Here is a 54310-nt window from a genome sequence, read left to right as displayed (position 1 = left end):
CTAGTCTGATCCCATGACCGCTCTCACGGAGATCAAGGGAACAGGCGCACCGCTGCACCGGGCGCTGGCTGAACAGGGTATTACCGAGATCGAGCAACTGGCCGGAGCCGACTTCCAGGAACTCCTCGCACTGCACGGCGTGGGGTTGAAGGGGCTGAACCGACTCAACGACGCCCTGGGTGAGAAGGGGCTGGAACCGATGAGCGGCGTCGTCGCCCCCAAGCCCACCAACCGAACCGTGAAAGCGGACGTGAAGACCAAGCCCACCGGGCAGTCTGCGGAGGAATGGATCGACTCCTTGCCCTGGCCGCGGCGCGTGGAACAGGGCAAGGAACTACTTGAGATCTTCAGAGAGGTCACCGGTGCCGAGCCCGTGATGTGGGGCGAGTCCATCGTGGGGTACGGCCACTACCATTACCGCTACGAAACCGGCCGCGAAGGCGATACCGCCCAGGTAGCGTTCTCGCCCCGCAAGGCCGCCATCTCGCTCTACGGACTGCAGAGCGGCGACGGCGCCGAGGAACTACTCGACCGCCTCGGACCGCACCGGCGCAGTGTGAGCTGCGTGTACGTCACCAAATTGGACCAGGTGGATCACGACGTGCTGCGCGAGTTGATCGCACGCGCATGGGTCTCGGACTCGGCCTGCTGAAAGTCGCGATTTTCACGGGCTCAGTGCAAGGGTAGGACGCGGAAAATCCCCAGCCGTTACGGAGGTTGGCCGCCTAAATTGTAGGCGTATCGATCACCGTGCACGCCCCCAGTCCTCGGCCGGATGGGCTGCACCTCACGTGCGGACGGCGGGTGAACCCATGAGCTTGAAACGAGTTACCACGGCAGTGGCGGCCTCGGGTCTGCTGATCGCTCTGACCGGCTGTTCTTCCAGCGCGGAGGAACCGTTCACGTTCGAGGCGCCGAGCGAAATCCCCCAGGCGAACGGCGGCTCCGAAGCGCCGGTGGGCACGGGACGCACGGCCAGCACCGGAACCTGCCTGGACGTGGTCGAGGTCTACACCGGACTGGTGGTGCTTCCCATGACCACTGACCGTTCCACGGACGCCACCCCCGAGGCCGGTCAGGACCCTTCATCTATCACTGAGGCCACCGACTCCCTCGAATCACATCGCGACCGGTTGCCCGAGCCCGTGCTTCCTGCCTTCGACGACGCCGTGAACCTCCTTCACAACGCCGGCAACACGTTGCAGCCGCAAGAAGCCGCTCAGATCCAACGCGCGCTTCAGCCTGTGCAGGACTGGATTTCGACCCAGTGTTCGGCGGCGCTGCCGGAGAACTGACCTCAGCCGATTGAGCTCGGGCACGCTGCATCTCGACCTTTGGCCGCGGGGTACAACGCGGCGTGAATTCGCAACGTTGGTGCCGGGGCCGCACTTGTTCTGCGCGGCCCCGGACATCTGCGTTCTAGAGCTTGATCCACACCGCGTGATCCATGGCGAGCTTCCCGGCCATCACGGCGCTCTGGCCGCTGGCGAGCAACAGTTCGCCGCTGCTCAGCTCGGGGATCTCCACGGGCTCATCTCCCGCGTTGGCAGCTACCAGGACCTTGTCGCCTGACTCCGTGGTGAGGCGATAGGCCAGGATCTGCGAATCCTGCTCACTCATGGAATCCCACTCGAATTCGGCACGGCCCAGCGCCAGCTCGTTCCTGATCCGCAGCGCGTTCTTGTACAGGCTCAACACCGACTGCGGATTACCCAGCTGGTGGTCGACCGTGATGTCCTCGAAGGTTTCCGGCTGCGGCAACCACGGGTTCGGGCCGAAGCCCAGGCCGTTGCCCACGGGGGACCAAGGGAGGGGCACGCGAGCGCCGTCGCGCCCCAATTCTTGACCCTCGGTGCGGAAGAAGGTGGGGTCCTCGCGACTCTCGGCATCCAGGGTGGTGTGCTCCGGCAGGCCCAGCTCATCGCCCTGGTAGACGTAGGCCGAACCCGGGAGGGACAGTTCCACGAGCGCGGCGGCGCGGGCGCGGCGGAGGCCCAGAGCGGCGTCGGGCTGCTCGTCGTCAGCTCCAATGCCGTTCGGGTAAGCCGTGCGGGAACTCAAGCCGTAGCGGGAGGCATGCCGGACGGTGTCGTGGTTGGACAGCACCCAGGTCGACGGCGCACCCACCTCGCGGTTCACGCGCAGGGACTCGGTGATCGCGTTGCGCATCCGGTCGCGGTGCCAGCCGGCGATCAGGAAGTCGAAGTTGAACGCCTGCTGCGCCTCGTCCGAACGCACGTACAACGCCAGACGCTCGGCCGGGCCGATCCAGGCCTCCACCACGAGCATGCGCTCGCCGGGGTACTCGGCCAGCACCTTGTGCCAGTCGCGGTAGATCTCGTGCACGCCGTCCTGGTCGAAGTAGGGGCCGGTGTCCATGGTCTTCTCGGCATGGCCCTTTTCGTCCACGTCCGTGCCCTCGACCATGTGGACCTGTTCGTTCCAGTCGGGGAGGCCTTCCGCCTTGACCATGCCGTGAGCCACGTCCACGCGGAACCCGTCCACGCCGCGATCCAGCCAGAACCGGAGGACGCTGCGGAACTCTTCCCAGACCTCCGGGTTCTCCCAGTTCAGATCCGGCTGCGAGGAATCGAAGAGGTGCAGGTACCACTGACCGTCATCGATCCGCGACCACGCGGGGCCACCGAACAGAGACTTCCAGTTGTTCGGAGGAAGCTCACCGTTCTCACCCTTGCCCTCACGGAACATGTAGCGATCACGCTCGGCCGATCCCTTCGGGGAGGCCAGTGCCGCCTGGAACCATTCGTGGTCCTCGGAGGTGTGGTTGGGCACCAGGTCCACGATGATTTTCAGGCCCAGCTCGTGGGCTTCGTCCTTCATCCGGTCGAAGTCCTCGAGGGTGCCGAATCGTGGGTCAATGGTGCGGTAATCAGCCACGTCGTACCCGGCATCGTGCTGCGGGGACAAGTAGAACGGCGACAACCACACGGCATCCACGCCGAGCTGTTGGAGGTAGGGCAGTTTCTCGGTCACACCGCCCAGGTCACCCATTCCGTCTCCGTTGGAGTCCTTGAAGGAGCGCGGATACACCTGGTAGATCACGGCGTCCCGCCACCACTCGGTACCGGACTGTTGACGTGGGGTCACTGTTTCTTCAGACACCCTCCAACGTTAGTCAGCCTGCGGGGTGGAGGGGAAATCGTGAGTGCAGGAATGACATGGCTGCGATGGAGCTCGGCTGAGGGGACTGTGTAGTGGGATGGGCCTGCCACTGCCGGTGCCGGGGAAGCGGCAAGCTCAAGTGTGAGGTGAGGAAAATGCAGTCAAGAAGCCTTAGGGGAGGAAGATGCAGAAAACTTGCCTGATCTGAGCATTTCCCTCACACGAGACTGGAGGCCTGCACTTTCCTCACCTGGGACTCGCCTCCATCCCCCCTGTCTGATTCACCAGCAGCCACTTTTCGAGAGCCATGCAGCCAGCTGACTCGAGTTCTCCAGCTGACATGAGTCCTGTGGAGAACTCTTGGCCGCGGGATTGTGGATAACTTCCGGCTTGTCCGGGTCGTGTTCTTTAGAGTCCGAGCATGCTGTATCAACAGAAGCCGCTGAAGTTCGGGGAGCGCCCGGTGGTGCTCCGCACGGGCCAAACTGGCAAGCGCGCCTCGCAGCTGATGACCAAGCCCGGAGTTCAAAGAGTGACCAAAGGTGTCTGGGCAATGCATCCTGAGCCGCTCACCGCGGTGGAGCGATCACTGTTGTTACAACAGCATCTGGGTGCGCCGGGATCAACACTTGCCGTGACCGGTTTCAATGCCTTGGACCTTTTGAAGATACCCGTGGGCTATACCGACCACTGGGTGCATCAATCGCTGAAGATGCCACTTCCACGGATCATGCAAAACTTCTCGGTGGAACGACAAATGGTCCATTTGCGGTGGTCAGGTGCGCGCACTCAGACGGTTGCTGAGGGGATCAAGTTCTCAAAGTCGATGGGACTAAGCAGCTTTGAAGGCCCCTGGGGTAGCCGAGTTACACACCCCGTGGAAGCGCTGGTGGTCGTTGCCCCAAGGTTGTCGCACTGGCGCATCATCGCCTGTTTGGACGCGATGATGTCCTGGCAATTCATGATTCCAGGTACCGGTGTCACGGCTGAACTTCCGAGAACTGTGATCGAAGAGTGCCTGAGCCATCTGCCTCCGCATGCGTTGGCCGTCAATGCCGTGCGTAGAGGATTGCGAGAGGCCCAGGAGTCCTGCTTCTCGGCCATGGAAACTCTGACTCGCATGATCGCGCTCCACGAAGGCCTGCCCCCGCCTCAGCTCAACTATCCGGTAGAAGTCAACGGGCGAACGTTTTACCTGGATCTGGCGTGGCCGGAGTTCAAGATCGCAGTTGAATACAACGGCCGTGTCCACGCAGAAGAAGTGGATGATTACCGGGACGAGATGTATCGATTCGCGCTCATTAGGGATAGCGGATGGGATCTCACGCTGTTGGTCAAAGGGGATCTCAAGGAGCCCGACCGGAGACGAAAGTGGGTCGAGCGGGTGCGTCGGGCGACGTCGTCGGGGACCATCAGCCTCTGACGGACTGACGGACTGACGGACTGACGCCGAGGTCCACCGCCAGGATTGGTGTTCTGAGTCAGCGGCCAGCCTCGGGTGAGCACATGATCTGCTCACCCGAAAGCCAAACCTCTCCGGATACTGTCTCAAGTTAGGAAAATGCTCTAACGGGGGCCCAGGGGAGGGAACTGCAGAAAGTGGCTCACATCTGAGCACTTCCCTCACACCAGACTTGGCCGCTGCAGTTGACTCACATGAGACCACGTCGAACCCCGCTGAAGCGCCCCGTGGCCCACCTGCCCCTAGTTCGCCGCCTGCAAGTGCGCCAGCGGCGACCACCGTTGGAAGATCCGGCGTAAGGCGGCCGTGGCGGCACCCTGATCGTTTGAGCGGAGGAGTTCCAGTGCGTCGGCCATGTCGCGGGGGCTCTCGTCGGGCTGGATCCGGTCGGCCAGGGAACCGTAGTCCAGGCTCACGAGTGAGGCGGGGCTGAAGGTTCCGAGCCAGCGGCCCAACCGAGTCAGATCATCCGCGAATGCCTTGGCCTGCTGGGCTTCTTCGGACATCACGTCAGGGTCGGTACCGGCGGAAGCGAGTGCGGCGTCCTCCACGATCTGTGCCCCCTGAATGACTCGGCGGGCAGCGGTGTCGGCCGGAGCGACGAGCCGGTGCACTTCGTGGCCGGCGTGCACGGTGACCACCCGATCCTCCATAGTGAATCCCGCGAACCAGGCCAACGGAACAACGTACGCGGACTCCCGGGTATACAGCGGCTCGAACAGTTCCCCCGAAATCTCCCGAGCCGCGTCGCGCACCTGCTTCTCCGGGACCAGAAGCGGGAGGAGCTGAGCGCCGTCGTTGAGGGTGGCGTCAGAGAACAAACGAAGGGAACGGCGTAAGCGCTGCGGGGCGTGGAAGACGGGGAAGTCACCCACACCACCCACGAAACGGGATTCCGAACTGGGCGCCGTGGAGAAGGGGATGGTCCACAGGGGTTCGCGCGCCGGCGGCAGCGGGCTGTGGGACGTGTCCGCCAGGCGGGACAGCTGCTCGGTGAGCTCGTGGACCCCGCCCTCGAAAGGGTTGAGGGCGCGCGCGATGGCGGGGGCGTGCTCGGCGTCGAGCTCCTCCTGCGGCACATAAACGCGCAACGCAAACCGGATGGGAGGACCGATGATCCCCCGGAATGCCGTGCCCACATTCACCAAGGCCATGAGTCAGCCGATCTCGATAACCACGGGCGCATGGTCAGAGGCGCCCTTGCCCTTGCGCTCCTCGCGGTCGATCCACGCGTCCGTAACGCGATCGGCGAGGGCGGGGGAGCACAGCTGGAAGTCGATGCGCATGCCTTCCTTCTTGGGGAAGCGCAACTGCGTGTAATCCCAGTAGGTGTACACCCCGGGGCCCGGATGGCGGGGGCGGACCACGTCAACAAAACCGGCGTCGTCGATGAACGCATTGAACGCCGCGCGCTCGCCCTCTGACACGTGGGTCATGTTGTTGTCCCGGAAGAACTGGATGTCCCACACGTCATCGTCCTGCGGGGCAACATTCCAGTCACCCACCAGAGCGATCTGCGCCTCGGGATCATCCTTGACCCATTGCTTGGCGTGGTCCTTGAGCACGCGCAGCCACTCGAGTTTGTAGGGCATGTGCGGATCGTCCAGGCCGCGGCCGTTGGGAACGTACAGGGACCACACGCGCACGCCGCCGCAGGTCGCAGCCATGGCGCGGGCTTCCTGAATCGGCTCCTGCTTCCCCTTGCCGAACACGGGCTGGTCGGGGAACGTGCGTTCCACATCCTTGAGCCCCACCCGCGAGGCAATGGCCACACCGTTCCACTGGTTCAGGCCGAAATGGGCCACCTCGTAGCCGGCGAATTCGAACAGTTCCCACGGGAAGTTCTCGTCCTTGGCCTTGGTCTCCTGGATGGCCAAGACATCCACGTCCGAACGGTCCAGCCACGCTTCAATGCGATCGGCGCGGGCTCGGATGGAGTTGACGTTCCACGTGGCGATTCTCATGACACCACCGTAGCGAGCCGCGGGCCGTCGCGGGAAACCGGGGGCGCGATTACTGCTCGCCCAGCGCAGCGAGCGTTTGTAGGTGCTCGGGTTTCACGGTGACGACGTCGCTCGCATAGTCATCGTGTTTACGCACCCACAACTTCACGTACGGGCATACCGGCACGATGGCCAGCCCCTCGGCCACGGTTTCGCCCAGTGCCTGCTTGGTCAGCACAGCGGCAAGACCCTGTCCGCCGTACGTCTCATCCACCACGGTGTGGTAGAAAATCCGTTCCGCACGGTCGGCACCCTGATGAGTCGTGTAGTGGGATTCACCGATCACGGTGTCCCCGTCCAAGAGCTCGAAACGGCGGTGGTCCGGGTTGTCACGAACCGTGATGTTGTTCTGTTCCGTCATGGCTGGCTCCTCTATCCGTGGGCCGACTACTACTCGCTGCGCGTGGCACGTACCGGGTGGCCGGACAGGATGGAAATCCGGTTGAAGGTGTTGATCGCAATGGCTGACCACTGCAACGCGGAGAACTGATTGTCCCTCAGGGTTTCCCGAGCCGACGACAGATCCCGGTGCAGCGTGGAGTGGTCCAGCTCGGTGGTTGTTTCCGCAATGGCCAGGGCGGAACGTTCCAGCGGGCTGAACACCTGGGTCTCGCGCCACGCCGGCAACACTGCCAGCTGCTGATCGGTCACGCCGGCCTCGCGGGCCTGGCGCACGTGCATGTTCAAGCAGTACGCGCAGCCGTTGATCTGGGAGACCCTCACGTTGAGAAGCTCCGTGACTGAACGCGGGATCTCGGCATCCTCGTTGGCTGCGGCGACCTTGCGGGAGAACGCATTGATGGCTCGCCAGCTGCCGGGATCGGACTTGTCCAAGAAGAAGTGCTCGTGTGTGCTCACACCTGTCCCAACGTGTTGGGCAGTCGCAAAATTTCGGGCTGGGAAGTGCCTCACTTTTCGCGCTCTCTCCGCTTGTTCTCGGGCGCTCGCGCGTCTGGGCCAAGTAGGGTGATCGTATGAAGACCAGAGCTGCCGTAGCCCACCGCAAGGGACGATCTCTCCTGTTCAAGACGGGGGTGGTTGCCGCTGGCTCGTTGGCCGCGGCTCAGGCCACGGTGATCGGCTCTCTGGCCGGTCTGGACTGGTGGAAGCACCGCAACCGTAAGGTCCGCGATGCACCACGGCCGGGTACGTTCACGGCGCACGTCGAAGAGTCCGAGATCAATATCTACACCTCGGGCGACAGCGTTTACGACGACATGCTCGAAGCCATCAACGGAGCCCAAGAATCCATTCACATGGAGACGTTCATCTGGAAGAACGATGAAGTGGGTCAGCGGTTCCTGGACGCCCTCAACGCGGCAGCGGATCGTGGCGTGGATGTCTACGTAATTTATGACGGCTTCGCCAACCTGGTGATCCCCAACTCCTTCTATAAGTTCTCCGACAACGTCAACGTTTTCCGCATGCCCGTGGTGTGGCGTAAATGGTGGCGGGGGTTCTTGCGGTACAGCGGTTTCAACCACTCGAAGATTCTGGTGGTGGACGACCACATCGGCTTTGTCGGTGGTTACAACATTGGGTCCATGTATGCCAACCAGTGGCGTGACACCCACGTGCGTGAAATCGGTCCTGCCGTGTGGGGCCTGCGCAATTCCATCGCTCGAGTGTGGAACGAAGAGCGCGATCCGGATGACCAGATCGAGTGGATTCCCCCGCAGAACTGGGATCCGGAAGTGCGGGTGGCCGCGAACCTTCCGGTGCAACTCGTCTACCCGATCCGTCATCTGTATCTGAGCGCCATTGAGCGCGCCAAGGACCACATCTGGATCACCACGCCGTATTTCATCCCTGATCAGCAAATTTTGGAAGCGCTCACGGCTGCGTCCAAGCGGGGCGTGGACGTGAAGGTCATGGTTCCCAAGGATTCGAACCACATCCTGGCTGACTGGGTGTCCCGCGGTTTCTACGGCCAACTACTGGACGCGGGGGTGACCATCCTGTTGTATGCCGCGTCCATGATCCACGCCAAGACCGCAACCATCGACGGTGAATGGTCCACCGTGGGCACCGCCAACATCGACCGGCTGTCGCTGACGTTCAACTACGAGACCAACGTGGAAATCATCGACCCGGATTTCGCGGCGGAAATGGAGAAGGTCTTTGAAGCTGACTCCGAGCACTGCGAGGTCCTCAGCTCACCGCGCTGGCGTGACCGTCACCCCATGGCGCGGTTCGCTGAGACCATACTGATTCCGCTGCGCCCGATCCTCTAACCGGGATAGGAACGGGTCAGGTCTGCGCTAGGTGGCCTCGCAACGTGGTCGCTTGATACTCGGTGCGGTAGATACCGCGCCGTTGCAGTTCCGGGACCACGAGTTCCACAAAATCACGCAGTGAATGTGGTTGTTGCGGCGGCATCAGGTTGAAGCCGTCCGCGCCTCCGGTATTCAGCCACAGCTCCATCTGATCGGCAATGCTCGACGGCGTGCCCACCATGGTGTAATGCCCTCCTCCGGCAGCCAGCCGCCCCAGCAGTTGCCGGACCGTGGGCTGTTCCGCCTCGATGATGCGCAGAATGGTCCCGTAACGCCCTTGCGGGCCAGTGAACTCCTCGAGGGGAGGCAGCGGGGGCACGGGTTCGTCCAGCTCCCATTCCGAACAGTCCTGTTCCACGAACGTGCTCAATTGCGCCAGGGACTGCTCGACCGGGAGCAGCATGTCCACCGCCCGTTGTTTTTCGAGGGCCTGCTCGTGCGTCTCACCCACGTAGGTCACCAGGCCGGGCATGATGAGCACGCTCTGAGGATCCCGGCCCGCTTGTGCAATTCGCTGTTTCACATCCGAGTAGTACTCCTGTGCGGACGGTAGATCATAGGCGACCGCGTAAATCCCCTCGGCGTAGTCCGCGGCCAGTTCCCGCCCCGGCCCGGACGCCCCCGCCTGGAACAGCACCGGCTCACCCTGCGGGGAGCGGGGAACCGTGAGGGGCCCGTCCACCAGAAAGTGGTGACCGTCGTGATTCACCGGAGTGATTCGAGACGAGTCTGCGTACACCCCGTTCCGGTCCGGCCGCAGCGCATCCGAGTCCCAACTGGACCACAGCGAGCGGGCCACTGACACGAACTCCCGCGCACGCTCGTACCGCTCCGTCTTGGGCGGCATAGCGGTGTACCCGTGATTACGAGCCTCCGCATCGAACATGGATGTCACCACGTTCCAACCCACTCGACCGCCGGAGATGTGATCCAGCGAAGCCAGCATGCGTGCAGCGTGAAAGGGAGTGAAGAAGGTGGTGGAAACCGTGCACACCAGCCCAATGTGGGTTGTCGCCCGGGCCATGGCGGACAGAGCCGTCAACGGTTCCAGGAACCACCGAGGGCCGTCCTCCACGGAGCTGATGCTGTGGCCGTCCGCAAAGAACACGGCGTCGAACAAACCTCGTTCGGCTAATTGCGCGAGCTCCTCGTAATACGCGATGTCGCCCAGCCGTTCGACGGGTGAATCCGGTGCGCGCCATGCCGCCTGGTGATGACCCGCGCCGAACAGGAACGCGTTGAGGTGCAACTTCTTGCGCTGAGCAGCCATTCAGTCCATCACCAGTCCGCCGTCGACCACCAGGTTCTGGCCGGTCACCGAACGTGACCAGTCAGAGGCAAAGAACAGCGCGGAGTCGGCGAATTCTTCCGGCGCGGTGGCGCGGCCAAGGGGCGTTGAGGCGGCGATCAGATCGAACACGGCATCGGGGGTGGCCGAACTCGCATCGGTGGTTCGCAGCAGACCACCGGAGATCATGTTCACGGTAATCCCCTGCGGACCGAGTTCCTTGGCGGCCGTGCGGGTCAGCGACAACAGCGCAGCCTTGGCCGCGGTGTAGTCGTGGTACGGAACCACGGGGTTTTGGAACAGATTGGTGCCGATATTGATGATCCGGCCCATGCCGGCTTCGGCCATTCCGGGGGTCACCGCCCTGATCACGTTGAGGGCGCCACCCACCGCACCGTTGAGCTGCTGGTTGAAGTGCTCCCAGGTAATGGTGTCCAGGGCGGGGCGGTCATCCCCGTTGAAGCTGAAATCCACCAGGGCGTTGTTGACGGCCACCGTGACAGGCGCACCAAAATGCTCACTCGCCTTGGCCACCATGTCGGTGACCTGTTCGGCATCGGTAACATCCGCCTGCAGACCAATCACATGGTCTTCACCCAGCTCGGAGACAAGTTGATGGGCTCGTTCCTCGCTTTGGCGGTAGTTGATCACCACCCGAGCACCTTCGCGGACGAAGGCGCGAGTCAGGCACTCGCCCAAACCTCGTGCTCCGCCGGTGATGAGAACGATGTGCTCGTTGATCCGCATGCTCACTCCTGTGGCTCTACGGCGAGTGGATGCGTTAAAGCTCAGGGTTTACTCCCGGCTACGACATGACATCCCTTCGCCAGTGCTAACTGGACAGGTTCAACGGGTGTGAATCTCAGCCGGTCCTGCGCATCGTGTGATGCGTGTGGGAGCTCGGCACCCCGTGTCACTACTGTGTGAGTGTAGCCACACTCGGTGGGTAAAGCTAAAGCGCGCGCCACCAGTCATCCGCCGGGGTCACCGGTACGGTGCGCTTGTGTCGTGAACGCAGGAAGATCGTCTCCAGCCGCTCTGCGACGTCGTCGGTGATTTCTTTGCCCTCTAGATAATCGTCGATGTCGTTGTAGGTCAGACCCAGTTCGTCCTCGTCCGTGCGACCGGGGTTGTCGTCCAGCAGGTCTGCGGTGGGTGCCTTGGAGATCAGCGGTTCAGGCGATCCCAGGTATTCGAGCAGCTGCCGGTTCTGGCGTTTGTTCAGCCCACCCAGTGGCAGCAGATCCGCGCCGCCGTCGCCGAACTTGGTGAAGAAACCGGTCACCGATTCCGCGGCATGATCCGTTCCGATCACCAACAGATTGTTGTCCCCGCCGACGGCGTATTGGGCCGTCATGCGCACGCGCGCCTTGGTATTGCCTCGCGTGAAATCGGTCAGCTCCGATCCGGTGGCCGACTCGTAGGCCTCTTCGAAACCGCGCACGGCCGGAGCGACGTCGTAGGTAATGGTCTGGTCCGGGGCGATGAACGCGAGCGCGGCCTGCGCATCGGCCTCGTCGTGCTGCACCCCGTGCGGGAGACGCATCGCTACGAACTGGACGTCACTACCTTGAGCACGAAGCTTCTCCACGGCCAGTTGGGCGAGCTTGCCCGCGAGAGTGGAATCCACCCCGCCGCTGATACCCAGGACGAAGCCCTTGGTGTGAGTGGCCTCGAGGTAGTCGCACAGAAAATCGACCCTGCGTTCGACTTCCGCGGCGGGGTCGATCTGCGGTTTCACACCGAGTTCGGAAATGATCTGAGCCTGCAATTCGCGCATGCGGTCATGGTAGTACTCGCGTGTTTCCGCGGTGTGACATGTCTTCACACTCGGCTTTTCAAGGTTGACCCAAGGCCCACATGAGATGCTGGTCACATGAGCGAAAACACCGAATACGAGACCATTGTGGTGAGCCGTGACGGCCGCGTAGGCGTGATCACCCTGAACCGCCCCAAGGCTCTCAATGCCCTGAATGAGCAGACCATGAACGATGTGGTTGCTGCCGCTACCGAGCTCGATCGCGACCCGGACGTCGGCGCAATCGTCCTGACCGGTTCGGAAAAGGCGTTCGCCGCGGGCGCTGACATCAAGGAGATGGCCACTAAGTCCGCGGCCGAGATGTACCGCGTGGACTTCTTCTCGCCGTGGGATGCTTTCGCCCGCCTGCGCACCCCCAAGATTGCCGCCGTTGCCGGTTACGCCCTGGGCGGTGGCTGCGAGCTGGCCATGATGTGCGACCTGATCATCGCTGCGGACACCGCAAAATTCGGTCAGCCCGAGATCAATCTGGGCGTCATCCCCGGTATGGGCGGCACCCAGCGGCTCATCCGCGCCATCGGCAAGTCCAAGGCCATGGACATGATCCTCACCGCACGCCAGATGGACGCAGAGGAAGCCGAACGCTCCGGCCTGGTAGCTCGCGTGGTTCCTGCCGATCAGCTCCTGGACACCGCCAACGACGTCGCTCGCACCATTGCCGGGCTCTCCAAGCCCGTTGCTCAACACGCCGTCGAGTCCGTCAACGCGGCGTACGAGACCACCCTGCAGCAGGGTGTGCAGTACGAGCGCCGCGTATTCCACGGCTTGTTCTCCACCGCTGACCAGAAGGAAGGTATGGCCGCCTTCAGCGAGAAGCGCAAGGCCAACTTCACGCACGAGTAAAGCGTGAGCGAGGCGACCGAATGGCCTTGCCGGGCCGGTGAGCATTTGGTGAGAATCAACGACACGGTTGGAGCATGACCGACCGGCTCGCCGCAACTCATTCACCGGACTGCGGTCGCCAGATCCGCTTACCAGGACCCGTTCACTGAGGCACGTTCTTCGGGGAGGACATACTCCCGAAAAACCGTTGACCAGTGGACGGGTTTTGCGTTGCCGCGGCCCGCTTTCCGACGAAGCCGTGCGCTGGTACACGGTTTTTGGACGGTATGTGCCCTGCGGAGACCATGCGCCGATGAACGTTCCTTCCTCGTGCGGTTCGGACTCCACAGGCTATTGCGAACGTGCCAAAGATCCGCCGAAGTGCACAATGCTTTGCGTGGGACGCACATGAGGTCTGGCCGGTTGGTTGTCTGGGCTCATGCGAGTGGTGGATGTGTATCGGTTATCGAGACGGCTCAAGGAGTTGGCGGATGCTGCCGTGCCCGCCGAGGGGGATGGCCGACTCAAACCCGGGGAAATGGAGGTGATGAATTACCTCGCGGAGAACCCGGGTGAATCGGTCAGTGGGATTGCGCGGGGAACCCGGTTGTCCAAGAGTCTGGTGTCCAGGTACGTGAGGGAGCTCCATGGTGTGGGGCTCGTGAAGTATCAAACCGACTGCTTCGACGCGCGGTTCAGGATGATCGAGCTCTCGGAATCGGCGCGGAGGGAAATCCGGTTGCGGGCGGAAGTATCCGTCCAGTTTGCACTGTACGAACACGAACCGTGGCTGTCCTACAAACAACAACGGGACGCTCTTGACCTCATGAAGTCCTTGGCGGACATTCTTCGGTGAGTAGCTTGTCGACCAGGTTGATCCGAATTTACGGAATCTTTCGCTGACTAAGCCCGCAAATGCGGATAGGCTCGGCGCATGACTTTGTTGCGGGTGGCTGATGCGGCGCTGTTCTTGGGTGTCAGTGATGACACGGTGCGTCGGTGGATTGACCAAGGCACGCTCACGCGTCAACAGAATGCCTCCGGTCATGTGGTAGTGGATGGAGTCGAGCTGGCCAAGCTGGCCAAGCGCAATGCGATAAACCCCAGAGACCCCAATAGCGGTAAGGGGTCGGCGAGGAACCGGTTGGTCGGACTGGTGACCTCGGTAACGTCGGACACGGTGATGTCCCAAGTGGAGATGCAGTGCGGCCCTCACCGGATCGTCTCGCTGATGAGCACCGAAGCCGTCCGGGAGCTCAAGCTCGAACCGGGGTCGGTGGCTACCGCGGTGGTTAAAGCCACCACCGTCATCGTCGAATCCGGAGATTTCTCGTGAGGGCCCGGGCCAGGTTTGCCGTGCTGAGTGCCGCGGCCGCATTGATTCTCATGGCGTGTGGAACCGGCGAAGGCAGCGACGGGAGCTCGAGCGCGAGTGGGGGAGCGGCGTCGTCGGAGCAAGGAACGTTGACGGTGTATGCGGCGGCGTCGTTGACCGACAGCTTCGATCGGCTGGTTGAGGAGTTCGAGTCCCGGCACCCGGGCACAGACGTCATGGTGGATTACGGGGGATCGACCGGACTGGCGCAACGGTTGCAGGAGGGCGCGCGGGCGGATGTGTTTGCCTCGGCTGATGAGCGGATCATGGACCGGCTGACGGGTTCGGATCTGCCGACGGGTGAACCGGAGACTTTCGCGAGCAACACGCTCACTCTCGTTGTGCCGGACGGTAACCCGGCCGGCATTTCCGGGCTGAACGACCTTGGCAAAGAGGGTGTGAATTTCGTGCGGTGCTCGCCAGAAGTGCCGTGTGGTGCGGCCGCGGACGAGCTCGAAGAGTTGAACGGCGTGGAGCTGAACCCTGTGAGTTCGGAACACTCCGTGACCGATGTTTTGGGGAAGGTCACGTCGGGGCAGGCGGATGCTGGGCTCGTGTACGCCACCGATGCTCAGGCAGCCGGTGAGCGGGTCGAGAAGATCGAGGTGCCGCATGCGGAGGACGTGGTCAATCGCTACCCGGTGGTGAAGTTCCCCGGTTCGTCGAATGAGGCTGCCGCGGGGGATTTCGTCGACCTGCTCATGAGTGAGCGGGGTCAAGACATCTTGCGAGATGAGGGGTTCGGCGCGCCATGATGCGCGCTCGATTCCGGACGGTGCCCGGGTGGGTGCTGATTCCGGCGCTGGTGGGGGTGCTGTTCGTGCTCCTGCCGCTGCTGGGCATGCTGCTGCGAGTGGACTGGGCGAGTTTATGGGGCCTGCTGACGTCCGAGTCTTCGCTCACGGCGCTCGGGCTGAGTTTGCGGACGGCACTGATCTCCACGGTGCTGTGTGTGCTTCTGGGGTGCCCGCTCGCATTGGTCCTGGCCAGAGTCCAGCTCCCGGGGCTGCGGATCTTGCGATCGTTGGTGCTCCTACCGCTGGTGCTGCCGCCGGTGGTGGGCGGTATCGCGCTGCTGTACACCTTTGGACGTCTGGGGCTTGTGGGGCAACAACTGGAAGCGCTCGGGGTCTCGATTGCCTTCTCCACGAGCGCGGTGGTGCTCGCGCAGACATTTGTGGCGCTGCCGTTCTTGGTTGTGTCCCTCGAAGGTGCCTTGCGAACCATGGGCACCCGTTACGAGGAGGTTGCGGCCGGCCTGGGCGCTTCCCCCACGGTGGCACTGAGGCGAGTGACTCTTCCCCTGGTAGCTCCGGCGATTGCCTCCGGGGCGGCCCTCTCATTTGCTCGATGCTTGGGGGAGTTCGGGGCGACCCTGACTTTTGCGGGCAGCATGCAAGGCGTCACGCGCACCTTGCCGCTGGAAATCTACCTGCAGCGTGAGACTGACCCGGATGCCGCTATCGCGCTATCGCTCTTGTTGGTGCTCGTGGCGGTTGCGGTCGTGGGATTTTCGGCCCCCTCCCGACGACGCCGCGGTGCCGGCTTCCGTGCAGGCTTGTCTGGCTGGGTGCGGGGTGCTGGACGGTCCGCGCGGGGTGTGGCTGAGGCAGATGGCGCTGCTACCTCACCCGCGCAGGCTCGAGGGGCCGATGCTGAGCGAGGCAATTGTGATTCCTCTCGGTTCGAGGGGCTGTCGGGCCTTGGCGAGGTGCCGAATCTTCAGGCGAGCCCGGCAGCTGGGCGGGAGGGCCACAACGGGTTGGAAGCGCGCGTGGTCTTGGAATCTCGGGGCGTCGATGCCGAACTTCGGGCTGATCGCGGTCAGACTGTGGCTCTGGTTGGGCCCAACGGGGTGGGCAAGTCCACGATGTTTGCGGTGATTTCCGGTCTCCTGGCGCCCGACCGGGGGCGAGTGCGGGTGGCCGGGAACGACGTTGTCGACCTGGGCGAAAGTAGCCGTGGCAAGTGGACCCCCGCACATCGACGGGGCGTGGCCCTGATGGCGCAGGAACCCCTGTTGTTCCCGCATCTGAGCGTGTTGGAGAACGTGGCCTTCGGGGCGCGGTGCAAGGGCCTTGGCCGGGATGCGTCGAGGCGATCGGCGCTTCGGTGGCTGGGGGAGACAAACGCGGAAGGGTTTGCCGACCGTTATCCCGAACAGCTGTCAGGTGGGCAGGCGCAGCGGGTCGCGATCGCTCGGGTGTTGGCAGCGGAACCGGAACTGGTGCTGTTGGATGAACCTCTGAGTGCGCTGGATATCTCGGCCCGGCCGGAGATTCGCAAGGTACTCAAGCGTGTGCTCGCGGAGAGGACCGCAGTGATCATTACCCACGATCCGGATGACGTTGCCGAGTTGGCGGATCACACGGTGCGGCTGGGGTCGGCCGGTAGCAAGCAGTTGGATCGCGGCGGCACCGACTCGGGTGGCTCGAGCGCGGGTAGCTCGACCGCACGTGTTTGAATGACCAGCATGCCGCGCGTGAAAATTGCCCCTGACTGGGCCCGATGGGCATCGGAGATCTTCCAGCCACCGCTGACCCTGGCGGCTCTACTCGTGGCACTCCCGTGGAGCGCAAACCCAGGTGTGTGGTCCTTGTTGTGGGGTCTGGCAGCTGCGGTTGTCGTCTGTGGGGTCCCGCTGTCTGTGGTGCTGGTGCTGGTTCGGCGCGGTGTGCTGACCGATCACCACGTGAGTGAAAAAGCACAACGGCGGCCGGTAATGATCGGGACCCTGGTCATGGTGGTGGGTTTCCTTATCGCGGCTCTGTATTTCAAAGGGCCGGTAGAGATCGTCGGCTTGCTGGCCTCAACCGTCCTGGCGGGCACCCTGTTGGCCGTGGTGAGTCCGTGGTGGAAGATCTCGGGCCACGGCATGATGATGGGCGGCACCGTAGTGGTTCTTACGGTGTCCTGGGGTCCGTTCGGGCTGCTGTTCATCCCCGTGGCGCTGTTCGTGAGTTGGAGCCGCACGAAGCTCCAGGCCCACAGCGGTTCACAAGTGATCGCGGGCTTCCTCTACGGGGTAGTGGTGCTCGGCGGTATCTACGCCTGGCTGGTGTTGTGATCGCTCGCGGGTCGGCGCCTGCCCCTCGGCTCGGTGCTCAGCCCTCGATCGAGTACCTGGCATTCAGGGCGGCCGCGAGTTCCTTCATGTTGATTTCCCGATCCGGGAATGATCGCGGTCGAACCTCTGACAGGTCGACAACGAACCAGTTGGCCCTTTCCACGATGTACACGGCACCGGAGGGGTCGGCGGCGCTCGCGGCGGCCGATCGGGCTTCCTGGTGCGTCTCCGAAGTTTGGAACCAGAGGATCTCCACGGAATTGGTGCACATGCAAGATTCGCCCGCGGGTTGAATGGAACTCGACATCGCGACCGGATCTCCGTGGGCATGGCTCGCACACCCAACGCGACCGTCCACCGCCCGGTAGACGTCATCCATGGAGCCGTAAGCAGGTAAGGCTTCGCTGGGAGTGCATGAGGCCGCGATGAACAGCATGCCCGTTGCTGAAGCGAGAAGCATTCGCTTCTTGACCAAGGAGTGCATGGTCGCCTCAATTCGTAGCTGAGGTGTATCGCCCGTTCGGGTCACCCAATCATCTCATAAGGCTGCTTACTTAATCTGTGGGAATGTCTCTGTGACGGAATGCGGCTACGGCCAGGGCTGTCGCAACAAGGGCGGCGGAGGAGACCAAGGTGAGCGCGGCGACGTCGGCGGGAGAATCGCTGGCGAGGTGGGCCACGTGCTGGAAGGGGGAGAGGTTCGCAAGCCACATGGGCAGGTTCAGAAGTGATCCCATGATGGCGACGACGAGTACGAACAACACCGGAACCCACGCCAGCACCGTGAAGCGGGGTGAAAGCGCGTAGAAAAGCACGGCGATTGAGCTAAAGAGCGCCAGTGCGGGCAGGTACGTGGCCCACGCGAGGAGAAGGCCCGAGTAGATGGCGGCAACGGAAATCACGGCGTCCGTGATGGCGGCAAGAACCAGAGTGCTCAGGAGTAGAACCACCGCGGAAATCACGAAGGAGAGCACCCACCAGCTCAGCAACCAACGCAATCGGGCGATCGGAAGCGACAGAGTTAGCTCGGTGCGCGCATCGGTTTCCTCACCGCGTAACCGGGATGCGAGCGCTACGGCCAGGGCCGCAGTACCGCAGGCCATGGTGGTCATCGCCAGGTCCAGGTAGCCCTGAACGGCCTGGTCCGATCCGCCCAGAAGCGTTTGATAGGCCGCCGGAAGGTCCGCGAACGAGTCGCGCATGGCCGGTGCCAGGGACCCATACGTCACGGCTAGAAGTATCAGTGCGATCAACCACGTGAGGTTGGAGGTCCGGGTAAGCCGGAACCCCAAAGACAGCGGGCCCCGCAGATGACCGGCCGCATGGGCCCGCCCGGAGCGTTGCGGCAGAAGACCGGCATCCAGGTCGCGGCGGGACTGCAGGGTCATGGCGGCGAGCGTGATGAGCAGTGCGAGTCCCACGGCCAGCACTAGCGGCCACCAGCGCAGATCCACAAACGCGCGCGTCTGCATGGACCAGGCAATGGGCGAGAACCAGGAGAGCCAACTGCCGCGGGGTTCCATGATGTCGCCCACGCCGCGGACCACCACGGCCACGCCCAGCACCGCCAGCCCGAGACCCACGGCGCTGCGGGGGCTGGAGGACAACTGTGCGCACAGCAACCCCACTGCCCCGAATACCAGCACCTGGACACCGATTCCCGCGCCAAAGGCCCAGCTGTCCTGGGCCGGAAGATCCAGTGTGAACATCGACCCGGCGGACACCAGCGCGATCAGTGCGGCGATGACGATCAGCATGAGCGTGGCCGCAGCCGGTGCCGCGTGCCGCCCCACGCGGGTGGATCGCAGCAGCTCGATTCGCCCGGCGGATTCCTCGCCGCGGGTGTGCCGCACCGCCGTTTGCAGGGCCATGATCGCGACAGCCACCACGATGAACAACGTGTACTCGTTGGCCATCATGGCGCCCACGGTGTAGTTATCCAGGCCGTAGCCGGGTCCGCCCATGAAGACGCCGCTGGGCTGACTCATGATCGTGGCGCGCACCTGGCGTTCCTCGGCGCTGGAGAAGACCTGCGCGAGTTCCTGACCGCCCCCGGCCAGCAGGAATCCAATGGCTACGACCCAAATGGGCAGCCGGATTCGGTCGCGTTTCAGGGCCAATCTCAGCAAGGTGCCCGTGCCTTGAAGTTCGCGTGTCATGACGGGTCCGGTTCCGCAGGCTTTCCAGGCGTGCGAGTCGCCACGCCGACGACGTCGCCCGCCCCAGTTGCCTGAGCGGCCTCACCGTGCGGGTCCGCACGGTAGTGGCGCATGAACAGCTCTTCGAGTGAGGCGGGGGTGACGTGCAGCTGCCGCACATGCAAACTGTGGAGCCCGGGAAGCATGCCCTGCAGCGCGGAGGGTTCCACCTGCCCCGTGATGTGGAACCCCTCGGCCATCTCGTGAACCTGCAACCCGTGCAGGCTCGCGGTGTCGCCGAGCAACCCGGGATCGTTGGCGGTGATTACCTCGATCGTGACTCGGGTCAGGTGGCGCATGTCCTCCAGTCGACCCTGCTCGACCACCGTGCCTTCGCGGATGATGGCCACGGTGTCGCACAGCTGCTCGACCTCGGAAAGGATGTGGCTGGACAGCAGCACGGACACACCCTCGGCTCGCCGTTGTCTCACGACGTCCTGGAACTCCCGCTCCATGAGGGGGTCCAGCCCGGAGGTCGGTTCGTCCAGGACCAGCAGCTCGGCGTCCGAGGCGAGCGCGGCAATCAGCGCGACCTTTTGCCGGTTGCCCTTGGAATACGCGCGGGCCTTTTTGCGGGGATCCAGCTGGAACCGTTCGATCAGCTCCTCGACGGCGCCGTCCCGCGTTCCGCCGCGCATCCGGCACAGTAGATCGATGCATTCGCCACCGGTCAGTCCGGGCCACAGGTTCACATCGCCGGGAACATAAGCGAGGTGACGGTGAGCTTCCACAGCGTCACGCCAGGCATCGCGACCGAGTACGGTCGCGGTGCCCGAGTCCGCACGCAGCAGCCCCAGCAGGATGCGTATGGTTGTCGACTTTCCCGACCCGTTGGGGCCCAGGAATCCCGCAATCACACCGCGCGGAATCCGTAGATCCACCCCATTGAGCACGTGGGCTTTCCCGAACGATTTGTGGATTCCTTGCAGGTCCACGGCCAAATCGGTGGGATCGGGCGGCTCCACCGTCCGGGCCGCTGTGCCGACGCCGCGCTCGCCGTGACCCTCGCGCTCACCCGGCGGGGCGGCGTCGTCAAAGGAAGATGTGGCTGCTCGGTGACGCGGGTGGGAAGACATGATGCGGAGCCTCAGGCAGACGATTTACGAAAAGCGATACCTCCATGTTGCACCCGTCACAAGGGTTTGGGAGGGTTGAGGCGGATTTATCTTTCCCTTCTTCAGGAGTGCTCATGCCCCGCCGCCAGAGAATCGTTCCGTCCTGCCTGCCCGCTCACGTCGCGGACAACAACGCCTATTCCTACGGTGTGCTGGACGGTGACACCTTGCACGTGTCCGGCATGGTGGCGTTCGCCCCGGACGGCTCCTACGTGGGCGAGGGCAACATCACCGCCCAGGCCACCCAGGTCTTCGACAACCTGCAGGCCGTGGTGGTCGAGGCCGGCGGCACCCTCGAGGATGTTGTTTCCACGACCACCTACTTGGCCTCCGCGGACTACGCGGGCGCGGTGGGCGAGGTGCGCAAGAAGTACTTCACCGGCGACGTCCCGCCCACCTCCACCGTGGTGGTCGCCCCCATGGCGCGCGAGCAGTTCATGGTCGAGGTCTCCGCGATCGCACGGATCGCCGAGTAGGAACGACGACGCCGCTGCGGCACCGTCCCGCGCGGCACGTTCGGTGCCGTGCGTGCGGCCTTCGACCTTAGGTGCGCCACGCACTGCGGCGCACGGTCCAGCGCTTGCCGCGCCGAGGTCCGCTACTTACCTGTTCTGACTACTTGCCGCGCAGTGAGGGGAAGTCGGTGTCCGCGTACTCCACGTGCTCACCGGCAGGCGCGGCGCCGGCGGCCGGGTGCAGCCGGGACTCGCGGTCGCGCAGTTCCACGCGGCGGATCTTGCCGGAAATGGTCTTGGGCAGTTCGAAGAATTCCAGGCGGCGCACGCGCTTGTACGCGGCCAGGTTCACGCGGCAGTGGTGCAGGATGCTCTCGGCGGTTTCAGCGTTCGGTTCGTGGCCGTTGCCCAGCACCACGTAGGCCTTGGGTACGGCCAGGCGAATGGGGTCAGGTGACGGAACCACGGCGACTTCGACCACGGCCGGGTGCTCGATCACCACGGACTCCAGTTCGAAGGGGGAGAGCCGGTAGTCGGAGGCCTTGAACACGTCATCGGCGCGGCCCACGTAGGTGAAAACGCCGTCCTCGTCCTGGGAGACCACGTCGCCGGTGTGGTAGACGCCGTTACGGAATGCCTCGGCGGTCTTCTCCGGATCCCCGTGATACCCCGGGGTCAGGCTGATGGGGCGGGGATCCAGGCGCAGGCACAGCTCGCCCTCGTCGGTGCGTTCCTCGCCGGTGGCAGTATCGATGAGCACGGTCTCGTAACCGGGCAGTGCGCGGCCCATGGCTCCCGGCTTGACCGGCATTCCAGGGGTGTTCGCGATCTGCAGTGAGGATTCGGTCTGACCGAAGCCGTCACGGATGTCCGTGCCCCAGGCCTTCTTCACCCGCGAGATGATTTCCGGATTCAGCGGTTCACCGGCGGACACCGTTTTCTGCGGCGGGTTCTTCAAATGGCTCAGGTCGGACTGGATCAGCATGCGCCACACGGTGGGTGGTGCGCAGAAGGAGGTCACGCCCTCGCGGTCCATTTGATCCATCAGCGCGGTGGCATCGAACCGTGAGTAGTTATAGAGGAACACCGTGGCACCGGCAATGAATGGCGCATAGAAATTGGACCACGCGTGCTTTCCCCAGCCCGGGGAAGCCACGTTCAGGTGCACGTCGCCGGGCTCCAAGCCGATCCAGTACATGGTCGACAGGTGCCCCACGGGATAGGTGATGTTCGTGTGCTCCACCAACTTGGGCAGCGACGTGGTGCCGGAGGTGAAGTACAACAGCAGCGGATCATCCGCCGGTGAGGGCTCGAGCACCTCGAAGGTATCCGGACCCGAATAGGAGTCCGCGAAATGGATGACCGGGTGCTCACCCACGGTGGAGGAACGCTCGGGACGCGAAGCGGCGTCGTCGTCGGTCTGAGAATCGCCCCGGGAGTTGGAAGGTGCGGCCGGGTTGCTCGGCAACACGGAGGGTGGGACGGGTTTGCGGAAGTCGGGCTGGTCGTCGACCTCGATGATCGTGAAGTCGCCGGCGACCTCGGCGAATTTTTGCGCGTTGGTGTGGGAGGTGACCACCCACTTGGCCTTGCCGCGTTCCACGCGATCGCGCAGGTCGGCGGGGCCGAGCATCACGGTGGTGGGGATCATGGGCGCGCCGAGCTTGGTGCACGCAAGCATGGTTTCCCACAGCTCCACCTGGTTACCGAGCATGAGGATCACGCGGTCACCGCGCTGCACACCCTGGCCACGCAACCACGTGGCAAGCTGCGAAGACCGCACGGAGAGATCGCGGTAGGTCCGGCGGGTTTCGGTGCCGTCCTCTTCGACGATGACGAGAGCCTCGCGGTCTGCTTCTTCGCCGTGGCCGAGCGCGTCGAACCAGTCGAGGGCGAAGTTGAAGTGCGTGAACCGGGGCCACTCGAACTCGCGGTGAGCGGCGTCTAGATCCGTGCGCAACCGCAACAACTGATCCCTGGCGGCGCGAAACTGCTCCGTAACGGACCGGGTGGAATCGGATGAGGTGGGAAGAGTCATGACGTCCTCACTTGGCTGTCCGGCGCGGACCGCGGCCCGGTTCACCGGACCCTCGCGGTCATCAGTGACCTAAACGTACTGCACGTGGAGGCCGGGGGATGCGATGGTGACGAAGTTTTGACGCCACCCCGAGCGATAGACTGTCCCATCGTGGCCAAGCTCTATTTCCGCTACGGCGCGATGAACTCCGGAAAATCCACGGGTCTGCTGCAGGCGGCCTACAACTACGAAGAACGCGGGCAACGCGTGTTGCTCGCCAAACCCCAGGTCGATACCAAAGGCGAGGACCAGATCCTGTCCCGCCTGGGTGTCACGCGCACGGTGGACTTCCTGATCCCCCATGGCGCGAGTGTGCTCGAGCTTTTCAATCGTTACGCGACCGGTGACGACCCCGAGGCGCTTCTCGAACACGTGGACGCCAAACCCGTCGCGTGCCTGCTGATCGACGAGGCGCAATTTCTCGAGATCGATCAGGTGGATGACCTGTTACGAATCGCGGTTCTCCACAACGTTCCGGTCATGGCCTATGGCATCCGCACGGATTTCCGCACCCAGGCGTTCCCGGGCTCGGCCCGCCTCATGGAGCTCGCCCACTCCCTGGAGGAGCTCAAAACCATTTGTCGCTGCGGACGCAAGGCTGTGTTCAACACCCGCAAGGTGGGGGAGCAGTTCGTGTTCGAAGGCGATCAGGTCGCCATCGACGGCGTCGAGGTCACCTACGAGTCCCTGTGCGGGCAGTGCTACCTCACCGAGTCCGGTGGTCGTCTGGGCTGACGGCTCGATTTAAGTAGCCGATGCCGCCTGGGTGCCTTGCCTGCACAAGGTTGCCGAGCGGCGTCGTCACCGACCGTTCTCAAACCCGCCCGGGGACGTAAGCTGGACGCCATGAGCACCAATTTCTCCCCCGTGGATCTGGACACCGCTCGCGAGCGACTGCGCGACCTCATCAAGGGCCTGGCCATCGTGCGCGGAAACGTGACGCTGGCCAGCGGAATCCAGGCCGATTACTACGTGGATCTGCGCCGCGTGACCCTGCATCACGAGGCCTCGCGCTACGTCGGTCAGGTCATGCTCGGCTTGCTGGACAAGGCCGGTATCGAGTTCGACGCCGCCGGGGGCCTCACCATGGGCGCGGACCCGGTCGGTCACGCCATCATGCGCACCGCCGGTGATCAGGGCCGCGAGATCGACACGTTCGTGGTGCGCAAGGCACAGAAGTCCTACGGCATGGGCCGTCAGGTGGAGGGCCCCAGCGTGGTGGGTCGCAACGTGGTGGTCGTCGAGGACACCTCGACCACCGGTGGCTCCGCGCTGACCGCGGTGGAAGCCCTGCAGAAGGCCGGCGCGAACGTGGTGGCGGTGGCTGTGATCGTGGACCGCCGCACGGGTGCCAAGGAGCGCATCGAAGAATACGCGGGAGTGCCCTGCCTGTACGCCTACTCGAAGGATGAGCTGGGGCTTGACTGACCCGGCCACCACTTCTGAATCCAATGTCGAACACGTGGTGGGCGTGGGCCCATGGGAAGGTCCGTGGCCGGAAGGTGACCACTGGGACCGTGAGTTACTCGAGAACGGGGATCGTCGCAACGTCGCGGACGGTTACCGCTACTGGGCCATGGACGCGATCATCGCGGACCTGGACACGCGGCGTCATGAATTCCACGTGGCTGTGGAGAACTGGGAGCACGACTTCAACATCGGTTCCGTGGTGCGCACCGCCAACGCGTTCCTAGCGCGCGAGGTCCACATCGTCGGACGACGCCGCTGGAACCGTCGCGGAGCCATGGTCACCGACCGCTACCAGCACGTTCGCCATCACCCCTCCGTGCCGGAGTTCATCGAGTGGGCGAAGTCCGAGGGGCTGCCGGTACTGGCCATCGACAATGTTCCGGGATCGGTGCTGATCGAGACGTTCGACCTGCCCAAAAAGTGTGTTCTGGTGTTCGGCCAGGAGGGCCCGGGGGTGTCCCCGGAAGTCATCGAGGCCGCAGACGCTGTGTTGGCCATCGAGCAGTTCGGTTCCACTCGTTCCATCAACGCCGGCGCCGCCGCGGCCGTGGCGATGCACGCGTGGATCCGTCGGCACGTGTTCGAGCAGCCTGTCGACTGAGTCGTTCGTCTTCATCTCCGCGGTGCGACGCGGGCGACCTGCTTCGTGCTGAATCGCCACCGTGAACATCTGAGGCGCTGGTTTGCAGAGAAAATTTTCCGGGCAGAGGTTCGCGCGGAAATGGCAATTTTTTTGCGAACTCGCGCCTTAAATGTCGGGGTTCACGGCGGATATTAGAAACCCTGACGCAGATCTCCAAGGAATCGGGTTTTGCCGTCTCACTACGGCAAATGCCCCTGATAACATCACCCTTTAAGGGGATAGCCCCTTAGTTACTCCTCGGTTAGTGTGGGCCACATCTCATCTGGATAACGGAGGTTTCCGTGGCACACAGACCTAGTTCAACCCGTGCGACCATCCGCTGGAAGGGTGTGCTTGTGGCCGTTGCGGGTGCGTGTTTGATCATGGCCAACATGAACCCTGCGCACCCGGATGATAACGGGCTGCAGGTTGCGGCCGCAGCTTCGGTCATCGTGTGAGTTCCCCCGGAGCGGATTGACGCTTCAGTCCAGGCCGAGCGCAGCGCGCGCCGTGCGGAGAGCGACCTTGGCATAGTCCGGGTCGCCCGTGCCTGCGGCGGTCGAAATGGCACCTTCCATGAGCACGAACAGTGAACCACCGGCTTCGGTTGAGCCGCCGATGCGGTCCATGTAGGAGCGCACATGGCGATCGTGGTCCCGGATCACCTCCTGGGCTTCTTCGCTCAGACGTTGGCCGCGGGTGTTGGCGATACCGCAGCCAACGAAATCCGGAGTGGCGAACCAATCGCCCAGCCAGGTGAACAGTGCGGCAACGGCGGCCGTTCGAGCGGAATCCTCCAGAGCGTCGTCGTTGAGAATGTCGGGAACTGCATCGGCCACGGATCCTTCCAGCGAGCGGGTCCACCCGGCGTGAGTCGACCGAAGATAGGCCGTGACCAGCGATTCCTTGGAGGGGTAGTGGGCGTAGAGTGCTTTGAGGCTCACGCCGGCCAGCTGGCGGATGTCTTGAATCGAGACGTTGCCGATTCCGCGGCGATAGAACAGGTGCGCGGCCGCGCGGAGGATGGGGTCATCCGTGAGTTCGGCGTGGGCGGCAAGTGGGGCAAGGTCGGCTGTCTCGGTCACGGTTCTGAGGTGCCCCTTTGCGTGGAGAATAGTGATTCTCTATGCTAGCGGGAGAACGACCATTCTCCGAGCGATTCGGTTCGGGCCGAGAGAAGAAGGAACCCCGTGAACGCCATGCCGTCCGTAGCCGCCACCGACACCTCCGAGCAGGAGGTGCAGGAGCCCCGCCGTCTGGACGTGGATGTTCTGGTTATCGGTTGGGGCAAGGGTGGCAAGACGTTCGCCGGGAAGATGGCCGCCGCCGGTAAGAGCGTGGTCATGGTCGAGCAAAGTGCCGCGATGTACGGCGGCACGTGCATCAACATCGGCTGCGTGCCCACCAAAACGCTGATCCACTCGGCTTCCGAGAAGCGCGCGGCGGACGGCGATCAGAAGTTCTTCGAGGACGCCGTCGGCTATCGAGATTCCCTGATCGGCAAGCTCAACAACGTGAACTTCCATATGCTCGCGGACCAGGACACCGTGACCGTGGTGGACGGCCGCGCACGCTTCGTGGGTCCCCGCGAGGTCGAGGTCACCCCGTCCGCGGGTGGCCGTGGCCTGGCCGAGTATCTGCGCATCACCGCCGAGACCGTGGTCATCAACACCGGCGCTACACCGGTCATGCCGCCCATCGACGGCATCGACCTGCCCGGCGTCTATGACTCCACCTCCATCCAGCACGCGGAGCCGTTCCCGCAGCGCCTGGCGATCATCGGCGGTGGTCCCATCGGCCTGGAGTTCGCCTCGATGTTCAGCAATTTCGGATCGCAGGTCACCGTGATCGCCCGCGGCGAGACGATCTTGCCGAACGAGGACGACGACGTGCGCGGCGTCGTCGTCGACGTGTTGACCAACGCGGGAATCACGCTACGAACGGACGCGTCTGCGGACGCGATCAAGGCGCGCGACGGCGCGCTGGCCGTTGCCTTGTCCGGTGGCGAGTCCATCGATGCCGACGCCGTTCTGGTCGCCACCGGGCGCAAGCCCGCCACCGAGGGGCTCAACTTGGCAGCGGCTGGCGTCGAGGTCGATGACAAGGGTGCGGTGGTCGTGGACGATCACCTGCGCACAACGGCCGAGGGCGTCTATGCCATGGGTGACGTGCACGGCGGCCCGCAGCAGACCTACCTGTCCCTGGATGACAGCCGCGTGGTCATGAGCGCGTTGACCGGGGATGGCTCGCGGCCCGTGTCCTCGCGCGTGGCCGTGCCGACCACCACGTTCTTGACGCCGCCGCTGTCGGCTGTGGGTATGACCGAAGGTGCAGCTCGGGAGGCCGGGCGCTCCGTGAAGGTCGCGACTGCCATGGTGGCCGACATCAAGGCCATGCCCCGCCCCAAGGCCGTGCAGGATCCGCGCGGCGTGATCAAGTTTGTCGTCGATGCCGAAACCGACCAGGTGCTGGGCACCCGGTTGTTCCACGTGGATTCGCAGGAGGTCATCAACCTGGTGGCGCTGGCAATGCGCGCCGGGGTGACCGCGAGCGAACTGCGTGACGGTATCTGGACGCACCCCTCTTCCGCTGAAGCCCTGAACGAGGTTCTGGGCCAGCTGGAGTAAGACCGGGCGCCCCCGCGGTCGGGCGGGGGCGTTCCTGCTTGAGTTTCGGATAAGGGTAGCTCTATCCGTATCTGACCGATCGGTCTACGATTAGACCATGCGGTCAAACAGTGTGCAGACAGGCTCGAATCCCACCTTCACCGAATCGGCTCGGCGGACTCAGATCATGAAGTGCGCCATCGAGGTGTTGGCGGAGTCTGGCTATTCGGGCGCGTCACTCGCGGAAATTGCGCGGCGGGCCGGGATCAGCAAGAGCGTGGTGCTGTATTACTTCTCCGGCAAGGACGATCTGCTGTCCAGCGTGGTTTTCGACGTGTACGGGCGAGCGGGCCAAGCCATCGCGGAGGCGCTGTCCCACGAGACGAGCCCCGGCGAAAAAATCGCGGCCTACGTGCGGACCAACCTGCACTTCCTGGAAGAACACGCGGCCGAAATCCGAGCCGTGGTGGAGATCGTCTCCAACGCTCGCGGGGCGGACGGCACTCACAGTTTTGTTCCTCAGGGGGAAGACCCGGTGCTGGCGCACCTCGAGGAACTTTTGCGCGAGGGGCAGGGCAGCGGGGACTTCCGAGAGTTCGATGCGCATTACCTGGCCATCATCATCAGGAGCGCGATCGACACCGCGTCCGGGCGCTTGGTCGTTGACCCGTCGTTCTATCTGGGCGCTTACACCCGCGAACTTCTCTCCGTGGTGGAGCTCGCGACAGGCACTCACCGAACCGAGGATTCATCATGAAACGCATTGCGAAACCACCGCCGGTAGAACGTGATTCTCCGGTTCCCGATCAGCCTCCGCCTGTTCCGGGCAAGCCGCCGCCTGAGCGACGCAAGAAAGCCCTGGCCGGAATGATTGGTATCGACCTGGTTCTACCTTTCGCCATCTACTACGGGTTGCGGTTGGCGGGCGCGGATCCGTGGTTGGCGCTCATGCTCGGTGCCGTGGGGCCGCTAATCCGCATCGCCGTCACCACCGTCCGCACCCGCCGGATCGACCGACTGGGCGTCTTCACTCTCAGCATCCTGGCCATCGGAACGGCCGTGGGGATGTTCAGCGCCGACCCCCGGCTTTTGCTGGCCCGGGAAAGTTGGCTCACCGCGCTCATCGGCCTCTGGATCTTGATCTCCCTGGCCGGCCGCCGCCCAGTCCTGTTCGAAGCCACCATTGCGGTTATGCCTGCCGACGCCGCCGCCCAGTGGGAGCACGACTGGGACACCAACCCGTTCTTCCGGAAAATCTTCCGCACCATGACCCTCGCCTGGGGGCTGGCCTTCATCCTGGACGCCGTAGCTCGCGTGATCATGGCCTACACGCTGCCCATTGACGTGGTGCCCATCGCGAGCATCGGCCTGCTGCTGGTCATGCTCTTCGCGATCGTTTACGGCACCAAGTTCTATGCGGGGCGGAAACTGGCCACAGACGGGCCGCGGCAGTCTTCCTCGACTGAAACGAGAGGTGCGTTGTGAGTTCCCCCGAGAACCCGGCAACCACAACTACTTTTGCGCTCATCCCACCCGCAGCGAGCACGCCCTGGCGCTGGCACCTGGTGGCCGATGAACTGCGCGCACGGGGGCACGGCGTGATCACCGTGGAACTTCCGTGCGCCGATGACTCGGCCGGCCTTGAGGCATATGCGGACATCTCAGCACACGCCATTGGCGATGCCCGGGACGTGGTCATTGTCGCCCAGTCGTTAGGTGCCTACACGGGGACGCTCATTGCAGACCGGGTAAACGCCCAACTGCTCATCCTGCTGACGCCCATGATCCCCCTCCCGGGGGAGTCGCCGGGCGACTGGTGGGAGAACACTGGCTATGCACAGGCCCGGCAAGAGCAGGCTGTGCGGCGCGGATGGGCACCGGAGCAGGATGACGATCCACAGAATGTCTTCTTACACGAGCTCTCCGATTACATGGTCGAAGAGGTTACGGCGCACGCGGTCGGCCAGTCAGGACGCCCGTTCCAGGACCCACTGCCGCTCGAGACGTGGCCTAACACCCCAACTCGGGTGCTGATCTGCCGGGACGACAGGTAGTTTCCCGTAGATTTCCTCCGGAAACTGACCAGGGAACGTTTGCACATCGATCCAGACGAAATGGGTGGCGAGCACCCCGTCGCGCTCAGTAGGCCGGTGGAACTCGCGGACAAGCTCGAGGAGATCTGGCGGGATGAGTTGTAGCTGCGAAACTTCAGCCCGGTGGCGGATGTGCTGACCCGCCGTGACAGCGGATGATCGAAGTACGAGAACATCGATCAAAGGAGAACCCCGTGAACCAGTTCGTCGTCATCGTCGAAGGTGATTTCCGCAGTAGCAACTTGAACTACAAGGTTCGCCGCTCGAACCCGCTTTCGCACGAAGAAGCCCAGGCGCTGTTCGACCGCGTGGTGCGCGGTGAGGAAGAAGACCTGTTGAAGCCCAAGAAGGACAGTTTGTTGGTCCGGACTGCGGAGAACCAGGTGTGCCGTTTCTGGACGTCGATGACGCGGAGCGAATCCATGGACCGGATCACGCTGGCGGAAGTGATTTCTCAGTGACTCTCACGAAAGTGTGAATCTCCCGTCCACTAGACTTGAGAGCAGGCCCACAGGCCACGGCTCAACCGTGCATCGGGAATCCAGTAGAAGGAGCACTTCATGCCCATCGCAACCCCTGACGTTTACGCCGAGATGATCGACCGGGCCAAGGAAAGGGGCTTTGCCTACCCGGCCATCAACGTGACCTCATCCCAGACCCTGAACGCCGCAATCCGCGGCTTCGCAGAGGCCGGTTCGGACGGCATCATTCAGGCGTCGACCGGCGGTGCCGCCTACTGGTCCGGTTCCTCGGTCAAGGACATGGTCACCGGTTCGCTGGCCATGGCCGCGTTCGCCCGCGAGGTCGCCAAGAACTACGACGTCAACATTGCCCTGCACACCGACCACTGCCCCCAGGACAAGCTCGAGGGCTTCGTGCTGCCGCTGTTGGCCGAGTCGGAGAAAGCCGTTGCTCGCGGTGAGGACCCCATCTTCCAGTCGCACATGTGGGATGGTTCCGCGATCGAGCTGGACGAGAACCTTAAGATTGCCCAGGAGCTGTTGGAGCGCACCAACAAGGCCAAGATCGTTCTCGAGGTCGAGATCGGTGCCGTCGGCGGCGAGGAAGACGGCGTGGTCGGCGAGATCAACGACACCCTGTACACCACCGTCGAAGATGGCATGAAGACCATCGAAGCTTTGGGCGCCGGTGAGAAGGGCCGCTACATCACCGCTCTGACCTTCGGCAACGTCCACGGCGTGTACAAGCCCGGCAACGTGAGCCTGCGTCCGGAACTGCTCAAGCAGATCCAGGACGAGGTCGGTGCCAAGATCGGCAAGGATCGACCGTTCGACCTGGTCTTCCACGGCGGCTCCGGTTCCAGCGCGCAGGAAATCGCGGACGCGGTCTCCTACGGCGTGATCAAGATGAACGTGGACACTGACACCCAGTACGCGTTCACCCGCCCCGTCGCTGGCTTCATGTTCGACAACTACGACGGCGTCCTGAAGATCGACGGTGAGGTCGGTAACAAGAAGAAGTACGACCCCCGCGTGTGGGGTGCCGAGGCCGAGACCGGCATGGCCACACGCGTGGTCGAGGCCTGCCAGAACCTCGGTTCCGCAGGTACCTCCATCAAGTAAGTCCCGTTTCACCCAACCGGTGCCCCGCGCGTTCTCGCGCGGGGCACCGCGTTGTTTAAGGCCGACGACGCCGCCGCACCGCTTCATTCCCGCGCGTGATCCGGATCACTTGTTACGCTCCCTGATCATGGGAACGAGCCACGCAGACCACGAGACTCCTGACCGGTCCTCCGGCGATCTGACGGTCAGCCCGGAACCTTCGCGCGCGTATCTTGAGCAGCTCGAACGGGACACCGAGCGCCGCAAGGACGAGCTGGAACATCATCTGTCCGATCATGCGGGCGCTGCGGAGGAGCTGCACGAGCGCCTGGAATCCCTGGTCGATGACCAGACGGCCGGCCTGCATCGCGTGCTGCACGAATTGCACGAACACCCGGAGACGGCGTTCCAGGAGCACTTTGCCGTGCAGCTGATCGTGGATTACCTCAAGTCCCACGGGATCGCGGCCGAAAACCCCGCCTTCGGACTGGATACCGCCATCCGTGCGGAGATCGCCTCCGACGACTTCGACCCGCAGCGCCACCGCACCATCGCGATCATGTCCGAGTACGACGCCCTACCCGGCATCGGCCACGGCTGCGGCCACAACGTGATTGCCGTGACCGGCCTGGGCGCCTTCGTTGCCCTCGTGGGACTCATCCGCGACAACCCCTCCGCGTTCTCCGGGAGGGTGGTCTATCTGGGCACGCCGGCGGAAGAGGGCGAGGGCGGCAAGGAGATCATGGCCCGGGCGGGTGCGCTGGAAGGCATCGACGCGGCCGCCATGGTGCACTCCTACCCCACGGACCTCGTGGATCAGGTCTGGCTGGGACGCCGCCAGTGCACTGTACACTACCGCGGTCGGGCCGCCCACGCGTCGTCGCACCCCTTCATGGGGCGCAACGCGCTCGACGCCGCCGTGCTCGCGTACCAGGGCCTGGGTCTCTTGCGACAGCAGACACCACCGACCGACCGCATCCACGCCGTGCTGCCCGAGGGTGGGGAACGGCCGAACATCATCACCGAATCCGCCACTCTGCAGCTGTATGTGCGCTCTCAGCGGCCGGAAACGCTCAAGGCACTGTCCGAACGCGTCACCGAAATCCTGCAGGGAGCTGCTTTGATGGCCGGGGTGGGCGTGGAGATCGACTGGGACTCGTCGCCGGCCACGCTGCCTGTGCTGGGCAACGCGCCGCTGTCCGACCGCTGGGTCCTGGCCCAGCGACGTCGTGGGCGCGACCCGTACCCGGCGGGCACGGTCTCCGAGGTGCTGGCGGCATCCACAGATTTCGGCAATGTCAGCTACCGCATCCCGGGAATCCATCCTCTGATCAGCATCACCGACCAGGACATGGGGCTGCACACCCGAGATTTCGCGGCCGCGGCGGCCACCCCACTCGCCGAGAACGCGGGGGTCGACGGCGCATACGGCCTGGCAGCGGTGGCCCTCGACTACCTGGTCGATGACACTCTCGCCCAGCACGTCACCGAAGATTTCCACGCTAACGGCGGCGGTATCGCCGTGGAGAACTACTTCGACTGAGCCGGATTCGTCCGGGTAGCACGCAGAAAAGATCCACCGGAATTATTGGCCACTGACCATCATGGAGTGCACATGAACGCCACCGCGACCAAGAAATCGAGTCTGGGGGACAGGGTCCTCACGGGTATCGAGAGGGTCGGCAACAAGCTGCCCGAACCGTTCGCCCTGTTCACGATTCTTTTCCTGATCACCGCGATCGTGTCCACGGCCATGGCGTGGGACAATGTGATCGTCACGGTTCCGGGTACCGATGAGCCCCTGGCTATCAAGGGTTTGTTCACCGGTGAGGGCATCGCGTGGTTCACCTCAACCCTGGGTGACAATTACATCGGCTTCCCGCCGCTGGTCACTGTGGCCACCATTCTGCTGGCCATTGGTATTGCGGAGAAGTCCGGGTTCCTGGCGGCAGCGATCCGTTACACAATCGGGAGCGCGCCCCGCTGGCTGTTGCCCTACACCGTGGGTTTCGTGGGCGTGGTCGGCTCCATCATGGCGGACTCCGCGTTCGTGGTGATCCCGCCGCTGGCCGCGCTCGCCTTCAAGGCTGCCGGACGGCACCCCGTGGCCGGTCTATTGGGTGGCTTTGCCGCGGCCGGTGCCGGTTACTCGACCAATATCTTCCCGACGTCGCTCGACGCCCTGTTCGCGGGCATCACCAACGCTGTGATCCCCACGGTGCCCGCGCTCGCGGAGAACGCGACCGAGGTCAACCCGATCTCCAACTACTACTTCAACATCGTCTCGGCGCTCGTGCTCTCCGTGATCGCCGGTTGGGTGATCGACAAGATTGTGGAACCGCGCATCCAGCGTTCCAACGTGTCCACCGAAGAGGTCAACCCAGAGACCGCTCAGTTGATGACCGACACCCGCTCCATGCGAATCGTGGGCGACGAGCAGACAGTGAGCGAGTCCCAGGAGCCCAAGACGGAAGCGGCGTTGTCCCCGCGGGAGAAGAAGGCGCTGATCTGGGCTTGCGTGACGTTTGCGTTGATCGGCGTGGCCATGGTGATCTTCGCGCTGCTGCCCAATTCCCCGTGGCGTAATGAAGACGGCAACTTCCTCCCGGCCTCCCCGCTGCTGGCGTCCATCGTGTTCATCATCTTCGTGTTCTTCTCGGTGAGCGGCTATGTGTACGGGCGCATCGCCGGCTCCATCCGGGGCTTCAAGGACGTCCCGGTCATGATGGGCGAGGCGCTCAAGGACATGACGTCCTTCCTGGTGCTGGCGTTCATCCTGGGCCAGTTCATTGCGCTGTTCAACTGGTCCGGAATCGGCTCGTGGATTGCCGTGACCGGTGCGACGGCGCTGCAGAACGTGGGCGTCACCGGGTTCCCCGTGATCATCGGCTTCATTCTGCTGTGCTCGCTGCTGAACCTGTTCATCATTTCCGGGTCGTCCATGTGGACCCTCATGGCGGCGGTCTTCGTGCCCATGTTCGGCATCCTGGGCTTTGAACCCGCGTTCATCCAGGCGGCCTTCCGCGTGGGCGACTCCGCCACCCAAGTGATGACTCCGCTGAACCCGTACATGGTGGTGCTGCTGGCCATGCTCCGGAAGTACGAACCGGAGGCCGGCCTCGGTACGGTCATGGCCCGCATGATCCCGTTTGTGGTGCCCTTCTGGGCGGCGTGGACCGTGATCCTCATGGTCTTCTACTTCTTCAACCTGCCGCTGGGTCCGGGTGTGGGGATCATGATCGAGCAGTAAGTCACGCCGGGCGCGAAAGGCCGCGAGCGGCGTCGGCAGCCCTGCGTAGAGTGGGCAGCAGACCGCATCACGAACGTGGAAAGGAACCACCGTGGCACTCGTTGGCAAGAACCTTCTGGACGGACCGGAGCCCACCTACCTGGAGGAGAACCCCCAGCTGACCGCGCGCTTCGACGCGGGGGACGAAGCCGAGGATCTCGCCGCCGCGTTCCCCAAGGAGCAGCTGCCGTGGGCCATCCTCGCTGAAGAGGCACTCGCGGACGGCCGCACGCTGGAGGGCTACGCCTACGCTCGCGTGGGCTACCACCGCGGTCTGGACGCCCTGCGCGGCCACGGCTGGAAGGGCCACGGGCCGGTGCTGTACTCCCACGAACCGAACCGCGGATTCCTACGAGCACTCGCTGCGCTGGGCAAGGCTGCCGCGCAGATCGGCGAAATGGACGAGGCCGCCCGCATCGAGAAGTTCCTGGATGACTCCGATCCGGAGGCCGCCGGGCAGATCGCGCAGCGCTAACACCGGTGGAATGACCGGGTGAACATTCGAGGCAGAGATCCACACCAGGATCTCTGCCTCGAACATTTCTGGCACAGGAACGCAGCGAAACGGGACTTCGAAGTGCGACGCTCTGCCCAGAATGTTCGGGCCGCGAGCCTATGCCTGAAATGTGCCACTCTGATGGTTCCCGCGTGACGTCCCACTCCGAAAGGTGAAGTGCGAGTGTTCCCGCCCGATGACCGCTCGCGCCTTTGAACCGTTCCTGTATCGCAGATCACTACCCAGCGTGCACAATGGAGTGACACCCCGGGGTTCGACGCGGAGCCTTGAGCGCAATCAGCCTGGCTCGCGCGCCCCGCTTACGGCAGGAGCGTGGCAGTCATGCGGATTTCGGTTCCCCGCGAAGTCAAACCCGAAGAGGCGCGAGTCGGGCTGACCCCGGCCGTGGTCACGGCGTTGACGGGTCGAGGCCATGAAGTGTTCGTTGAGCGCGGGGCCGGTGAGGGCTCGGGTTTTGACGACGCCGCCTACGAGACCGCCGGGGCCGGCATGGTCAGTGTTGATGACGCGTGGAATAACGCGGACATGGTGGTCAAGGTCAAGGAACCCATTGCCCAGGAGTACGGCCACCTGCGCGAAGATCTCACGCTGTTCACCTATCTGCACTTGGCGGCCAGTCGCGATCTGACCGAAGCTTTGCTCAACAGTGGCACCACGGGCATCGCGTACGAGACGGTGCGCGTTGGGCGTACCTTGCCGCTACTGCGGCCCATGTCCGAAATTGCGGGGCGGCTGTCGATCGGCGCGGCCACCCGCTACATGCTGCACCACGAGGGCGGTCCCGGAATTCTGATGGGTCGTGTTCCGGGTGTGGTTCCACCGGTGGTGTTGGTCATCGGTGGTGGCACCGTGGGTGAGCATGCGGCACGTGCGGCCGTGGGGCTCGGAGCGGATGTCACCGTGCTGGACGCGAGCGGCGATCGGATTCGCGAGCTCGATCTCATGCTGCCGGGAGCGCGGATTCTCATGAGCGACCCGCACCGGATCGAGGAAGAATTGCCCAAGGCGGACGTGGTGGTGGGTGCCGTGCTGATCCCCGGCGCGGCGGCTCCCAAGCTGGTCACCCGGGAGCACCTGAAACTCCTCAAGCCGCACGCACTCCTGGTGGATGTGGCCGTTGACCAGGGTGGATGCTTCGAAACGACCCGCCCCACCAGCTACGACGACTCAACATATTACGTAGACGGCATACGTCACTACTGCGTGGCGAACATGCCCGGAGCGGTTCCGGTCACCGCCACCCAGGCGCTGACCAATGCCACCATGCCGTACGTTCTCAAACTGGCCGGCGGTGTGGAGCAGGCGCTGGAGAATGATCCGGGTCTGGCCGAGGGGTTGTCCACGTTCCAGGGCGTGCTGCGGTCCCCGGGCGTTGCTACGACTTTCCCGGATCTTCCGGCAGAGGTTTAGGCGGGTGCGTTAGTCCCTCGGGATCCGGTCGCGGCTTGATGAGGACCTTGCAAGCCAGCGCGATCAGGCACACCAGCATGAACGTGGCGATGAGCTGGAACCGGACCGCGGAATCGAAGAGACCCAGAACGATGATGGCAGCCAGCAACGCCAGGGCGAAGTAGGACAGCCACGGGAAGAGCCACATCTTCAGCGGTGATTCCACGCCCGCCCGGTCCGCGCGCTTGCGCAGGATGATCTGCGAGATCAGCGCGAGACCCCACACCACCAGGCACGTGGAACCGATCACGTTGAGCATGATGTTCAGGATGGTTTCGGGCCACAGGTAGTTCAACACCACCGCGATGAAACCGAACAGCACCGAGATCACTACTGCGGCGCGCGGCACGCCGCGTGTTGAGGTGGCCGCGAGTCCGCGCGGTGCGGAGCCGCGCCGAGCCAGCGAGTAGAGCATGCGCGAGCTGCCGTACACGTTGGCATTGAGCGCGGAGAGCAACGCCAGGATGATCACGATGTTCATCAGGACATCGGCACCCGGAATGCCGGCAACGTCAAGGACGGCCACGAACGGGCTGGAGGAAAGTTCGGTGTTGTTCCAGGGCTGCACCAGGACCATCACGGTCACGGCGCCCACGTAGAAGACCAGGATGCGGACCAGGATGGTGCGGATCGCAGCGGCCACGTTGCGCTGGGGATCTTCGGTTTCGGCGGCCGCAATGGTGACCAGCTCTGTGCCACCGAACGCGAAAATCACCACGAGGAGCGCGGCGGCGACACCCGTGATGCCGTTGGGCATGAACCCGCCGTGCTCGGTGAGATTGCTCAGCCCGGGGGACGGTGTGGGGAGCACTCCGACCAGCAAGAGGACGCCCACCACCAGGAACGCGACGACAGCGGCGACCTTGAGAAGCGCGAACCAGAACTCGGTTTCACCCAGGGTGCCCACACGCACCAGATTGATGGCGGTGAAGACCGCCATGAAGATCAGGGCCCAGACCCACTGGGGCAGTGAGGGCCACATTTCGGTGACCAACTGGGCTGCTGCCGTGGCCTCGGCCGCGACCACCACCACGATTTGTGCCCACCACAGCCAGCCGAGCGCGCGGCCCACGGTGGGGCCCATGGCCTTGCCGGCGTAGGTCGAGAAGGCGCCGGAGGAAGGGTCAGCTGCGGCCATCTCGCCGAGGGCACGCATGACCAGCACCAGCAGCAGGCAGGCCACCAGGTAGGAGATCAACACGGCGGGGCCAGCGGTCTGGATGGCCGCACCCGTTCCCACGAACAGGCCGGTGCCGATGGCCGAGCCCAGGGCCATCATCACCAAGTGGCGTGGCTTGAGGTAGCTGCTCTGCGTCTTCTGCGCGTTCTGAGTGTTGCTGTGGGGAGTGTGCTCCACCGGTCCGTCATGATAAGTACTGCTTCCCGTGCCCTGTGCTGGTGCAGAGGGAGCGGAGCTGGGGCGCGAATTCGACGGACTCATAGCCATCAACGTTACTCCCGTTCGGACCCTGATTCGGCACCGCGAAAGGTCACGAGGCTGTGGTTGTCGTCGCACCCCGTTAGAATCGGGAGGTACGCGCTCGTGGTGCGTACACCTCAACTGTTGTCGTGCCAAGTGGGTTCGCGCCCGGGCAGGAGAATTCTGTAATGCCAGCAATCGTGATCGTCGGTGCCCAATGGGGCGACGAGGGTAAAGGCAAGGCCACGGACCTCCTGGGTGGTCGAGTGGACTACGTGGTCAAGCCCAACGGCGGTAACAACGCCGGGCACACCGTGGTGGTGGGCGGCGAGAAGTTCGAGCTCAAGCTCCTTCCCGCGGGCATCCTCAGCCCCAACGCAACCTCGGTGATCGGCAACGGTGTGGTCATCAACCCGCAGGCCCTGTTCGAGGAGATCGACGGTCTCGAAGCCCGCGGAGCAGACACTTCCCACCTGCGTATCTCCGCCAACGCGCACCTGGTGGCCCCGTACCACCAGACCCTTGACCAGGTCACCGAGCGGTTCCTGGGCAAGCGAGCCATTGGTACCACAGGCCGCGGCATCGGGCCGACTTACATGGACAAAGTGGGCCGCCTGGGTATCCGCGTTCAGGACGTGCTGGACGAATCCATCCTGCGCCAGAAGATCGAGGGCGCCCTGCGCCAGAAGAACGAGCTGCTGGTCAAGCTGTACAACCGTCGCGCGTTCGAGGTCGACGAGATCGTCGAGTACTTCATGGGCTTTGCGGATCGCCTGGAGCCCATGATCGTGGACTCCACACGCTTGCTCAACGAAGCCCTCGACCGCGACGAAGTAGTGCTCATGGAAGGCGGTCAGGCCACGTTCCTGGACGTCGACCACGGCACCTACCCGTTCGTAACCTCCTCGAACCCCACCGCCGGCGGCGCATCCGTTGGCGCGGGCATCGGTCCCACGCGCATCACCCGCGTGATCGGCATTCAAAAGGCGTACACCACCCGCGTGGGTGCTGGCCCGTTCCCCACCGAGCTCTTTGACGACATGGGGGAGCAGCTGCGCAAGACCGGCGGCGAGTTCGGTGTGAACACCGGCCGCCCGCGCCGCACCGGCTGGTACGACGCCGTCATGGCCCGCCAGGCCTCGCGCATCAATGGCTTCACGGACCTGTTCATCACCAAACTGGACGTTCTCACCGGCCTGGACGAGATCCCGGTGTGCGTCGCCTATGACGTGGACGGTCAGCGTTTCGATGAAATGCCCATGACGCAGTCCGACTTCCACCACGCCAAGCCCATTTACGAGAACTTCCCGGGCTGGAAGGAAGACATCACGGGTGTCCGCAGCCTGGACGACCTTCCCGCAAACGCTCGCGCGTACGTCGAAGCGCTCGAGGGAATGTCCGGATGCCGCATCTCTGCAATCGGTGTCGGCCCCGACCGTGAGGACACCATTGTGGTTCGGGACCTGATCGAGGGCTGACCTACCGGTTCGCTGATACACGCGCCACGACGCCGCTCCACGCCGTGGAGCGGCGTCCTCGCGTTGAGGCCCGGGTCACCTGTAAACGGAACGGGTCCGGTAAGCTCGCACATTGTCACTCTCGTTCAGCTCCAGCCCCCGCGGAGTCCCCCGGAACGTGTAACGCCGATAGAGAGGCACGCTCGTGTCGAAGGAACCCGCTCCCGCTGTGAGCAGTAAGGCCGAGGACCAGGGGCTGCGGCGCAGCCTGGAAACCCGGCACATGACCATGATCGCGATGGGTGGCGCGATCGGTACGGGCCTGTTCGTGGCCTCCGGTAACTCGATTGCCACCGCTGGGCCCGGGGGCGCGCTGGTCGCCTACGTCGCCATTGGGCTGATGGTGTACCTGCTCATGCAGTCGCTGGGCGAAATGTCCGCGTGGCGGCCCACGTCCGGCTCGTTCGGTGATCACGCCGCGAACTACGTTTCACCGTCCTTCGGTTTTGCCATTGGCTGGAACTACTGGTTCAACTGGGCCATCACCTTGGCGGCAGAACTGGTGGCCGCGGCCCTGGTGATGCGCTATTGGTTCCCGGATGTCCCGTCCTGGATTTGGTCGGCGCTGTTCCTGCTGACAGTTTTCTCGCTGAACGCGCTGTCCACGCGTGCTTATGGCGAGGGCGAGTTCTGGTTGGCCGCCATCAAGGTGGCCGCGGTGGTCGTGTTCCTGGGGCTGGGCGTTCTGATGATCTCCGGCATCATGGGCGGTGAACCGTCCGGGTTCGACAATTGGACCGCCGGTGAAGCCCCGTTCGTGGGTGGGCCCATCACCATCCTGGCGATCTTCATGGTCGCGGGCTTCTCCTTCCAGGGCACCGAGCTGGTTGGTGTGGCCGCTGGTGAGGCCAGGAATCCGGAACGCACCGTACCCAAGGCCATTCGCACGGTGTTCTTCCGCATCTTGCTGTTCTACGTGGGTGCGATCACCGTGATCGGCTTCCTGCTGCCGTACACGCACCCCAACCTGCTCGCCTCGGACATCGAGGACGTTGCGATTTCGCCCTTCACCCTGGTGCTCGAGAACGCTGGTGTGGCTTTCGCATCCTCGATCATGAACGCCGTGATTCTCACGGCCATCCTGTCCGCGGGCAACTCAGGCTTGTATGCCTCCACACGTATGCTGTGGTCGCTGGCGATGGACGGTAAGGCACCCAAGTTCCTGCGCAAGCTCAACAAGCGCGGGATCCCCATGCGCGCGCTGCTGGCCACCTCGGCCTTCGGGCTGTTGGCCTTCGGTACCACGTGGTTCGGCGACGGCGCCGTGTACACCTGGCTGATCAACGCATCCGCGCTGGCGGGATTCATCGTGTGGGCCGGTATTGCCTGGACCCACTACAAGTTCCGTCAGGCGTTCAAGGCGCAGGGTCGCTCGGTCAAGGAACTGCCGTTCCGCGCCAAGTTCTTCCCCGCGGGGCCGATCATCGCGCTGGCCATGTGTTTGTTGGTGATCGTGGGCCAGAGCTACGAGGCATTCATCAACGACACGGTGACCCCGCTGTCCTTGCTGACCTCATACATTGGACTGCCGTTGTTCCTGGCGTTCTGGTTCGGTCACAAGTTCGCGACCAAGTCCCATGCGATCAACCCAGCGGAAGCTGATCTGTCCCGGAATCCGCAGATCGTGGATCACCGCGGTGATCGGGTCTAGAGCACTAAAACGGTGATCAGGCCCAGGACGCCCAGGGCCGCCACCGCTATGGCTGTCACCACAACGGCCACGGCGTCCGGTTCAACGTGTTGGTTGCTGATGCCTATGGATCCGCGCCGGTACCTTGCGCGCTGAGTAGCGTAAATGCCGATTGCCGTACATACAGCCAAGCCGAAGAGTGCCAGCACGAACGGTCCGTGTGTCGGTAGCCAGCGCAGGAAAATCGCTGCCGCGGTGCACAGAGCTAGCATGGTGCGTCCCCAGGACAACACCGTGCGTTCGGGCTGCAGTCCCGGGTCTTCGTGGAATCGTTCCGCAGTGCGTGCCATGGTTCAGCGGGTCAGTACTACAACCACCAGCACGCCTGAGGCGATGGCCCCGCCCACGGCCACCAGTGGCGCGATGATCGGTAGCGGCAGGGGTGCCTTGTGTCGCATGGAGCGTTCCACGCCGAGCCAGCGGAAGGTGGCTCCTGCGCTCAGCAGCATGCCCAGGAGCAGCAGCACGGTGGCCAGGAATTTACGGATGGCCAGGTCGAAGAGGTCGCCCGTGAAAGCTTCGATCGCGATTCCACCGGCCAGGAAGGCCAGGGAAGTGCGAATCCAGGCGAGGAACGTTCGTTCATTGGCCAGGGTGAAGCGAGGGTCGGGCTCGCTGCCACCCTTCAAGACGCGTTCACTGAATGAACTACGACGCCGCTCGGCGGGGTCTTCTGCGGAACTCACCTGGTCTCCTTCCTCGGGGATATTCAATCTAGAGGCCTCCGAGACACTCAGGGGGCTTTCCGGTCGACACACGCCATCGCGGTGAGGTTGGTGTTCTCAAATACTGCGGTGCGGGGGTTCTATGAGTCAGGATGGCATCAACTGCACGTTACGACCTCTCGGAGGCGCATCATGAGTTCCCCCCATTCCTCGGGTAACAACCCCACGAACTACCGTGACTCAGCACAAGACTACGTGCCGAGCGGCGGCGCTCAGGGAGGGACCCCTTCGGTGCCCGCCAACCCGGTGTCCCCCTACGGCCAGCCCGCGGGACGCTGGGAGTACGTGCCGTCCAGCGCCCAGGACGCCCAGCAGCAGGACCAGGCTGCCAGGAGTTCCGAGGCCTCCCTGGTTCTGGGAATTCTGGGTGTGGTCATTCTTCCCATCCTGGCTCCGTTCGCCCTGTGGCAGGCCTATAAGTCCGAGAAACTGGGCGGCCGGGCCACCTCCGGCAAGGTGCTCGGCTGGGTGGGTGTTGCTCTGCTGATCCTGGGCATCCTGTGGGCCATCCTCTTCTTCGCATTCTTCGGAGTGATGATGAGCGAAATCTCGAACTCGGTGAATTCCGCCACCGTTTAGGTCACGACCTGTATCCGGTGAAGTCAGAGTCTGATGAGGTCCCGTCGGAGTGCCTCGGTGACGGCTGACGTCCTGTCCTGAACCCCCAACTTGGTGAAGGCCCGCCGCAGGTGGGTCTTCACGGTTGTTTCACTGATGAACAGTTGCGAGGCCACTTGGGCGTTCGTGAGTCCCTGGGCTACACCGGTGAGCAATTCAACCCTCGCGGTCACCAAATCGCTACGCGCTCCTCCTGCGGCAACCACATCTCATCCGATTCCTGTACGTCGAAGGCTTCGTAGAAGGCATCCACGTTGCGCGGGGTCTGGGCGGCGCGGAATTCCGCGGGGGAGTGCGGGTCCGTGGCGATGCGCGTCTTGAGCGCCTCGTCGCGGGACTTCTCCTGCCACACGTAGGCCCATGACACGAACAACCGCTGTGCCGGGGTGAACCCGTCGATGGGTTCGGTGTCCGGGGAGGCCTTCTTGTCCTGCGCCGCGCGCCAGGCCTTGTACGCGATGGACAGCCCGCCCAGGTCGCCGATGTTCTCACCCAGGGTCAGCTCACCGTTGAGCGTGGGGGCGTTCTCGGAACCGTTGAACTGTGCCGGGGACAGTGCCGCGTACTGGTCCACCAGGCGCGCGGTGCGGGACTCGAAAGCCTCGCGATCGGCGTCGGTCCACCAATTGCGCAACTTGCCCTCGCCGTCGCACGTGGAACCCTTGTCGTCGAAGCCGTGGCCGATCTCGTGACCGATCACCGCACCGATGCCTCCGTAGTTCACTGCGTCGTCCGCGTCCTGGCTGAAGAACGGCGGCTGCAGAATGGCGGCGGGGAACACGATCTCGTTGCGCAGCGGGTGGTAGTAGGCGTTCACGGTCTGCGGGGTCATGAGCCACTCGTGCTTCTCTACGGGTTGGCCTGCCTTGCGGGCCATCTCGTCCACCGCGAACTGCGAGGTGCGCACCACGTTGCCCATCAGATCCTCGCCGTCCATGTACAGCGCTGAGTAGTCCTTCCACTTCTCCGGGTACCCGATCTTGGGGGTGAACCCCGAGAGCTTCTTGAGCGCCTCCGCACGGGTGTCCTCGGTCATCCAGTCGAGGGTCTCGATGGAATCGCGGTACGCGCCCAGCAGGTTGTCCACCAGCTCGTCCATGCGTGCCTTGGCCACGGGCGGGAAGTATTCCTGTACGTACAGCTCGCCCACGGCCTCGCCGAGCGCGCCATTAACCAGGGCCACGCCGCGCTTCCAGCGGTCCTTGAGCTGCGGGGTTCCGGACAGCACCGTTCCGTAAAAGGCGAAGTTCTCGAGCACGAACGCTTCCGGCAGGTACGACGCTCGCGCGGAGACCACGTGCCAACGCGCCCAGGACTTCCAGGCGGGCAGCAGTTCGTCCGTAATCAGTTCGTCCAAGCCGGTGAAGAAGCTGGGCTGGGCGTTGACCACGGTGGCCAACTGATCCTCGGTCAGGCCCACGCCCAACAGCACGGAGTACCAGTCCAGGTGGGAGACCTGCCCGGCGAGCTCGGTGAACGTCATGGGGTTGTACATCTTGGTCAGGTCACGCACGGTGACCTTGTCCCAGTGATGGGAAGCAATGCGCGTCTCGAGGTCCAGCACGGCTTGAGCCTGCTCAGCGGCGTGATCGAAGCCCGCGAGCGAAAGCATCTTCTCCACGTGGGATACGTACTTCTCACGGATCTCTTGGTACTGGTCCTCGCGGTAGTACTCCTCGTCCGGTAGGCCCAGTCCCGACTGTCCCACGAACACCATGTTGCGCTGCGGATCACCGGGATCGGAGTCCAGATCGATGTCCAGGGCGCCGCCGATGCCACGGCGCAGGGCCGTGCCGAACCACCGCGACAGGGACTCGGTGGAATCCACGGCCTCGACCGCGTCCAGATCTTCGCGCAGCGGTTCCGTACCGAGGGCTTCAATGCGCTTGGTGTCCATGAAGGATGCGTAGAGCAAGGCGATCTTCTGTTCGGAACTCTGCCCCGCGGCGGCGTCGTCAGCGTCCGGCTTGGCCTGCGTGATGATGTTCCGCACGGCCTCCTCGGCCTGATCACGCAACTCGATGAATGCGCCCGTGGTGGCCTTGTCATCGGGGATGGTCGCGTTGGCCAGCCAGGTCCCGTTCACGAACCGGAACAGGTCGTCCTGGGGGCGTACGGAGCGGTCGAATGCTTGCAGATCAAACACGGAAGTGGTCATGCGACCACGCTACTGAACCGTGGTGACGCGCACTACAGAGCCCCCGAGCTGTTCCCGAAGGGCAGAAATGACGGCCCCGCTCATAGCGCTCGACGACGCCGCCCGCGGCCTCGCGTGGCGCGCTCGGCTAGTCGTCCTGGTCCTCTTCGCCGTCTTCAATGGTCGCCTCGGAAATGCGTTCCCCGCGGCGCTCGGCCATCAGGAGCTCCCAGGTACGGATCAAACGCGGCAGTGTGATGATCACCAGGCCGCCCACCATGTTCAACGGGATCACCCACGCGAACCACACGAGCCAGTCAGTGTAGGAGTAGTCCCAGCCGGCGTGCATGGCGCCGAACATCACAATGGAGTTCAGGGCGCCGTGAAGCATGCCCATCCCCACCACTAGCAAGCCGCCGATCAACGAGATGATCGCGGTCATCACATCATTGCCCGCACCCTGCTGCATCCGGGTCATCAGGGTGATGGTCGAACCCGCTATCAATGCCAAGCACACCGTTTCGAAGGTGAGACCGTCCGCCACGTACCCGCTTGAGACCTTGATCAGGGAATCCGTCATGTCCGGGAAAGCCGCGACCACCACCCACATGAAGGCCCAACCTCCCGCCAAGTTCGTCACCAGAGTCACGGTCCACAACCGGACCAGTGAGAGCCATGAACCGTGGCCGGCCACCACTGCGTTGATGGGCAGCAGGAAATCCTCGGTGAACAACTCCGAGTGGGCGAGCCGCAAGGCCAGCAGTCCGATGCCGAACGCAATGCCGGACAGGAGCTTGGAGCCCGTGGCATCCATGACGGCCATCATGGCCAGGATGCCCAAGCCCACGTCGATACCGCCGAACAGGCCCGTGATGATCAGGGCTCGCCATGTACGGTGCAGCCGGTCGGTGCCTTCTTGGACCGTGTTCTGAAATTCTTGGACCAGCTCGTCCTCGAGGGGCTGGTCGGTGCGGCCGGAGGCCCTGCGCTTGGTTTCACTGCTCGACTGGTCGGACATGAGCAAATGGTAAGTCAACTTTGCTCCCGCCCGGAGCATCATGCATTTGCGGCGCGTAGATTCTTCTCATGGACGGAGAACAGATCCAGCGCTACGCCTCCGAGATCGCTGCGGAGTTGCCCTCGGCCGAACAGGACTCCCCGTTCGGAGATGAGACCGCGGTCTACCGAGTGGCCGGCAAGATCTTCATTCTTGTGGCGTCCCCGTACGGCAGGCCGCTGGTGAATCTTAAGGTGGATCCCGAGCACTCCGTGGCCCTGCGCCAGACCGTGGAGGGTGTCGAACCCGGCTGGCACATGAACAAGAAGCACTGGATTTCTCTAGTGGGTTCAGAACAGCTCACTGAGGAACTCGTCACGGAGCTGGTGCACGAGTCCTACGAGCTGATAGTCGAGTCCCTACCCAGGAAAAACAGGCCGGTGGAATACCGCTTCAAGGCCAACTGAATAGCGCTTCTATTCGTGCGTTAAGAATTAAAGGTTCCGTTTGAGTCACGACCCTTGCAAAATCAATAGAAAGGGTGCTTACTGTATATATGGAACGTGGCTCAGAGCACTGCTCGTACGGTACTTACAAGTGGATCCAGGGTGCCGTACCAACCGCGATTCCAGGACGTCACTGTGGCGCCCGTTCATGGCCCACCACGTCGAGCTGCACCTTAGCTAGGTGCAACGGCGGTTCACCGGGACGACGTCCATGAGCGGAAGGGGCGGGTACCGGCGCGATCATTCGGGGGAGAACTTCGCGTCCGTACCCGCTCCGTGGCTTCAGTGACGTTCCCCGTGTCAGCCCTGACCAGTGAACTCCGGCTTGCGCTTCTCCTGGAACGCCGCGAAACCTTCCGCGTAGTCCTCAGTTGAGCACAGTGCCGCCTGCGCCTTGTTCTCCGAGGCTATGGAGTCCCACAGGCCCACCTTGGAGTCGCGCACCTGAGCCACCAATTTCTTGGACGCCACGTAAGCCTGGGTGGCACCCTTGGCGGCCTTGGAGACGCGCTTCATGGTGAAGTCCAGCAGCTCGTCACCGGGGACGGAACGAGAGAACAGCCCGGCGGTCACGGCTTCAGCGCCCTTCATCATTTCCGCCGTATAAATCAGATCCAGGGTGCGGTGAGCGCCCAGCCGCTCGGTGAACAGCGCGTGCCCACCCGAATCGAGCGTGGCACCCAAGTTGGCGAACGGCGACCCGATGGTTGCATCCTCCGCCACGTACACGACGTCCGTGGCAATCGCCAGGCCCAGCCCCACGCCCAGGCACGCGCCGTGCACGGCTGCGAACGTCGGCGCCGGGAACTCGGACATCTGCTGCAGCAGCGGCTGGACCTTGCCGGACAGGTACGCATCCGTGTCATCGGTGGCCGGATCCACGTGCGAGATATCGCGGCCCGCGCAGAACGCCCGTCCCTCACCGCGCAGCACCAGCGCGCGCACCCCGGCCTGCTCGGCCTCGGTATAAGCCTCGCGCAACTCGTCCAGCGCGGCAGCATCCAGCGAGTTCAGCTTCTTGGGTGCGTTGAGCACCACGTGGGCGATGTCGTCCTCGATCGTCAGATCAATCATGGGGTTCTCCTTGCGATTCGGTTCCTACGCCCGGTCTCGACCGTGGCGAGCGGGCACATACGACGACGACGCCGCGCGGGTACCAGCGCGGCGTCGTCAGCAAAGCACACGAACTCAGGCGTCGAAGTCGACGCTCAGTTCCTTGGACGTGGGGCGGGTCTGGCAGGTCAGTACGTAACCGGCATCCACCTCGTCCTTCTCGAGGGCGAAGTTCTCCTCCATCTCGAACTCGCCATCGGTCACCTTGGCGCGGCACGTACCACACACGCCGCCGGCGCAGGCGAACGGAACGTCCGGGCGCACGCGCAGTGCGGCGTTGAGGACGGTCTCGTTGGCTGACATCGGGGACTCGACCTCGCCGCTGGCGCCGTCGAGATTGAAGGTGATCTTGTAGTTGTCACCCTTGGGGTCGGCCTTGACCACGCGACCCTGCTGACCCTGCGGTGCGGCCGGCTTGCCCGTGGTGAACAACTCGAAGCGCACCTTGGACTCGTCCACGCCGCGTTCCTTGAGGGTGTCGCGGCACATCTGGACCAGCTCGAACGGACCGCACAGGAACCACTCGTCTGCGGTGTTCACCTGAATCACGTGATCCAGCAACTCTTCCAACTTGTCGTGGTCGATGCGACCGGACATCAGCGGCGAGATGCGCTGCTCCCGGGAGAGCACGTGGTGGATGGCCACACGCGAGGGGTACTTGTCCTTGAGGTCACCGAGTTCCTCGGCGAACATCACGTCCATCGAGGAGCGGTTCGCGTAGACCAAGTCCATGGAAGCGGTGTCCGAGGCCCGCAGGATTGCCCGGGCAATGGACATGATGGGGGTGATGCCGGAACCGGCGGCGAAGGCCACCAGGTGAACGTTCTTGTTCTTGGCCACCTCCTTGCGCGCCAGTTCCTCCGGGTTGTTCATGGAGGTGATGTTCACCTTGGACGTGAAAGCGCCCTGCGGGTTCATCACGTCCAGGACGTCGCCGACCTTGAGCTGCTCGTTGGCCCACGTGGAAAAAACGCCGCCCATGTCCTTCTTGATGGCCACGCGGATTTCTCCCGGTTTGGGGTCCGCGCAGATCGAGTAGGAGCGGCGCACCTCGTGGCCGTTGATCTGGGCGCGCACAGCAACGTACTGGCCCGGAAGGTAGTCGTAGTCGTCCACGAGGTCCTCGGGCACCGCGAACGTCACCTCCACGGAATCGGAGGTGAGCTTACGCACCTCGGACACCTCGAGGGTGTTGAACGTGCCCCGGCGCTTGGCGGCGGGCTTGGCCTCGCCGGCCTCAGATCCAGTGGCCTCAATGGTTTCGCTCATGTCAGTGCACCTTGAAGTAGTCGAAGGGTTCCTTGCAGTTGTTGCAGACCCACAGGGCCTTGCACGAGGTGGACCCGAAGCGGGTCATCTCTCGCGTGTTCAACGAACTGCAGCGAGGACATTTGACGGACAGGGCCAAACGGACCGGTCCCGAATTGTGCCCGGCGGCCGTGCGGCCGGTGGGCGGGGCAATGCCGTACTCGGTGAGCTTGGCCTGGCCGGCCTCACTCATCCAGTCCGTGGTCCACGCCGGACGCAACACCTGCACAATGCGCACGTTGCGGTAACCGGCGGCCTGAACCACGGTCTCCAGATCTGCGGCCATGGTGTCCATGGCCGGGCAACCGGAATACGTGGGCGTGATCACCACAACGGTCTCGTCCTGGCCCGCGTACGCATCACGCAGCACACCCAGATCCTCCAGCGTGAGCACGGGGATCTCGGGATCGCACACGGTCGCGGCGACATCCCACAGCTTGGCGTCCTCCGGGTCGGAGGGCCGCTGGGACGGGCCCAGCGGCAACTCGCGCGGAGCGGCGTCGTTGCGAAGTACGGAATCGGAAGAAACACGTGAGGTCATTCAGATCACCACTTAGCTCCGGGGTGCTTCCGCGCGAGGTACTGCATCTCGGCCAGGATGTAGCCGCGGTACTCCGAGTACTCACCGTCGCGCGGAGAGTCCGACAAACGAGCCTGCGTGACCTTGGGAACCTCGAGCTCCGCCTCGGCCAGCAGCGCCTCGATACGCTTCATGGTGTTCTCACGCAGTGTGGACGGGCGGACCGCGATGCCCTCGAGTTCGTCGTGCAGCGGCTCGTCAGCGAACAGCTCATCCAGGTAGGGCCACATGTAGTAGAGGCCTTCCTCGATACGACGCTTGGACTCCTCAGTTCCCAGGCCCAGGCGCAGAATCCACTGTGCCGCGTGGTCCTGGTGGTACTCGACCTCCTTGACCGCCTTGTCCGCGATGGCGGCCAGGGTCTGGTCCTGGGAGGACTGCAGTGCCGAGTAGAGCTCGTACTGGTAGAAGGAGAACAACAGCTGACGGGCAATGGTCTGCCCGAAATCACCGTTCTCCTGCTCAACCAGGCGAACCGAGCGGAACTCCTCTTCCTCACGGAAGTACGCGAGGTCATCCTCGGTCTTGCCCCACGCGGAACCCGCGTAGGTCAGCAGGAAGCGGGCGTGGCCGACCATGTCCAGGGCGATGTTGCCCAGGGCAATGTCTTCCTCGAGCTCGGGAGCACGGGAGATCCACCAGCCCAGACGCTGAGCCAGCATCAGGGAATCATCGCCGAGACGCAGTGCGTACCGGGCAACCGGCTCGGATGCCTTGCCGCCCGAACCCGCGATGTCCTCCGCAGTGATCGCGTTACCCGCGGACTGCTTGGTCGCGGAATCGTGTGATGCGAAAGCGCTCACAGGTGCTTCACCCCTTCACTCTTGGTGTAGTAGGTGGCGTGGCGGTAGCTCTTACCCTGAGCGGACTCGAAGTAGCCGCCCTTGGAATCCGGATCGGACGAGGTGATCGCGTCAGCCGGGACGACCCACACGCTGGTGCCCTCGTTGCGACGGGTGTACAGGTCGCGTGCGTTGCGCACGGCCATGGTGGCGTCCGGGGCGTGCAACGAACCCGCGTGCACGTGGGACAGGCCGCGCGAGGACCGCACGAAGACCTCCCACAGGGGCCAGTTACCGGTGGTGTTTTCGCTCATGTTCAGGCTCCGATGAGTTCGGCGGACGCGCGGCCCGCAACAATGCTGACTTCTTCGTTCTCGTCTGCAGACCCTGCTGCCTCGGCAGCGGCCTGCATCTGACGCTTGGCGTAGGCCTCGGCGGCCTCGCGCACCCAAGCGCCGTCGTTGTGGGCCTTGCGGCGGCGCTGCATGCGCTGCACGTTGCACGGACCGGAACCCTTGATCACGGACATGAACTCGTCCCAGTCCAGCTGGCCGTAGTCGTAGTGACCGCGCTCCTCGTTCCACTTCAGATCGGGGTCCGGCAGGGTCAGGCCCAGGGCCTCTGCCTGCGGAACGATCATGTCCACGAAACGCTGGCGCAGCTCATCGTTGGAGAAGCGCTTGATGTTCCACTCCATGGACTGCTGGGAGTTGGGGGAGTCGGCATCCGGCGGGCCGAACATCTGCAGTGCGGGGCCGTAGGTGCGGTTCACGGCGTCCTGGGCCATCTGCTTCTGCTCCTTGGAGCCGTGGGAGAGTTCGTAGAGAATCTCCCAGCCCTGGCGCTGGTGGAAGGACTCTTCCTTGCAGATGCGGACCATGGCGCGGCCGTACGGCCCGTAGGAGGCACGGCACAGGGGAACCTGGTTGCAAATGGCTGCGCCGTCCACCAGCCAGCCGATTGCGCCCATGTCCGCCCAGGTGCGGGCCGGGTAGTTGAAGATCGAGGAGTACTTGGCCTTGCCGGAGAGCAACTGCTCGTTGAGGACCTCGCGGGGGGTGCCCAGGGTCTCGGCGGCGGAGTACAGGTACAGACCGTGGCCGGCCTCGTCCTGGACCTTGGCCATCAGGATGGCCTTGCGCTTGAGGCTCGGTGCGCGGGTGATCCAGTTGGCTTCCGGCTGCATGCCGATGATTTCCGAGTGCGCGTGCTGAGAAACCTGGCGGGTCAGGGTCTTGCGGTAGGCCTCGGGCATCCAGTCGCGGGGCTCGATGCGGGAATCGTCCGCAATGAGCGTGTCGAAGTGCTGCTGGTCCACGGAGTTTTCGGTGGAAGTGGTTTGTTCAGTCATGGTGTCCCTCAGTTCACGGATGAGTTGGGGCGGAGCAAGCTGCCGCGGACTCCGCTTCGATAATAACTGACCGCTCGTTCAGAATATAGCGGTAGGATGTGGTCGTCAACACATAACCTCAGAAATTGTGATCCACTTGACAGGACATCACATTCTGCGATTCCCTACTGACCATTCGGTCATATAATGTGAGGGAGACAACATGCCGGAACATCCGATTCTCCGCGGTGACAAGACCTCGGAGTGGCTGGGGATCACGGTTCACCGTGCGGACCCGGGCCACGCTGTGATCAGCATGACCGTGCGGGAGGAGATGCTCAACGGTTTCGGCATCGTCCACGGGGGCATGATCTTCAGCCTGGCTGATTCGTGCTTCGCCATGGCCTGCAATGACCCCACCGGGGATGGCAGCACCATCACGGTGGCGCAGGGCGTGGACATCAACTTCATTAGTTCAGCTCGAGTCGGTCAGACCCTGACCGCCGAGGGTCGTGAGATCGCCACCACCGGTCGCAGTGGACTCTACGACATGCGCGTCACCGCCGAAGACGGCTCAGTGATCGCTCATTTCCGCGGCCGTAGCCGTACCGTGCCCAATCGTCAGAAAGCTTGAAGGTCATGACCACCTGCTCCGTTCCCAATCCGTACAAGCCCACCAAGTCTGCGGATCCCACGCAGCCGGATCCCGAAGAGACCATGAGCCGGGACCAGATCGAGGCGCTGCAGACTGAGCGTCTCAACTGGACCCTGCACTACGCCTACGAGAACGTCCCGGCGTACAAGGAGCTCTTCGACGAGCACGGCGTGCACCCGGATGACTTCAAGGAACTGGAAGACCTGGCCAAGTTCCCGTACACGGACAAGGAATTCCTGCGGAAGTCCTACCCGTTCAAGTCCTTCGCGACCCCCATGTCCGAGATCCGCCGCATCCACGCGTCCTCCGGAACCACCGGTCAGCCCACCGTGGTGGCTTACACCGAGGATGACCTGGACACCTGGGGCACCCTGGTGGCCCGTTGCTTCCGCATGTCCGGTGTGAAGCCCGGTGACAAGGTGCACAACGTGTACGGCTACGGCCTGTTCACCGGTGGGCTGGGTGCCCACTACGGAGCCGAGCGCCTCGGTTGCGCCGTGATCCCGATGTCCGGCGGCCAGACCGACAAGCAGGTTCAGCTGATCCAGGACTTCCAGCCTGATGCCATTCTGTCCACCCCCACCTACCTGCTGACCATTGCTGATGGCTTCCGCAAGCACGGTATCGATCCGCGTGAAACCTCCATCAAGCACGCTGTGCTCGGTGCCGAGCCGTGGACCGAAGAGATGCGTCACGAGATCGAGAAGACCTTCGACATCACCGCGTGCGACATCTACGGTCTGTCCGAGGTCATGGGCCCCGGCGTGGCCGGCGAGTCCGTGGAAACCAGGGACGGCTCCCACGTGTGGGAGGACCACTTCCGCCCGGAGATCATCGACCCGTTCGATGATCGCGTGCTGGACACCGGCGAGCCCGGCGAGCTGGTCTTCACCGCACTGACCAAGCAGGCGCTGCCGATCATCCGCTACCGCACCCACGACCTGACCCGCTTGCTGCCGGGCACGGTGCGCCCGGGGCACCGTCGCATGGGTCGCATCACGGGTCGCTCGGACGACATGATCATTCTGCGCGGTGTGAACCTGTTCCCGTCCCAGATCGAGGAACTTGCCCTGCAGATCCCGACTCTGTCCCCGCACTTCACGCTGGAGATCACCCGGCCCAAGCGCATGGACCAGATGACCATCCACATCGAACGTCGCGATGAGGTCACCCTCGAGGAGGCCCAGGAGGGCGGCAAGAAGCTCGTGCACGAGATCAAGACCAAGATCGGTTCTTCGGCCGCGATCAACGTGGTGGAGCCCGGCTCGCTGGAGCGCTCCTCCGGCAAACTGCGCCGCATCTACGATCACCGCGATAAGTGATCTCTGATCAGGCATGACGCCGAGCACCGGAGGGTTTCCTCCGGTGCTCGTTGCGTTCGGCTCGCGGTAGCCTGTAGTGATTGCTCAGTAACAGAAAGTAGAGTCCGGTTTCATGCCAGCTCAGCCACGCTCCCTCACACACGACGACGCCGCTTCGGCGCCTCGTCGCGGTCGTCCCGGTTACGACCGGGAGACCTTGCTGGCCGTGTGTGTGGAGGTGTTCAACCGCCACGGTTATGACGCTACGTCCATGGGAACCTTGTCCTCCCACTTGGGTATCTCCAAGTCCGCGATCTACCACCATGTGGCTTCCAAAGAAGAGATCCTGGAGCAGGCGCTCAATCGCGCGTTGGACTCTTTGGAGGAAGTGTTCGATCGGGTTCAGGCCACCGACTCCCGCGCCGTGAACAAGCTTGAGATGATCATCCAGGGTTCCGTCCGGGTGCTCGTGGATCAAATGCCCTACGTGACGTTGCTGCTGCGCCTGCGCGGGAACTCGCCGGTCGAGCTGAAGGCCCTCGAGCGGCGTCGGCAATTGACGCGCATGGTCGAAAACCTGGTGCGTGAGGCCCAGGAAGAGGGCGATGTGCGAACCGATATCTCCGGTAAATCCGCGCCGCGTCTGATGCTGGGCATGGTCAACTCGATCGTGGACTGGTACCAGCCCGATCGCTCCGGAACCGTGGACCAGCTTTCGGATACCGCGGTCAAGATGATCTTCGCCGGTCTGCGGGCGATGTAGCGGCACCTCTCGAGCCACTGCCGAGATCTGAGTCATCCTCAGGCCACCGCCAAGATTTGCGACACTTTCACGCCGCTCAGAGCGGTTCTGGGCGGCTTTAGAGTGTCGGGAATCTGCCCGATCGTGCCGAGCGGCCTCAAAGTGACTGAGATCTGGTCCTAGTCAGGTGGCAGTAACGCA

57 protein-coding genes and 1 riboswitch are annotated in these 54310 nt (G+C 63.6%); of the genes, 32 read left to right on the top strand and 25 right to left on the bottom strand.

The window, feature by feature from the left end:
* Positions 1 to 13 precede the first annotated feature (13 nt).
* Positions 14 to 652, top strand: coding sequence for a DUF1801 domain-containing protein (locus tag ABD283_RS05110; RefSeq protein WP_259916294.1), 639 nt, complete (start codon positions 14 to 16; stop codon positions 650 to 652).
* A 160-nt stretch (positions 653 to 812) separates the two neighbouring features.
* Positions 813 to 1295 carry a hypothetical protein gene (locus ABD283_RS05105; protein WP_344223922.1) on the top strand — a complete coding sequence of 161 codons (483 nt, stop codon included), beginning with the start codon at positions 813 to 815 and terminating at the stop codon, positions 1293 to 1295.
* 124 nt (positions 1296 to 1419) lie between these two features.
* Here the strand turns inward: ABD283_RS05105 and ABD283_RS05100 are convergent, their stop codons facing one another.
* Entirely contained in the window at positions 1420 to 3108 is a 1689-nt protein-coding gene (locus ABD283_RS05100; protein ID WP_344223921.1) for a glycoside hydrolase family 13 protein, read from the bottom strand.
* Positions 3109 to 3544: 436 nt separating this feature from the next.
* Here ABD283_RS05100 and ABD283_RS05095 point away from each other — a divergent pair, with 436 nt between their 5' ends.
* A complete protein-coding gene (locus tag ABD283_RS05095; protein WP_344223920.1) occupies positions 3545 to 4546 on the top strand; it encodes a hypothetical protein in 1002 nt (333 codons plus the stop codon).
* 281 nt (positions 4547 to 4827) lie between these two features.
* Here the strand turns inward: ABD283_RS05095 and ABD283_RS05090 are convergent, their stop codons facing one another.
* Genes ABD283_RS05090 through ABD283_RS05075 form a run of 4 tightly spaced genes read right to left on the bottom strand, consistent with a single transcriptional unit; the run spans position 4828 to position 7446 of the window.
* Positions 4828 to 5739 carry a DUF8083 family protein gene (locus tag ABD283_RS05090; RefSeq protein WP_344223918.1) on the bottom strand — a complete coding sequence of 304 codons (912 nt, stop codon included), beginning with the start codon at positions 5737 to 5739 and terminating at the stop codon, positions 4828 to 4830.
* A 3-nt stretch (positions 5740 to 5742) separates the two neighbouring features.
* The gene (locus tag ABD283_RS05085; protein WP_344223917.1) at positions 5743 to 6549 is read right to left on the bottom strand and encodes an exodeoxyribonuclease III; all 807 of its coding nucleotides are present in this window, start codon (positions 6547 to 6549) and stop codon (positions 5743 to 5745) included.
* Positions 6550 to 6598: 49 nt separating this feature from the next.
* A complete protein-coding gene (locus ABD283_RS05080; RefSeq protein WP_344223916.1) occupies positions 6599 to 6949 on the bottom strand; it encodes a GNAT family N-acetyltransferase in 351 nt (116 codons plus the stop codon).
* Positions 6950 to 6978: 29 nt separating this feature from the next.
* Positions 6979 to 7446: a carboxymuconolactone decarboxylase family protein gene (locus ABD283_RS05075; RefSeq protein ID WP_344223915.1), complete on the bottom strand. Its 468-nt coding sequence runs from the start codon at positions 7444 to 7446 to the stop codon at positions 6979 to 6981.
* A gap of 116 nt (positions 7447 to 7562) precedes the next feature.
* On the opposite strand from ABD283_RS05075, the gene ABD283_RS05070 reads away from it, so the two are divergent.
* Positions 7563 to 8822 (top strand): phospholipase D-like domain-containing protein, encoded by a 1260-nt coding sequence (locus ABD283_RS05070; protein WP_344223913.1) that lies wholly within the window; start codon positions 7563 to 7565, stop codon positions 8820 to 8822.
* 16 nt (positions 8823 to 8838) lie between these two features.
* Here the strand turns inward: ABD283_RS05070 and ABD283_RS05065 are convergent, their stop codons facing one another.
* The 3 genes from ABD283_RS05065 to nadE form a co-directional block, all read right to left on the bottom strand.
* Positions 8839 to 10134 carry an LLM class flavin-dependent oxidoreductase gene (locus tag ABD283_RS05065; RefSeq protein ID WP_344223912.1) on the bottom strand — a complete coding sequence of 432 codons (1296 nt, stop codon included), beginning with the start codon at positions 10132 to 10134 and terminating at the stop codon, positions 8839 to 8841.
* Positions 10135 to 10899 (bottom strand): 3-oxoacyl-ACP reductase, encoded by a 765-nt coding sequence (locus ABD283_RS05060; RefSeq protein WP_344223911.1) that lies wholly within the window; start codon positions 10897 to 10899, stop codon positions 10135 to 10137.
* A gap of 54 nt (positions 10900 to 10953) precedes the next feature.
* A riboswitch (TPP riboswitch) is annotated at positions 10954 to 11073 on the bottom strand.
* Between the two features lie 31 nt (positions 11074 to 11104).
* A complete protein-coding gene (gene nadE / locus ABD283_RS05055) occupies positions 11105 to 11932 on the bottom strand; it encodes an ammonia-dependent NAD(+) synthetase (RefSeq protein ID WP_344223910.1) in 828 nt (275 codons plus the stop codon).
* Positions 11933 to 12028: 96 nt separating this feature from the next.
* Between nadE and ABD283_RS05050 the strand changes: the two genes are divergently transcribed.
* The 6 genes from ABD283_RS05050 to ABD283_RS05025 all read left to right on the top strand — a co-directional run bounded on the left by ABD283_RS05050 (position 12029) and on the right by ABD283_RS05025 (position 17235).
* On the top strand, positions 12029 to 12814 hold the full coding sequence (locus tag ABD283_RS05050) for an enoyl-CoA hydratase (RefSeq protein ID WP_344223909.1): 786 nt from the start codon (positions 12029 to 12031) through the stop codon (positions 12812 to 12814).
* A 418-nt stretch (positions 12815 to 13232) separates the two neighbouring features.
* On the top strand, positions 13233 to 13649 hold the full coding sequence (locus ABD283_RS05045; protein WP_344223908.1) for a MarR family winged helix-turn-helix transcriptional regulator: 417 nt from the start codon (positions 13233 to 13235) through the stop codon (positions 13647 to 13649).
* 78 nt (positions 13650 to 13727) lie between these two features.
* Positions 13728 to 14129 carry a TOBE domain-containing protein gene (locus ABD283_RS05040; protein ID WP_344223907.1) on the top strand — a complete coding sequence of 134 codons (402 nt, stop codon included), beginning with the start codon at positions 13728 to 13730 and terminating at the stop codon, positions 14127 to 14129.
* A 20-nt stretch (positions 14130 to 14149) separates the two neighbouring features.
* Positions 14150 to 14923 carry a molybdate ABC transporter substrate-binding protein gene (gene modA, locus ABD283_RS05035; protein WP_344223905.1) on the top strand — a complete coding sequence of 258 codons (774 nt, stop codon included), beginning with the start codon at positions 14150 to 14152 and terminating at the stop codon, positions 14921 to 14923.
* Entirely contained in the window at positions 14920 to 16632 is a 1713-nt protein-coding gene (locus ABD283_RS05030; RefSeq protein WP_344223903.1) for an ABC transporter permease, read from the top strand. The genes modA and ABD283_RS05030 overlap by 4 nt, the downstream gene beginning before the upstream one ends.
* Positions 16633 to 16641: 9 nt before the next feature.
* Positions 16642 to 17235 (top strand): phosphatase PAP2 family protein, encoded by a 594-nt coding sequence (locus ABD283_RS05025; protein ID WP_344223934.1) that lies wholly within the window; start codon positions 16642 to 16644, stop codon positions 17233 to 17235.
* Positions 17236 to 17272: 37 nt separating this feature from the next.
* Here the strand turns inward: ABD283_RS05025 and ABD283_RS05020 are convergent, their stop codons facing one another.
* From ABD283_RS05020 to ABD283_RS05010, 3 genes are all read right to left on the bottom strand, one after another.
* On the bottom strand, positions 17273 to 17719 hold the full coding sequence (locus ABD283_RS05020; protein ID WP_344223902.1) for a hypothetical protein: 447 nt from the start codon (positions 17717 to 17719) through the stop codon (positions 17273 to 17275).
* Between the two features lie 70 nt (positions 17720 to 17789).
* Entirely contained in the window at positions 17790 to 19394 is a 1605-nt protein-coding gene (locus tag ABD283_RS05015; protein ID WP_344223901.1) for an ABC transporter permease, read from the bottom strand.
* Positions 19391 to 20509: an ABC transporter ATP-binding protein gene (locus tag ABD283_RS05010; RefSeq protein WP_344223900.1), complete on the bottom strand. Its 1119-nt coding sequence runs from the start codon at positions 20507 to 20509 to the stop codon at positions 19391 to 19393. Before ABD283_RS05010 ends, ABD283_RS05015 begins: the two co-directional genes overlap by 4 nt.
* Before the next feature lie 113 nt (positions 20510 to 20622).
* On the opposite strand from ABD283_RS05010, the gene ABD283_RS05005 reads away from it, so the two are divergent.
* The gene (locus ABD283_RS05005; RefSeq protein ID WP_344223899.1) at positions 20623 to 21024 is read left to right on the top strand and encodes a RidA family protein; all 402 of its coding nucleotides are present in this window, start codon (positions 20623 to 20625) and stop codon (positions 21022 to 21024) included.
* Positions 21025 to 21163: 139 nt separating this feature from the next.
* On the opposite strand, the gene ABD283_RS05000 is transcribed toward ABD283_RS05005, so the two are convergent.
* The gene (locus tag ABD283_RS05000) at positions 21164 to 23041 is read right to left on the bottom strand and encodes an AMP-binding protein (protein WP_344223898.1); all 1878 of its coding nucleotides are present in this window, start codon (positions 23039 to 23041) and stop codon (positions 21164 to 21166) included.
* A 150-nt stretch (positions 23042 to 23191) separates the two neighbouring features.
* Here ABD283_RS05000 and ABD283_RS04995 point away from each other — a divergent pair, with 150 nt between their 5' ends.
* The 4 genes from ABD283_RS04995 to ABD283_RS04980 all read left to right on the top strand — a co-directional run bounded on the left by ABD283_RS04995 (position 23192) and on the right by ABD283_RS04980 (position 25630).
* The gene (locus tag ABD283_RS04995) at positions 23192 to 23815 is read left to right on the top strand and encodes a thymidine kinase (protein WP_344223897.1); all 624 of its coding nucleotides are present in this window, start codon (positions 23192 to 23194) and stop codon (positions 23813 to 23815) included.
* 111 nt (positions 23816 to 23926) lie between these two features.
* On the top strand, positions 23927 to 24508 hold the full coding sequence (pyrE, locus tag ABD283_RS04990; protein WP_344223896.1) for an orotate phosphoribosyltransferase: 582 nt from the start codon (positions 23927 to 23929) through the stop codon (positions 24506 to 24508).
* The gene (locus tag ABD283_RS04985) at positions 24489 to 25151 is read left to right on the top strand and encodes a TrmH family RNA methyltransferase (RefSeq protein ID WP_425552800.1); all 663 of its coding nucleotides are present in this window, start codon (positions 24489 to 24491) and stop codon (positions 25149 to 25151) included. Before pyrE ends, ABD283_RS04985 begins: the two co-directional genes overlap by 20 nt.
* Before the next feature lie 323 nt (positions 25152 to 25474).
* A complete protein-coding gene (locus ABD283_RS04980) occupies positions 25475 to 25630 on the top strand; it encodes a hypothetical protein (protein WP_344223894.1) in 156 nt (51 codons plus the stop codon).
* 24 nt (positions 25631 to 25654) lie between these two features.
* Here ABD283_RS04980 and ABD283_RS04975 read toward each other — a convergent pair whose 3' ends face one another.
* Positions 25655 to 26257 (bottom strand): TetR/AcrR family transcriptional regulator, encoded by a 603-nt coding sequence (locus ABD283_RS04975; protein WP_344223893.1) that lies wholly within the window; start codon positions 26255 to 26257, stop codon positions 25655 to 25657.
* 114 nt (positions 26258 to 26371) lie between these two features.
* Here ABD283_RS04975 and ABD283_RS04970 point away from each other — a divergent pair, with 114 nt between their 5' ends.
* The 10 genes from ABD283_RS04970 to ald all read left to right on the top strand — a co-directional run bounded on the left by ABD283_RS04970 (position 26372) and on the right by ald (position 36649).
* Positions 26372 to 27799: an FAD-dependent oxidoreductase gene (locus ABD283_RS04970; protein ID WP_344223933.1), complete on the top strand. Its 1428-nt coding sequence runs from the start codon at positions 26372 to 26374 to the stop codon at positions 27797 to 27799.
* Positions 27800 to 27965: 166 nt separating this feature from the next.
* Positions 27966 to 28535 (top strand): TetR/AcrR family transcriptional regulator, encoded by a 570-nt coding sequence (locus ABD283_RS04965; protein WP_344223892.1) that lies wholly within the window; start codon positions 27966 to 27968, stop codon positions 28533 to 28535.
* Positions 28532 to 29263: a VC0807 family protein gene (locus ABD283_RS04960; RefSeq protein WP_344223891.1), complete on the top strand. Its 732-nt coding sequence runs from the start codon at positions 28532 to 28534 to the stop codon at positions 29261 to 29263. The genes ABD283_RS04965 and ABD283_RS04960 overlap by 4 nt, the downstream gene beginning before the upstream one ends.
* The gene (locus ABD283_RS04955; protein WP_344223890.1) at positions 29260 to 29832 is read left to right on the top strand and encodes an alpha/beta hydrolase; all 573 of its coding nucleotides are present in this window, start codon (positions 29260 to 29262) and stop codon (positions 29830 to 29832) included. Before ABD283_RS04960 ends, ABD283_RS04955 begins: the two co-directional genes overlap by 4 nt.
* A gap of 233 nt (positions 29833 to 30065) precedes the next feature.
* Positions 30066 to 30332: a hypothetical protein gene (locus tag ABD283_RS04950; protein WP_344223889.1), complete on the top strand. Its 267-nt coding sequence runs from the start codon at positions 30066 to 30068 to the stop codon at positions 30330 to 30332.
* 99 nt (positions 30333 to 30431) lie between these two features.
* Complete coding sequence (gene fbaA / locus ABD283_RS04945) at positions 30432 to 31454, top strand: class II fructose-bisphosphate aldolase (RefSeq protein WP_344223888.1); 1023 nt, start codon at positions 30432 to 30434, stop codon at positions 31452 to 31454.
* 127 nt (positions 31455 to 31581) lie between these two features.
* Positions 31582 to 32976, top strand: coding sequence for a M20 family metallopeptidase (locus ABD283_RS04940; RefSeq protein WP_344223887.1), 1395 nt, complete (start codon positions 31582 to 31584; stop codon positions 32974 to 32976).
* 72 nt (positions 32977 to 33048) lie between these two features.
* Positions 33049 to 34683 (top strand): AbgT family transporter, encoded by a 1635-nt coding sequence (locus tag ABD283_RS04935; protein ID WP_344223886.1) that lies wholly within the window; start codon positions 33049 to 33051, stop codon positions 34681 to 34683.
* 91 nt (positions 34684 to 34774) lie between these two features.
* The gene (locus tag ABD283_RS04930; protein WP_344223885.1) at positions 34775 to 35197 is read left to right on the top strand and encodes a DUF3151 domain-containing protein; all 423 of its coding nucleotides are present in this window, start codon (positions 34775 to 34777) and stop codon (positions 35195 to 35197) included.
* Positions 35198 to 35560: 363 nt separating this feature from the next.
* On the top strand, positions 35561 to 36649 hold the full coding sequence (gene ald / locus ABD283_RS04925) for an alanine dehydrogenase (RefSeq protein WP_344223884.1): 1089 nt from the start codon (positions 35561 to 35563) through the stop codon (positions 36647 to 36649).
* Here ald and ABD283_RS04920 read toward each other — a convergent pair.
* The gene (locus ABD283_RS04920) at positions 36615 to 38045 is read right to left on the bottom strand and encodes an amino acid permease (RefSeq protein ID WP_344223883.1); all 1431 of its coding nucleotides are present in this window, start codon (positions 38043 to 38045) and stop codon (positions 36615 to 36617) included. The genes ald and ABD283_RS04920 overlap by 35 nt on opposite strands.
* A gap of 251 nt (positions 38046 to 38296) precedes the next feature.
* On the opposite strand from ABD283_RS04920, the gene ABD283_RS04915 reads away from it, so the two are divergent.
* Together ABD283_RS04915 and ABD283_RS04910 are read left to right on the top strand one after the other, a co-directional pair.
* Positions 38297 to 39586: an adenylosuccinate synthase gene (locus ABD283_RS04915; RefSeq protein ID WP_344223881.1), complete on the top strand. Its 1290-nt coding sequence runs from the start codon at positions 38297 to 38299 to the stop codon at positions 39584 to 39586.
* Positions 39587 to 39770: 184 nt separating this feature from the next.
* Positions 39771 to 41276: an amino acid permease gene (locus tag ABD283_RS04910; RefSeq protein WP_425552799.1), complete on the top strand. Its 1506-nt coding sequence runs from the start codon at positions 39771 to 39773 to the stop codon at positions 41274 to 41276.
* Here the strand turns inward: ABD283_RS04910 and ABD283_RS04905 are convergent.
* Both ABD283_RS04905 and ABD283_RS04900 read right to left on the bottom strand, forming a co-directional pair.
* Complete coding sequence (locus ABD283_RS04905) at positions 41273 to 41605, bottom strand: DUF202 domain-containing protein (protein ID WP_344223880.1); 333 nt, start codon at positions 41603 to 41605, stop codon at positions 41273 to 41275. The two genes, ABD283_RS04910 and ABD283_RS04905, sit on opposite strands and share 4 nt — an antisense overlap.
* Before the next feature lie 3 nt (positions 41606 to 41608).
* Positions 41609 to 42001, bottom strand: coding sequence for a YidH family protein (locus ABD283_RS04900; protein ID WP_344223879.1), 393 nt, complete (start codon positions 41999 to 42001; stop codon positions 41609 to 41611).
* Between the two features lie 171 nt (positions 42002 to 42172).
* Here ABD283_RS04900 and ABD283_RS04895 point away from each other — a divergent pair, with 171 nt between their 5' ends.
* Positions 42173 to 42619, top strand: coding sequence for a DUF4190 domain-containing protein (locus tag ABD283_RS04895; protein ID WP_344223878.1), 447 nt, complete (start codon positions 42173 to 42175; stop codon positions 42617 to 42619).
* A 23-nt stretch (positions 42620 to 42642) separates the two neighbouring features.
* Here ABD283_RS04895 and ABD283_RS04890 read toward each other — a convergent pair whose 3' ends face one another.
* The 3 genes from ABD283_RS04890 to ABD283_RS04880 all read right to left on the bottom strand — a co-directional run bounded on the left by ABD283_RS04890 (position 42643) and on the right by ABD283_RS04880 (position 45813).
* Positions 42643 to 42831 carry a response regulator transcription factor gene (locus tag ABD283_RS04890; RefSeq protein WP_344223877.1) on the bottom strand — a complete coding sequence of 63 codons (189 nt, stop codon included), beginning with the start codon at positions 42829 to 42831 and terminating at the stop codon, positions 42643 to 42645.
* Positions 42828 to 44816 (bottom strand): M13 family metallopeptidase, encoded by a 1989-nt coding sequence (locus ABD283_RS04885; protein WP_344223876.1) that lies wholly within the window; start codon positions 44814 to 44816, stop codon positions 42828 to 42830. Before ABD283_RS04885 ends, ABD283_RS04890 begins: the two co-directional genes overlap by 4 nt.
* Positions 44817 to 44943: 127 nt before the next feature.
* Complete coding sequence (locus tag ABD283_RS04880; RefSeq protein WP_344223875.1) at positions 44944 to 45813, bottom strand: formate/nitrite transporter family protein; 870 nt, start codon at positions 45811 to 45813, stop codon at positions 44944 to 44946.
* A gap of 68 nt (positions 45814 to 45881) precedes the next feature.
* Between ABD283_RS04880 and ABD283_RS04875 the strand changes: the two genes are divergently transcribed.
* Positions 45882 to 46259 (top strand): MmcQ/YjbR family DNA-binding protein, encoded by a 378-nt coding sequence (locus tag ABD283_RS04875; RefSeq protein WP_344223874.1) that lies wholly within the window; start codon positions 45882 to 45884, stop codon positions 46257 to 46259.
* 339 nt (positions 46260 to 46598) lie between these two features.
* Here ABD283_RS04875 and ABD283_RS04870 read toward each other — a convergent pair whose 3' ends face one another.
* From ABD283_RS04870 to paaA, 6 genes are all read right to left on the bottom strand, one after another.
* On the bottom strand, positions 46599 to 47372 hold the full coding sequence (locus ABD283_RS04870; protein ID WP_344223873.1) for an enoyl-CoA hydratase/isomerase family protein: 774 nt from the start codon (positions 47370 to 47372) through the stop codon (positions 46599 to 46601).
* Between the two features lie 114 nt (positions 47373 to 47486).
* Positions 47487 to 48680, bottom strand: a complete 1194-nt coding sequence (gene paaE, locus ABD283_RS04865) for a 1,2-phenylacetyl-CoA epoxidase subunit PaaE (protein ID WP_344223872.1) — start codon at positions 48678 to 48680, stop codon at positions 47487 to 47489.
* 1 nt (position 48681) lies between these two features.
* Positions 48682 to 49260 carry a 1,2-phenylacetyl-CoA epoxidase subunit PaaD gene (gene paaD / locus ABD283_RS04860; protein WP_344223871.1) on the bottom strand — a complete coding sequence of 193 codons (579 nt, stop codon included), beginning with the start codon at positions 49258 to 49260 and terminating at the stop codon, positions 48682 to 48684.
* A gap of 5 nt (positions 49261 to 49265) precedes the next feature.
* Positions 49266 to 50102 (bottom strand): 1,2-phenylacetyl-CoA epoxidase subunit PaaC, encoded by an 837-nt coding sequence (gene paaC, locus ABD283_RS04855; protein ID WP_344223870.1) that lies wholly within the window; start codon positions 50100 to 50102, stop codon positions 49266 to 49268.
* Positions 50099 to 50395, bottom strand: a complete 297-nt coding sequence (gene paaB / locus ABD283_RS04850) for a 1,2-phenylacetyl-CoA epoxidase subunit PaaB (protein ID WP_016995969.1) — start codon at positions 50393 to 50395, stop codon at positions 50099 to 50101. Before paaB ends, paaC begins: the two co-directional genes overlap by 4 nt.
* Positions 50396 to 50397: 2 nt before the next feature.
* Complete coding sequence (paaA, locus tag ABD283_RS04845) at positions 50398 to 51432, bottom strand: 1,2-phenylacetyl-CoA epoxidase subunit PaaA (RefSeq protein ID WP_344223868.1); 1035 nt, start codon at positions 51430 to 51432, stop codon at positions 50398 to 50400.
* Positions 51433 to 51634: 202 nt separating this feature from the next.
* On the opposite strand from paaA, the gene paaI reads away from it, so the two are divergent.
* From paaI to ABD283_RS04830, 3 genes are all read left to right on the top strand, one after another.
* The gene (gene paaI, locus ABD283_RS04840; RefSeq protein WP_344223867.1) at positions 51635 to 52045 is read left to right on the top strand and encodes a hydroxyphenylacetyl-CoA thioesterase PaaI; all 411 of its coding nucleotides are present in this window, start codon (positions 51635 to 51637) and stop codon (positions 52043 to 52045) included.
* 5 nt (positions 52046 to 52050) lie between these two features.
* Positions 52051 to 53388: a phenylacetate--CoA ligase family protein gene (locus ABD283_RS04835; RefSeq protein ID WP_344223866.1), complete on the top strand. Its 1338-nt coding sequence runs from the start codon at positions 52051 to 52053 to the stop codon at positions 53386 to 53388.
* Between the two features lie 112 nt (positions 53389 to 53500).
* A complete protein-coding gene (locus ABD283_RS04830; RefSeq protein ID WP_344223865.1) occupies positions 53501 to 54130 on the top strand; it encodes a TetR/AcrR family transcriptional regulator in 630 nt (209 codons plus the stop codon).
* The last annotated feature ends 180 nt before the right edge of the window (positions 54131 to 54310 follow it).

This window comes from Kocuria atrinae (genome assembly GCF_039531425.1).
In the GTDB taxonomy this organism is placed as follows: Bacteria; Actinomycetota; Actinomycetes; order Actinomycetales; family Micrococcaceae; genus Kocuria; species Kocuria atrinae.
This window is presented reverse-complemented; position numbering and strand designations above follow the sequence as displayed.

Excerpts from the sequence above, each read along its gene's own strand:
- nadE (WP_344223910.1), bottom strand. The coding sequence starts at position 11,932 with ATGCGCGAATTGCAGGCTCAGATCATTTCCGAACTCGGTGTGAAACCG.
- ABD283_RS05110 (WP_259916294.1), top strand. The coding sequence starts at position 14 with ATGACCGCTCTCACGGAGATCAAGGGAACAGGCGCACCGCTGCACCGG.
- ABD283_RS04935 (WP_344223886.1), top strand. The coding sequence starts at position 33,049 with ATGAACGCCACCGCGACCAAGAAATCGAGTCTGGGGGACAGGGTCCTC.
- ABD283_RS04985 (WP_425552800.1), top strand. The coding sequence starts at position 24,489 with ATGAGCTGGGGCTTGACTGACCCGGCCACCACTTCTGAATCCAATGTC.
- ABD283_RS05050 (WP_344223909.1), top strand. The coding sequence starts at position 12,029 with ATGAGCGAAAACACCGAATACGAGACCATTGTGGTGAGCCGTGACGGC.
- ABD283_RS05105 (WP_344223922.1), top strand. The coding sequence starts at position 813 with ATGAGCTTGAAACGAGTTACCACGGCAGTGGCGGCCTCGGGTCTGCTG.
- ABD283_RS05065 (WP_344223912.1), bottom strand. The coding sequence starts at position 10,134 with ATGGCTGCTCAGCGCAAGAAGTTGCACCTCAACGCGTTCCTGTTCGGC.
- ABD283_RS05005 (WP_344223899.1), top strand. The coding sequence starts at position 20,623 with ATGCCCCGCCGCCAGAGAATCGTTCCGTCCTGCCTGCCCGCTCACGTC.
- paaB (WP_016995969.1), bottom strand. The coding sequence starts at position 50,395 with ATGAGCGAAAACACCACCGGTAACTGGCCCCTGTGGGAGGTCTTCGTG.
- fbaA (WP_344223888.1), top strand. The coding sequence starts at position 30,432 with ATGCCCATCGCAACCCCTGACGTTTACGCCGAGATGATCGACCGGGCC.
- ABD283_RS05015 (WP_344223901.1), bottom strand. The coding sequence starts at position 19,394 with ATGACACGCGAACTTCAAGGCACGGGCACCTTGCTGAGATTGGCCCTG.
- ABD283_RS04835 (WP_344223866.1), top strand. The coding sequence starts at position 52,051 with ATGACCACCTGCTCCGTTCCCAATCCGTACAAGCCCACCAAGTCTGCG.
- ABD283_RS05090 (WP_344223918.1), bottom strand. The coding sequence starts at position 5,739 with ATGGCCTTGGTGAATGTGGGCACGGCATTCCGGGGGATCATCGGTCCT.
- pyrE (WP_344223896.1), top strand. The coding sequence starts at position 23,927 with ATGAGCACCAATTTCTCCCCCGTGGATCTGGACACCGCTCGCGAGCGA.
- ABD283_RS04875 (WP_344223874.1), top strand. The coding sequence starts at position 45,882 with ATGGACGGAGAACAGATCCAGCGCTACGCCTCCGAGATCGCTGCGGAG.
- ABD283_RS05095 (WP_344223920.1), top strand. The coding sequence starts at position 3,545 with ATGCTGTATCAACAGAAGCCGCTGAAGTTCGGGGAGCGCCCGGTGGTG.
- ABD283_RS04880 (WP_344223875.1), bottom strand. The coding sequence starts at position 45,813 with ATGTCCGACCAGTCGAGCAGTGAAACCAAGCGCAGGGCCTCCGGCCGC.
- ald (WP_344223884.1), top strand. The coding sequence starts at position 35,561 with ATGCGGATTTCGGTTCCCCGCGAAGTCAAACCCGAAGAGGCGCGAGTC.
- ABD283_RS05080 (WP_344223916.1), bottom strand. The coding sequence starts at position 6,949 with ATGACGGAACAGAACAACATCACGGTTCGTGACAACCCGGACCACCGC.
- ABD283_RS04915 (WP_344223881.1), top strand. The coding sequence starts at position 38,297 with ATGCCAGCAATCGTGATCGTCGGTGCCCAATGGGGCGACGAGGGTAAA.
- paaI (WP_344223867.1), top strand. The coding sequence starts at position 51,635 with ATGCCGGAACATCCGATTCTCCGCGGTGACAAGACCTCGGAGTGGCTG.
- ABD283_RS05060 (WP_344223911.1), bottom strand. The coding sequence starts at position 10,899 with ATGCGGATCAACGAGCACATCGTTCTCATCACCGGCGGAGCACGAGGT.
- ABD283_RS04885 (WP_344223876.1), bottom strand. The coding sequence starts at position 44,816 with ATGACCACTTCCGTGTTTGATCTGCAAGCATTCGACCGCTCCGTACGC.
- ABD283_RS05045 (WP_344223908.1), top strand. The coding sequence starts at position 13,233 with ATGCGAGTGGTGGATGTGTATCGGTTATCGAGACGGCTCAAGGAGTTG.
- ABD283_RS05025 (WP_344223934.1), top strand. The coding sequence starts at position 16,642 with ATGCCGCGCGTGAAAATTGCCCCTGACTGGGCCCGATGGGCATCGGAG.
- ABD283_RS05030 (WP_344223903.1), top strand. The coding sequence starts at position 14,920 with ATGATGCGCGCTCGATTCCGGACGGTGCCCGGGTGGGTGCTGATTCCG.
- paaA (WP_344223868.1), bottom strand. The coding sequence starts at position 51,432 with ATGACTGAACAAACCACTTCCACCGAAAACTCCGTGGACCAGCAGCAC.
- paaD (WP_344223871.1), bottom strand. The coding sequence starts at position 49,260 with ATGACCTCACGTGTTTCTTCCGATTCCGTACTTCGCAACGACGCCGCT.
- ABD283_RS04870 (WP_344223873.1), bottom strand. The coding sequence starts at position 47,372 with ATGATTGATCTGACGATCGAGGACGACATCGCCCACGTGGTGCTCAAC.
- ABD283_RS04830 (WP_344223865.1), top strand. The coding sequence starts at position 53,501 with ATGCCAGCTCAGCCACGCTCCCTCACACACGACGACGCCGCTTCGGCG.
- ABD283_RS04960 (WP_344223891.1), top strand. The coding sequence starts at position 28,532 with ATGAAACGCATTGCGAAACCACCGCCGGTAGAACGTGATTCTCCGGTT.
- ABD283_RS04970 (WP_344223933.1), top strand. The coding sequence starts at position 26,372 with ATGCCGTCCGTAGCCGCCACCGACACCTCCGAGCAGGAGGTGCAGGAG.
- ABD283_RS05000 (WP_344223898.1), bottom strand. The coding sequence starts at position 23,041 with ATGACTCTTCCCACCTCATCCGATTCCACCCGGTCCGTTACGGAGCAG.
- paaE (WP_344223872.1), bottom strand. The coding sequence starts at position 48,680 with ATGAGCGAAACCATTGAGGCCACTGGATCTGAGGCCGGCGAGGCCAAG.
- ABD283_RS04940 (WP_344223887.1), top strand. The coding sequence starts at position 31,582 with ATGGGAACGAGCCACGCAGACCACGAGACTCCTGACCGGTCCTCCGGC.
- ABD283_RS05070 (WP_344223913.1), top strand. The coding sequence starts at position 7,563 with ATGAAGACCAGAGCTGCCGTAGCCCACCGCAAGGGACGATCTCTCCTG.
- ABD283_RS05085 (WP_344223917.1), bottom strand. The coding sequence starts at position 6,549 with ATGAGAATCGCCACGTGGAACGTCAACTCCATCCGAGCCCGCGCCGAT.
- ABD283_RS04965 (WP_344223892.1), top strand. The coding sequence starts at position 27,966 with ATGAAGTGCGCCATCGAGGTGTTGGCGGAGTCTGGCTATTCGGGCGCG.
- ABD283_RS04905 (WP_344223880.1), bottom strand. The coding sequence starts at position 41,605 with ATGGCACGCACTGCGGAACGATTCCACGAAGACCCGGGACTGCAGCCC.
- ABD283_RS04895 (WP_344223878.1), top strand. The coding sequence starts at position 42,173 with ATGAGTTCCCCCCATTCCTCGGGTAACAACCCCACGAACTACCGTGAC.
- ABD283_RS05010 (WP_344223900.1), bottom strand. The coding sequence starts at position 20,509 with ATGTCTTCCCACCCGCGTCACCGAGCAGCCACATCTTCCTTTGACGAC.
- ABD283_RS05040 (WP_344223907.1), top strand. The coding sequence starts at position 13,728 with ATGACTTTGTTGCGGGTGGCTGATGCGGCGCTGTTCTTGGGTGTCAGT.
- ABD283_RS05020 (WP_344223902.1), bottom strand. The coding sequence starts at position 17,719 with ATGCACTCCTTGGTCAAGAAGCGAATGCTTCTCGCTTCAGCAACGGGC.